The 57240-nt window shown below is 70.5% G+C and carries 51 protein-coding genes and 2 tRNA genes (1 of these 53 only partly in view); 20 read left to right on the top strand and 33 right to left on the bottom strand.

Annotated features, from left to right (window positions below):
- The 5 genes in view from ACFSDF_RS09400 to ACFSDF_RS09380 are tightly spaced (at most 7 nt apart) and all read left to right on the top strand, a layout consistent with a single transcriptional unit that may run on beyond the window.
- On the top strand, positions 1-522 hold the 3' portion of the coding sequence (locus ACFSDF_RS09400; RefSeq protein WP_167001748.1) for an ABC transporter permease. It extends 414 nt beyond the left edge of the window; 522 of the gene's 936 nt are visible here — the last part of the coding sequence; its start codon lies beyond the left edge, outside the window; its stop codon occupies positions 520-522.
- Positions 523-529: 7 nt separating this feature from the next.
- Positions 530-1537 (top strand): ABC transporter ATP-binding protein, encoded by a 1008-nt coding sequence (locus ACFSDF_RS09395; protein ID WP_167001746.1) that lies wholly within the window; start codon positions 530-532, stop codon positions 1535-1537.
- Positions 1534-2589, top strand: a complete 1056-nt coding sequence (locus ACFSDF_RS09390) for an ABC transporter ATP-binding protein (RefSeq protein WP_167001744.1) — start codon at positions 1534-1536, stop codon at positions 2587-2589. Before ACFSDF_RS09395 ends, ACFSDF_RS09390 begins: the two co-directional genes overlap by 4 nt.
- A gap of 4 nt (positions 2590-2593) precedes the next feature.
- On the top strand, positions 2594-3379 hold the full coding sequence (locus ACFSDF_RS09385) for a type 1 glutamine amidotransferase (protein WP_377157235.1): 786 nt from the start codon (positions 2594-2596) through the stop codon (positions 3377-3379).
- Positions 3379-4185, top strand: coding sequence for a serine hydrolase (locus tag ACFSDF_RS09380; protein ID WP_167001741.1), 807 nt, complete (start codon positions 3379-3381; stop codon positions 4183-4185). The genes ACFSDF_RS09385 and ACFSDF_RS09380 overlap by 1 nt, the downstream gene beginning before the upstream one ends.
- 21 nt (positions 4186-4206) lie before the next feature.
- Here ACFSDF_RS09380 and sigJ read toward each other — a convergent pair whose 3' ends face one another.
- The gene (sigJ, locus tag ACFSDF_RS09375; protein ID WP_167001739.1) at positions 4207-5133 is read right to left on the bottom strand and encodes an RNA polymerase sigma factor SigJ; all 927 of its coding nucleotides are present in this window, start codon (positions 5131-5133) and stop codon (positions 4207-4209) included.
- 114 nt (positions 5134-5247) lie between these two features.
- Here sigJ and ACFSDF_RS09370 point away from each other — a divergent pair, with 114 nt between their 5' ends.
- A complete protein-coding gene (locus tag ACFSDF_RS09370; RefSeq protein WP_377157232.1) occupies positions 5248-6597 on the top strand; it encodes an FAD-binding oxidoreductase in 1350 nt (449 codons plus the stop codon).
- A 24-nt stretch (positions 6598-6621) separates the two neighbouring features.
- On the top strand, positions 6622-7095 hold the full coding sequence (locus ACFSDF_RS09365) for a GNAT family N-acetyltransferase (protein WP_377157229.1): 474 nt from the start codon (positions 6622-6624) through the stop codon (positions 7093-7095).
- A gap of 14 nt (positions 7096-7109) precedes the next feature.
- On the opposite strand, the gene ACFSDF_RS09360 is transcribed toward ACFSDF_RS09365, so the two are convergent.
- From ACFSDF_RS09360 to ACFSDF_RS09345, 4 genes are all read right to left on the bottom strand, one after another.
- A tRNA-Leu gene (locus ACFSDF_RS09360) sits at positions 7110-7183 on the bottom strand.
- 114 nt (positions 7184-7297) lie between these two features.
- Positions 7298-8092, bottom strand: a complete 795-nt coding sequence (locus ACFSDF_RS09355) for a hypothetical protein (RefSeq protein WP_167248908.1) — start codon at positions 8090-8092, stop codon at positions 7298-7300.
- Positions 8085-8903: a uracil-DNA glycosylase gene (locus tag ACFSDF_RS09350; protein WP_167249804.1), complete on the bottom strand. Its 819-nt coding sequence runs from the start codon at positions 8901-8903 to the stop codon at positions 8085-8087. Before ACFSDF_RS09350 ends, ACFSDF_RS09355 begins: the two co-directional genes overlap by 8 nt.
- Positions 8900-9283, bottom strand: a complete 384-nt coding sequence (locus ACFSDF_RS09345; protein WP_243842890.1) for a winged helix-turn-helix transcriptional regulator — start codon at positions 9281-9283, stop codon at positions 8900-8902. Before ACFSDF_RS09345 ends, ACFSDF_RS09350 begins: the two co-directional genes overlap by 4 nt.
- Positions 9284-9385: 102 nt before the next feature.
- On the opposite strand from ACFSDF_RS09345, the gene ACFSDF_RS09340 reads away from it, so the two are divergent.
- Positions 9386-10036: an NAD(P)-dependent oxidoreductase gene (locus tag ACFSDF_RS09340; RefSeq protein WP_377157226.1), complete on the top strand. Its 651-nt coding sequence runs from the start codon at positions 9386-9388 to the stop codon at positions 10034-10036.
- 21 nt (positions 10037-10057) lie between these two features.
- Here the strand turns inward: ACFSDF_RS09340 and ACFSDF_RS09335 are convergent, their stop codons facing one another.
- From ACFSDF_RS09335 to ACFSDF_RS09290, 10 genes are all read right to left on the bottom strand, one after another.
- The gene (locus tag ACFSDF_RS09335) at positions 10058-10453 is read right to left on the bottom strand and encodes a type II toxin-antitoxin system VapC family toxin (protein ID WP_377157224.1); all 396 of its coding nucleotides are present in this window, start codon (positions 10451-10453) and stop codon (positions 10058-10060) included.
- Positions 10450-10740: a type II toxin-antitoxin system VapB family antitoxin gene (locus tag ACFSDF_RS09330; protein WP_167001728.1), complete on the bottom strand. Its 291-nt coding sequence runs from the start codon at positions 10738-10740 to the stop codon at positions 10450-10452. The genes ACFSDF_RS09335 and ACFSDF_RS09330 overlap by 4 nt, the downstream gene beginning before the upstream one ends.
- Positions 10741-11043: 303 nt before the next feature.
- Positions 11044-11958 (bottom strand): Ppx/GppA phosphatase family protein, encoded by a 915-nt coding sequence (locus ACFSDF_RS09325; protein WP_377157222.1) that lies wholly within the window; start codon positions 11956-11958, stop codon positions 11044-11046.
- On the bottom strand, positions 11955-12491 hold the full coding sequence (locus tag ACFSDF_RS09320; protein WP_167248912.1) for a DUF501 domain-containing protein: 537 nt from the start codon (positions 12489-12491) through the stop codon (positions 11955-11957). The genes ACFSDF_RS09325 and ACFSDF_RS09320 overlap by 4 nt, the downstream gene beginning before the upstream one ends.
- On the bottom strand, positions 12488-13051 hold the full coding sequence (locus ACFSDF_RS09315) for an FtsB family cell division protein (protein WP_167001723.1): 564 nt from the start codon (positions 13049-13051) through the stop codon (positions 12488-12490). Before ACFSDF_RS09315 ends, ACFSDF_RS09320 begins: the two co-directional genes overlap by 4 nt.
- Before the next feature lie 3 nt (positions 13052-13054).
- Complete coding sequence (gene eno / locus ACFSDF_RS09310) at positions 13055-14332, bottom strand: phosphopyruvate hydratase (protein WP_167001721.1); 1278 nt, start codon at positions 14330-14332, stop codon at positions 13055-13057.
- Positions 14333-14591: 259 nt separating this feature from the next.
- Positions 14592-15512: a nucleoside triphosphate pyrophosphohydrolase gene (locus tag ACFSDF_RS09305; protein WP_243845019.1), complete on the bottom strand. Its 921-nt coding sequence runs from the start codon at positions 15510-15512 to the stop codon at positions 14592-14594.
- A complete protein-coding gene (locus ACFSDF_RS09300) occupies positions 15509-16180 on the bottom strand; it encodes a hypothetical protein (protein WP_243842888.1) in 672 nt (223 codons plus the stop codon). Before ACFSDF_RS09300 ends, ACFSDF_RS09305 begins: the two co-directional genes overlap by 4 nt.
- An 87-nt stretch (positions 16181-16267) precedes the next feature.
- The gene (locus ACFSDF_RS09295; protein ID WP_167248916.1) at positions 16268-17716 is read right to left on the bottom strand and encodes a catalase; all 1449 of its coding nucleotides are present in this window, start codon (positions 17714-17716) and stop codon (positions 16268-16270) included.
- Positions 17709-18185: a Fur family transcriptional regulator gene (locus ACFSDF_RS09290; RefSeq protein WP_347877917.1), complete on the bottom strand. Its 477-nt coding sequence runs from the start codon at positions 18183-18185 to the stop codon at positions 17709-17711. The genes ACFSDF_RS09295 and ACFSDF_RS09290 overlap by 8 nt, the downstream gene beginning before the upstream one ends.
- An 82-nt stretch (positions 18186-18267) precedes the next feature.
- Here ACFSDF_RS09290 and ACFSDF_RS09285 point away from each other — a divergent pair, with 82 nt between their 5' ends.
- Positions 18268-18621 carry an ArsC/Spx/MgsR family protein gene (locus ACFSDF_RS09285; protein ID WP_167001717.1) on the top strand — a complete coding sequence of 118 codons (354 nt, stop codon included), beginning with the start codon at positions 18268-18270 and terminating at the stop codon, positions 18619-18621.
- A 51-nt stretch (positions 18622-18672) separates the two neighbouring features.
- Here the strand turns inward: ACFSDF_RS09285 and mfd are convergent, their stop codons facing one another.
- The 4 genes from mfd to ACFSDF_RS09265 form a co-directional block, all read right to left on the bottom strand.
- Positions 18673-22260 (bottom strand): transcription-repair coupling factor, encoded by a 3588-nt coding sequence (mfd, locus tag ACFSDF_RS09280; protein WP_167001715.1) that lies wholly within the window; start codon positions 22258-22260, stop codon positions 18673-18675.
- Positions 22261-22365: 105 nt separating this feature from the next.
- Positions 22366-23559 (bottom strand): ScyD/ScyE family protein, encoded by a 1194-nt coding sequence (locus ACFSDF_RS09275; protein WP_377157216.1) that lies wholly within the window; start codon positions 23557-23559, stop codon positions 22366-22368.
- Positions 23560-23664: 105 nt separating this feature from the next.
- Positions 23665-24756, bottom strand: a complete 1092-nt coding sequence (locus ACFSDF_RS09270) for an LCP family protein (protein ID WP_377157214.1) — start codon at positions 24754-24756, stop codon at positions 23665-23667.
- Between the two features lie 72 nt (positions 24757-24828).
- Positions 24829-25575: a 3'(2'),5'-bisphosphate nucleotidase CysQ gene (locus ACFSDF_RS09265; protein ID WP_377157212.1), complete on the bottom strand. Its 747-nt coding sequence runs from the start codon at positions 25573-25575 to the stop codon at positions 24829-24831.
- 112 nt (positions 25576-25687) lie between these two features.
- On the opposite strand from ACFSDF_RS09265, the gene ACFSDF_RS09260 reads away from it, so the two are divergent.
- On the top strand, positions 25688-26836 hold the full coding sequence (locus ACFSDF_RS09260; RefSeq protein ID WP_377157210.1) for a glycosyltransferase family 4 protein: 1149 nt from the start codon (positions 25688-25690) through the stop codon (positions 26834-26836).
- A 4-nt stretch (positions 26837-26840) separates the two neighbouring features.
- Here ACFSDF_RS09260 and ACFSDF_RS09255 read toward each other — a convergent pair whose 3' ends face one another.
- The gene (locus ACFSDF_RS09255; protein WP_167001710.1) at positions 26841-27287 is read right to left on the bottom strand and encodes an FAD synthase family protein; all 447 of its coding nucleotides are present in this window, start codon (positions 27285-27287) and stop codon (positions 26841-26843) included.
- Positions 27288-27473: 186 nt separating this feature from the next.
- Here ACFSDF_RS09255 and ACFSDF_RS09250 point away from each other — a divergent pair, with 186 nt between their 5' ends.
- From ACFSDF_RS09250 to ACFSDF_RS09230, 5 genes are read left to right on the top strand one after another with little or no spacing between them, the layout of a single operon-like run.
- On the top strand, positions 27474-28220 hold the full coding sequence (locus ACFSDF_RS09250; RefSeq protein WP_167248920.1) for a CDP-alcohol phosphatidyltransferase family protein: 747 nt from the start codon (positions 27474-27476) through the stop codon (positions 28218-28220).
- A gap of 11 nt (positions 28221-28231) precedes the next feature.
- The gene (locus ACFSDF_RS09245; protein WP_167001708.1) at positions 28232-29386 is read left to right on the top strand and encodes a DUF1972 domain-containing protein; all 1155 of its coding nucleotides are present in this window, start codon (positions 28232-28234) and stop codon (positions 29384-29386) included.
- A complete protein-coding gene (locus tag ACFSDF_RS09240; RefSeq protein ID WP_167001707.1) occupies positions 29370-30656 on the top strand; it encodes a polysaccharide biosynthesis protein in 1287 nt (428 codons plus the stop codon). The genes ACFSDF_RS09245 and ACFSDF_RS09240 overlap by 17 nt, the downstream gene beginning before the upstream one ends.
- Entirely contained in the window at positions 30653-31885 is a 1233-nt protein-coding gene (locus tag ACFSDF_RS09235) for an O-antigen ligase family protein (protein ID WP_167001706.1), read from the top strand. The genes ACFSDF_RS09240 and ACFSDF_RS09235 overlap by 4 nt, the downstream gene beginning before the upstream one ends.
- The gene (locus ACFSDF_RS09230) at positions 31882-32553 is read left to right on the top strand and encodes an arsenate reductase/protein-tyrosine-phosphatase family protein (protein ID WP_167001705.1); all 672 of its coding nucleotides are present in this window, start codon (positions 31882-31884) and stop codon (positions 32551-32553) included. Before ACFSDF_RS09235 ends, ACFSDF_RS09230 begins: the two co-directional genes overlap by 4 nt.
- On the opposite strand, the gene ACFSDF_RS09225 is transcribed toward ACFSDF_RS09230, so the two are convergent.
- Positions 32538-34175 (bottom strand): tyrosine-protein kinase domain-containing protein, encoded by a 1638-nt coding sequence (locus ACFSDF_RS09225; RefSeq protein ID WP_167001704.1) that lies wholly within the window; start codon positions 34173-34175, stop codon positions 32538-32540. The genes ACFSDF_RS09230 and ACFSDF_RS09225 overlap by 16 nt on opposite strands.
- A 234-nt stretch (positions 34176-34409) precedes the next feature.
- On the opposite strand from ACFSDF_RS09225, the gene ACFSDF_RS09220 reads away from it, so the two are divergent.
- Positions 34410-35912 carry a glucosamine inositolphosphorylceramide transferase family protein gene (locus ACFSDF_RS09220; RefSeq protein WP_167001703.1) on the top strand — a complete coding sequence of 501 codons (1503 nt, stop codon included), beginning with the start codon at positions 34410-34412 and terminating at the stop codon, positions 35910-35912.
- A 91-nt stretch (positions 35913-36003) separates the two neighbouring features.
- The gene (locus ACFSDF_RS09215; protein ID WP_167248924.1) at positions 36004-37062 is read left to right on the top strand and encodes a hypothetical protein; all 1059 of its coding nucleotides are present in this window, start codon (positions 36004-36006) and stop codon (positions 37060-37062) included.
- Positions 37063-37092: 30 nt separating this feature from the next.
- Here the strand turns inward: ACFSDF_RS09215 and ACFSDF_RS09210 are convergent, their stop codons facing one another.
- Positions 37093-38238 (bottom strand): GNAT family N-acetyltransferase, encoded by a 1146-nt coding sequence (locus tag ACFSDF_RS09210; RefSeq protein WP_167001701.1) that lies wholly within the window; start codon positions 38236-38238, stop codon positions 37093-37095.
- A gap of 361 nt (positions 38239-38599) precedes the next feature.
- On the opposite strand from ACFSDF_RS09210, the gene ACFSDF_RS09205 reads away from it, so the two are divergent.
- Positions 38600-40234, top strand: a complete 1635-nt coding sequence (locus ACFSDF_RS09205) for a right-handed parallel beta-helix repeat-containing protein (protein WP_167001700.1) — start codon at positions 38600-38602, stop codon at positions 40232-40234.
- A gap of 24 nt (positions 40235-40258) precedes the next feature.
- Here the strand turns inward: ACFSDF_RS09205 and ACFSDF_RS09200 are convergent, their stop codons facing one another.
- The 9 genes from ACFSDF_RS09200 to ACFSDF_RS09160 form a co-directional block, all read right to left on the bottom strand.
- The gene (locus ACFSDF_RS09200) at positions 40259-43804 is read right to left on the bottom strand and encodes a PKD domain-containing protein (protein WP_167248926.1); all 3546 of its coding nucleotides are present in this window, start codon (positions 43802-43804) and stop codon (positions 40259-40261) included.
- A 113-nt stretch (positions 43805-43917) separates the two neighbouring features.
- Positions 43918-47490: a PKD domain-containing protein gene (locus tag ACFSDF_RS09195; RefSeq protein WP_167001698.1), complete on the bottom strand. Its 3573-nt coding sequence runs from the start codon at positions 47488-47490 to the stop codon at positions 43918-43920.
- A 132-nt stretch (positions 47491-47622) separates the two neighbouring features.
- Entirely contained in the window at positions 47623-48261 is a 639-nt protein-coding gene (locus ACFSDF_RS09190; protein WP_167001697.1) for a hypothetical protein, read from the bottom strand.
- On the bottom strand, positions 48261-49652 hold the full coding sequence (locus ACFSDF_RS09185) for an exopolysaccharide biosynthesis polyprenyl glycosylphosphotransferase (RefSeq protein ID WP_167001695.1): 1392 nt from the start codon (positions 49650-49652) through the stop codon (positions 48261-48263). The genes ACFSDF_RS09190 and ACFSDF_RS09185 overlap by 1 nt, the downstream gene beginning before the upstream one ends.
- Before the next feature lie 138 nt (positions 49653-49790).
- Positions 49791-50375 (bottom strand): aminoacyl-tRNA hydrolase, encoded by a 585-nt coding sequence (pth, locus tag ACFSDF_RS09180; protein ID WP_167001694.1) that lies wholly within the window; start codon positions 50373-50375, stop codon positions 49791-49793.
- Between the two features lie 27 nt (positions 50376-50402).
- The gene (locus ACFSDF_RS09175) at positions 50403-51059 is read right to left on the bottom strand and encodes a 50S ribosomal protein L25/general stress protein Ctc (protein ID WP_167001693.1); all 657 of its coding nucleotides are present in this window, start codon (positions 51057-51059) and stop codon (positions 50403-50405) included.
- A 239-nt stretch (positions 51060-51298) separates the two neighbouring features.
- Positions 51299-52279, bottom strand: coding sequence for a ribose-phosphate diphosphokinase (locus ACFSDF_RS09170; protein WP_167001692.1), 981 nt, complete (start codon positions 52277-52279; stop codon positions 51299-51301).
- Positions 52276-53748 (bottom strand): bifunctional UDP-N-acetylglucosamine diphosphorylase/glucosamine-1-phosphate N-acetyltransferase GlmU, encoded by a 1473-nt coding sequence (gene glmU, locus ACFSDF_RS09165; protein ID WP_167248928.1) that lies wholly within the window; start codon positions 53746-53748, stop codon positions 52276-52278. Before glmU ends, ACFSDF_RS09170 begins: the two co-directional genes overlap by 4 nt.
- Before the next feature lie 36 nt (positions 53749-53784).
- Positions 53785-53864 (bottom strand) — tRNA-Gln (locus tag ACFSDF_RS09160).
- A 168-nt stretch (positions 53865-54032) separates the two neighbouring features.
- Here ACFSDF_RS09160 and ACFSDF_RS09155 point away from each other — a divergent pair.
- The gene (locus tag ACFSDF_RS09155) at positions 54033-54977 is read left to right on the top strand and encodes an acyl-CoA desaturase (protein WP_167001690.1); all 945 of its coding nucleotides are present in this window, start codon (positions 54033-54035) and stop codon (positions 54975-54977) included.
- Between the two features lie 44 nt (positions 54978-55021).
- Here the strand turns inward: ACFSDF_RS09155 and ACFSDF_RS09150 are convergent, their stop codons facing one another.
- Both ACFSDF_RS09150 and ACFSDF_RS09145 read right to left on the bottom strand, forming a co-directional pair.
- Positions 55022-55255: a hypothetical protein gene (locus ACFSDF_RS09150; protein ID WP_167001689.1), complete on the bottom strand. Its 234-nt coding sequence runs from the start codon at positions 55253-55255 to the stop codon at positions 55022-55024.
- A 160-nt stretch (positions 55256-55415) separates the two neighbouring features.
- Complete coding sequence (locus ACFSDF_RS09145) at positions 55416-56282, bottom strand: alpha/beta hydrolase family protein (protein WP_377157201.1); 867 nt, start codon at positions 56280-56282, stop codon at positions 55416-55418.
- Positions 56283-56559: 277 nt separating this feature from the next.
- Here ACFSDF_RS09145 and ACFSDF_RS09140 point away from each other — a divergent pair, with 277 nt between their 5' ends.
- Complete coding sequence (locus ACFSDF_RS09140; RefSeq protein ID WP_208322270.1) at positions 56560-57210, top strand: TetR/AcrR family transcriptional regulator; 651 nt, start codon at positions 56560-56562, stop codon at positions 57208-57210.
- Positions 57211-57240 lie beyond the last annotated feature (30 nt).

The following is a 57240-nucleotide window of genomic DNA, read 5'->3' as shown; positions in this document are numbered from 1 at the left end:
ACGGTCGAGGTATTCCTCGTCGTCCCGCTGCTGCTCGCCGCGCTGCTGCTCCTGTCGCTGTTCCGTACGGTCGATCTCGGCGACGGGCTGCTCGCCACCATCATCCAACCGGCGATCGTGCTCACGATGTTCGGCTGGATGGGCTACACCCGGTACGTACGGGCGAGCGTCCTCGAGACGAAGAACCTCGACTACGTCACGGCCGCGCGGGTGCTCGGCGCCTCCGACCTGCGCATCATGTTCCGCCATATCCTCCCCAACGCGATCGGCACGGTGACCGCGCTCGTCCCGACCGCCATCGCGGCGGTGGTCGGGACAGAAGCCGTGCTGGCGTTCCTCGGCATCGGCGTACGCCCGCCCGCCGTGAGCTGGGGGATCATGATCACGGAGGGCTCGGAGTGGTTCACGGGTGGCTCGCAGTACCTGCTCCTCTTCCCGCTCGGATGCCTGCTGGCCACGGTGCTCGCCTTCGTGGTGATCGGCGACAACCTCCGCGACGCCCTCGATCCGAAGCTGAGGTGACCCAGTCGTGACCGAACAGACCACTCCCCTCCTCGAGGTCGAGGACCTCGCCATCGAGTTCGCGACGCCGGACGGTGTCGTACGCGCGGTCGACGGACTCTCGTACTCCGTCAGCGCCGGGAGGACGCTCGCGATCGTGGGCGAGTCCGGCAGCGGCAAGAGCGTGAGCTCGCTCGCGGTGATGGGCCTGCTGCAGATACCTCCCGCACGGATCGTCCGCGGTTCCATCCGCTTCAAGGGCGAAAACCTGCTGGCACTCGGCCCCAAGCAGCACCGGGCCTTCTGCGGGGCGCACGTCGCGATGGTTTTCCAGGACGCGCTCGCCGCGCTCAACCCGGTCCACACCGTCGGGTGGCAACTGACGGAGGCGCTGCGCGCACGCCAGAAGCTGTCGCGCCGCGATGCCGACAAGCGTGCAATCGAGCTGCTGGACATGGTCAAGGTCCCGAATGCCAAGCAACGGATCAAGGACTACCCGCACCAGTTCTCCGGCGGCATGCGCCAGCGGGTGATGATCGCCTCCGCGCTCGCGATGGATCCCGAGGTCCTGATCGCCGACGAGCCCACGACGGCGCTCGACGTGACCGTGCAGGCCCAGATCATGACGCTGCTGAGCGAGATCCAGGCTGAGCGCGACATGGGCCTGGTCCTCATCACCCACGACATGGGCGTGGTCGCGAACGTCGCCGACGACGTCACCGTGATGTACGCGGGCCGCGCGGTCGAGCAGGCCTCCGTCTTCGACGTGTTCTCCTCCGCCGCGCACCCGTACACGCGGGCGCTGCTGCGCTCCATCCCCCGGCTCGACCAGAAGGGTGGGGGGCTGGAGGTCATCCCGGGACGCCCGCCGGACCCGACCGCGGTTCCTGCCGGGTGCGCGTTCCACCCGCGATGCGGGTACGCCGAGGACGTCTGCCGGAGCGACCCGCCGCCCCCGCAGCACGCGCTGCGCTACGACCGGACGAGCGCGTGCCACTTCGCGGAGCGCGTCATGCAGCAAGGAGGTGAGCGATGACGGACACGGACGTGGTCCTCGAGGTGCGTGATCTCGCGAAGTCGTACCCGGTGCGCCGTGGCATCGTCCTCAAGCGCGAGGTCGGTACGGTGAAGGCCGTCGACGGCGTGTCGTTGACGCTGCACCGGGGCAAGACCCTCGGCCTGGTCGGCGAGTCCGGCTCGGGCAAGTCGACTCTCGCCAAGCTGCTCGTCGGGGTCGAGAAGCCGACCCGTGGCCAGATCCTCGTCGACGGCGTCGACGTGTCCGACCTCGGGCGTGCCGCCCGCCGGCGGCTGCGCGGCACCATCCAGATGGTGTTCCAGGACCCGTACACGTCGCTGAACCCGCGGATGTCGGTCGGCGAGATCGTCGGCGAGGCGTTCGCGATCCACCCGGAGGCGACCCCGGACGGCGGTCGCGACAAGGCGGTCCGCGAGCTCCTCGACCGGGTCGGGCTCAACCCCGACCACGTGCACCGCTATCCGCACCAGTTCTCCGGCGGCCAGCGACAGCGCATCGGCATCGCCCGCGCGCTCGCCGTACGGCCGCGCATCCTCATCTGCGACGAGCCGGTCTCGGCGCTCGACGTGTCGATCCAGGGGCAGGTCATCAACCTCCTGGAGGAGCTCCAGGACGACCTCGGTCTGTCGTACCTGTTCATCGCGCACGACCTGTCGGTGGTCCGCCACATCGCCGACGAGGTCGCCGTGATGTATCTCGGGCGGATGGTCGAGACCGGGCGCGACGCCGAGGTGTACGAGCACACGGGCCACCCGTACACGCGTGCGCTCATGTCGGCCGTGCCCGTGCCTGACCCGACGCTGCGCGACCGCCGCGAGATCGTGCTCGAAGGTGACATGCCCTCGCCCAGTGACCCTCCGTCCGGCTGCCACTTCCACACCCGCTGCTGGCTCGCCCCCACACTCGCGGACCCCGCCTCGGACGAGGTCCGTGCCGACGGTGCACACATCCCCTCCGTGTGCCGTCACGACAGCCCCAAGCTCGCACCCCAGGAGTCCCCCGATCATCTCGCCGCTTGCCACTTCGCTCTCGACACTGCCCGCCGGTGACACCGTGACCACGCGACGTCCCGAGGTCCTCGTCGTCCAGAACTCCCCCACGAGCGGAGGCGGGCGTCTCCCCGACTGGCTCGAAGCCGAGGGCGTCTCGCCGAACCGCATCGCCGGCGAGGATCTCGCGCCGACGCTCACCGGTGTCGACGGGATCGTCCTGCTCGGTGGCGGGTTCATGCCCGACGACGACGAGCGCTCGCCGTGGCTCGCCCAGGAGCGGCGGCTGGTCGTCCAGGCGCTCCAGGCCGAGGTGCCGCTGCTCGGGATCTGCCTCGGCGCGCAGCTCCTCGCGATCTGCGCCGGCGGCGAGGTGACCGAGAAGTCGGGTGAGACCGAGCGCGGCTCGTGCGGCGTGACGCTGCTCCCGGCGGCCGCCGACGACGCCATGTTCGCCGAGCTTGCGGCGTACGGTGAGCTGCGCATGATCCAGAACCACGAGGACAGCGTCACCGCGCTGCCGCCGGGCGCGGACCTCCTCGCGACCAGCGACGAGTGCAGGGTCGAGGCGTTCAGGGTGGGCATGTCGGCGTGGGGCGTGCAGTTCCACCCGGAGGTCGGCGCCGAGCGGCTGCGGTCGTGGGACGAGGCCGCGCTGCAGGCAGACGGGTACGACCGCGCGGCGCTCATCGCGGGAGCCGAGGCCGACGCGTCGCGCAACGAAGAGCAGTCGCGGGCACTGATCGCCGCGTTCGCCCGCGTCGTCCACGAGTCGGCCGCGCGTGCGGACGCGGACGAGGCAGCGGCCGAGCCGGCGAACGGCGACGAGCCCGACGGGACGGAGGGCTGATGTCGGCGCGCGGCACGTACAGCGACGGCGTCCCCGTCATCGCGTACCAGGTGGCCACCGCTGCGGGCGAGGTGCTCGCGGCGCGGGGGGCCTCGACCCCGTTCTACGCGGCCAGCACGATCAAGGTCGCTCCCCTCGTCGCGGCGCTGCGGATGGTCGAGGCCGGGACGCTCACGCTCGACGACACGCTCGTCAGCCGAGACACCTTCGAGAGTCAGGTTCCGGAGGCTCCCGACTACCGGCTGGTCCCCGACGACGTCGACCACGGCATGCCTCCGGCTGGCGCGCCGATGCCGCTCCGCGACGCGCTCGAGCGGATGATCGTCGTCTCCTCGAACGAGGCCACGAACATCATCGTCGAGTGCGTCGGCCTCGACGCCATCGCGCAGGTCCTGTCCGACGCGGGCGCCCACGACAGCCGGATGTTCCGGCAGTTCGGCGACCAGGCGGCCGCCGAGACGTACGGGAAGAGCAACGTCGTGACCGCTGCGGACCTGGCGACGCTGATGGGCACACTCGTCGCCGGGAAGCTCGCCGGACCGTGGGCGACCACGTACATGACCGACCTCCTGGCCCGCCAGACCGATCCGCTCGTCGCGGCCCACGCGCCGTCGGACCTGCCATGGGGAAGCAAGGGCGGGTCCGTCGACGCGATCCGGCACGACGTGGCGTACCTGGGCGCGCCAGGCCCCGACGCGATCGTGATGGCGGTGTGCACACGCGGCTATCCCGAGGAGGACGCGGACGAGGCGATCAAGGCGCTCGGCAACCTTGCGATCACGCTCGCCGGCCGCGCGCGGCGCTGACACGTCTGCTGACGCGCGGGCTCAGCGCCACAGGCGGAGCTTGTCAGGGTTGCGCACCGCCCACGCGTGCACGACCCGGCCGTCACGGACGTCGACGGCCATGACCGTCACCAGCATGTCGCCATCCCAGACGAGCACCCCGGGCCGACCGTTGACCTCGTCCTCGGTGAAGACCAGGCTCGGCGCCTTGACGAGGACGTCGGCAAAGAAGCGAGCGACCGCCGCCGCACCGTCGATCGGCTCGAGCGCCGCGGCGACCTTGCCCCCGCCGTCGGCGATCACGGTCGCCTCGGGATCGAGGACGCCGAGGAGTCCGTCCAGGTCGCCCGTCTCCCAGGCGCGCCGGAACGCCGCCACCACCTCGGCCTCGGCGGAGGCGGCCCCGGCGGCCGCTAGCGACGCCTCCGCGCCCTCGGCGTCGCGGACCCGCCGGCGCGCGGACGACGCCAGCTGTCGGCAGGCGGCCGGGCTGCGACCGAGGGCGGCGGCGATCTCGTCGAACGGGAACGCGAAGACGTCCTTGAGGACGAACGCCACACGCTCGGCCGGAGTCATGGTCTCGAGGACGATGAGGAACGCCATGCCGACCGTCTCGTCCGACGTGACACGCTCGGCGGGGTCGGTCGAGCCGGACGCCTGGCTCGACCAGCGCGCCGGGCTCGGCACCGGCTCCGGGAGCCACTCGCCGACGTACTTCTCGCGGCGCGCGCGGGCCGACCCGAGCACATCGAGGCAGACGCGGCTCGCGACACGGACGAGCCAGCCGGTCGGGCGTGCGATCGCGCCGCGCTCAGCAGGGCTGAGGGCGTACCAGCGGGCGTACGTCTCCTGCACGGCGTCCTCGGCCTCCGCGAAGGAGCCGAGCATCCGGTAGGTCACGTCGAGAAGCACGCCACGGGCCCCGGCGGGCTCGAGATCCGCGAGCGTCTCGTGCTGGGCGAGAGTCATGCCTTCGATCCTGCCTCGAAGCACTGACACGCGTCATTTCTCGGACGACCTCACATTCCAGCGCGCTGCGTCGTCATCACAGAGAGACCATCGAGAACGATGAAGGAGTCACCGATGACCGACTACGCCGCACTCCAGGATCAGCTGGACGGGTCGCTCCGCGCCCGGGGCGAGGACGACTACACCGCAGGCGCGACGGCATTCAACCTCACGATCCAGCACAGCCCCGACGTCGTCGTCCGTGCCACGAACGAGAACGACGTCGTCGAGACCGTCCGGTTCGCCCGGGCGGCCGGCGTCCCCGTACACCTGCACACGACGGGCCACGGCGCCCACGCCTCGTACGACACGGGGATCTTGCTCGACCTCGGCGCACTGAGCTCCGTGACCGTCGACCCGCAGGCCCGTACGGCCACGATCGGCGGTGGCACCCGGTGGGCGCCGGTCGTGACCGCCGCTGCCGAGCACGGCCTCGCTCCGGTCACCGGCTCCTCGACCAACGTCGGAGTCGTCGGGTTCCTCCTCGGCGGCGGGCTCAGCCCGCTCGCGCGCAGCCACGGCTTCGCCTCCGACCGCCTCGTGTCCGCACGCGTCGTCACCGGCGCGGGCGAGGTCGTCGACGCCTCCGACGCGGGTGACGCCGAGCTTCTGTGGGCGCTGCGCGGCGGCAAGACCGGCCTCGGCGTGGTCACCGAGATCACTGTCTCGCTGGTCCCGATGCCGGGTTTGTACGCTGGGACCCTGTTCTTCGACCTGGCCGAGAGCACGGATCCGTACACGCGCTGGTTGGAGTGGACGAAGACGGCGCCGGCCGACGTCACGACGAGCGGCATGATCATCCGGTTCCCCGACCTGGACTTCATCCCGGACCCGATGCGCGGTCGACACCTGCTCGCGCTGCACGTCGCGTACCCGGGAACGGCCGACGAGGGCGAGCAGCTCACCAAGCCGCTGCGCGAGCTGGGCACCGTCTACCTCGACGACCTCGGGCCGCTGGCGCTCGCCGACGTCGCGCGGATCACCAACGACCCGACGGAGCCCGGCCCCGGATTCGTACGCGGGACGACCTTGACCCACGTCGACGCCGACCTCGCCGACGCGGTGCTCGCCCTCGTCGGACCCGGCGCGGAGCTGCCGATCATGGGACTCGAGGTGCGGCACCTCGGCGGCGCGATGCGCGACGAGAAGGACGACACGACGGCGGTCGGCTACCGCGACTTCGACTACACGCTGTCGATGCTCGGTGCTCCCGACCCGACGCTGTTCCCCGAGGTCCTGCCGGGCGTGTTCGCGCAGCTCGAGGACACGCTCGCCCCGTGGCGTTCAGAGCACCTGACACCCAACTGGATGTCGGACCCGCGCGACCCCGGCCAGGCGGCGCGCACCTGGCCGCAGGCGACGCGGGAGAGGCTCACCGCGGTGCGTCAGGCGCATGACCCGGACGGTGTCTTCGCCCCCCGCTGACGTCTGCGCGTCGTACGGTGACGCATGGCGACCGACCTCTCCGTCCCACGTCTCGCGACCACCGACGACGCCACACAGATCGCGGGCCTCCTTGACGACTTCAACACCGAGTACGGCTGGCCGTCCCCCGGGGTCGACGTGCTCGCGCCGCGCCTGCGCCGCCTGCTCGGCTCGCCGGAGACGATCGCGCTCGTGTCCGGCGACCCGCTCGACGCGGTCGCGCTGGTGACGTTGCGGCCGAACGTCTGGGTCGACGGCAGCGTGGCGGTGCTCGACGAGCTGTACGTGGTGCCCCATCTGCGAGGGCGCGGGATCGGCTCGGCCGTGGTCGACCTGCTCCTCGCGTACGCGCGCGACCACGGCATCGACCTGATCGAGATCAACGTCGACGAGGCCGACCTCGACGCCCAGCGGTTCTACGAGCGCCACGGATTCTCCGGAATCGTCGAGGAGACCGGCGAGCGGGCGTACTACTTCGCGCAGGAGATCGCCCGCTGAACGACGCGGCGCCGTGCTCCCGGCGGGATTCGAACCCGCACTGAGACGGGTTTAAGCCGTCTGCCTCTGCCGGTTGGGCTACAGGAGCGTGGCGCCATTGTCCCGTACCGGGTGTGCGGGCGTGCAGTGACCCGGGGGCGCTAGAAACCGACCCGGGGGCGCTAGAAACCGACCCGGGAGCGGGCAGAACCGACCCGGGGGCTCAGGGGGCGGAGGTGCCGGCGATCTCGTACGCGCGGATCGTCCGCCTCTCAAGGTTGTCCCGGACGAGGACCAGCGAGAGCCGCCACATCCGCGCGTGCTGCGCTCCGACGGCCTCGACCACGGCGTCCCAGTGCGCGACGAGACGCCCGCCGATGCGTGCGAGACGCTCACGCTCCTCGGCGACCACCTCGCGTACGGCGTCGACGACGAGACCGTCGCCCTCCCACCGAGCGATCGTGGCGCTCAGTGGCTCGGGGTCGGTGTAGACGACCTCCGTACGGGCGTCGCCGCCGCGCTGCGTGTCGCCGAGGACCGCGTCGGCCAACTCCGGGGGCAGCTCGTCGCGCAGCTGCGCAGGGACGTCCAGATAGCCCGTGACCGCGTCGACCGGCTCGTTCGGCCCACGCGGCGCAGGCCCGACCGCCCCGAGCTGCACGGTCAGCCGCAGCACCTCGCGCCGGTCGGCGGCCTCGAGCGCACGCTTGGCCGACGCGTGCTCCACGTAGTCGCGCATCAGCCGTACCGCCGCCTCGAGGTCGCCCTCGACGGTGAGCTCGCCGGCGATGTAGGCGCGCGCGATGCCGGTCTGCCCCGGAGACCACACCAGGCGTCTGACCGTACGGCGGGACTCGATGTGGGCCTCGATCGCCCGGTCTCCGACCTCCGGCTCGACCCGGGACCCGTCCCAGGCGGTGAGCGTGACGGGCGGCGCCTCTCCGTAGACCTGGACGAGCAGGTCGACCAAGCGGCCCGCCACTCCCGCGTGGGTCTGGGTGGTGGTCTCCTCAGGCATCGCTGACCTCCTTTGCGCGTGCCATGACGGTGTCGAGCATGGGCTCGGTGAGCCGTCCTGTGAACGTGTTCTGCTGGCTGGGGTGGAAACAGCCCAGGAGGTGGACCGTACCGCCCGAAGGTTTCGGGAGTGTGGCGTCGACACCATGCCCGAACTTCGGCCGTGGCCTCGGCACCTTCGCCCCGAGCGCAGCGAAGGTCCGCAGCGTCGCATCCCATCCGTACGACCCGAGCGCGACGATCGCGCGGACCGACGGGAGGACGAGACGCAGCTCCTCCTCCAGCCAGGGTGCACACGTGTCGCGCTCCTCCGTGGTGGGTTTGTTCGCGGGCGGTGCGCAGCGGACGGCAGCGACCATGCGGCCACCGATCAGCCGCTGGCCGTCGCCGGCGTGGACGCTGGTCGCCTGCGCGGCGAGCCCGACCCGGTGGAGGGACGCGAAGAGCCAGTCGCCCGAGCGGTCGCCGGTGAAGATCCGCCCCGTACGGTTGCCGCCGTGCGCGGCCGGCGCGAGGCCGACGATCAGCACCCGTGGGTCAGGGTCGCCCCAGCCGGGGATCGGGCGGCCCCAGTATGGCTCGTCGGCGAACGCGCGCCGCTTCGTGACGGCGACCTCCTCGCGCCACTCGACCAGCCGCGGGCACGCCCGGCAGACAGAGACGCGGGCGTCGAGCTCGTGCAGCGGAGCCGCGGACGCCGCCAGCTCGCGTACCTGCTCGGCGTCGTGCGCGACCGGCGTCGTGGGCGTCGCCCGATCGTCGGGCCACCCCGTCCCCGGGGTGACCGGTGAGGTGAAGTCGGTGGACGTCAGAGCGACACCGCCCGGTCGCGCGTGAGCGCCGCGTCGGCGGCGTCGAGGATCTCGTCCCAGTGCTCGTCGGCCCACGAGCACACCGCGTCGAGCGGTGTCAGGAGGCTGCGTCCGAGGTCGGTGAGCGCGTAGTCGACACGGCGCTCACGGCCGGCCACCTCCGTACGGAGGACGTAGCCTTCGCGCTCCAGCGTCCGCAGCGACGACGTCAGCACCTTGGCGGTGATGCCCCGCAGCGGGACCCTCAGCTCACCGAAACGGCGCGGCCCCTCGGCGAGGCAGCGCACGATCAGCGCACCCCACTTGTCGCCCACCCGGACCGGCGACAGCGAGGACGGGCACGCGGGATCGAACATGTCGGGATCGAGAGGCGCGAGCACCTGACCACCCTAGTCACGAGGCACGACGGTTTCCGAACGGAAACCAGCCCTCTCGCTAGCGTCCGGGCTCCGGCAGGGCGCCGGTGACACCACGCAGGAGGTATGGGGATGGGCAAGATCATGGTCGTCGGGGCCGGAGGGCGGGCAGGTCGCGCTGCGACCGCAGAGGCCGTACGGCGCGGGCACGAGGTGACGGCGGTGGTCCGAGATCCCGGACGGTACGGGGACCTCGCCGGGCCGGGCGTCACGCTCGTCGCGGGCGACGTCACAGACGCGGACACGCTCGGCACGCTTGCGGCGGGGCACGACGCGGTGGTCGCGGCGGTGTACGACACGTCCTCGACGGACCCGCGGGGGTTCTTCGTCGCCACCGCGCACGCCTTGACCACCGGGCTCGCGCACGCCGGGGTGACGCGGCTGGTGTGGGTGGGGCTCGCGTCGCTGCTGCCGACGGCGGACGGCACACCGCTGATGGACACCGGCGGCTATCCGAACGAGCACCGCGACTTCTTCCTTGCGCACGCCGCCGCGACCGACGCGTTCGCGGAGGCCGGCGACGGGCTGGACTGGGTGTCGCTGTCGCCCTCCGGGGACTTCGACCACGGCGGGACGTCGACCGGCGGGTACGCGGTGGCGCCGGCCGACGCGGATAGCCGCATCACGTACGAGGACTTCGCGCGCGCTCTGCTCGACGAGGTCGACGCGCCGAGCGTGTCGCGGACGCACGTGGGCGTGGAGCGCCACACCTCGTAGGGCGCAGGCGGAGCGGGCCTCTCAGAGTGCGAGCGCCGACGGAATGTCGGTGTGGAGGAAGGCGGCGACGGACAGCAGCGGCTCGCGCTCCGCCGAAGCGAGTGCATAGGCGAAGCAGTCACCGAGGTTGAGCTGTGCGGGGTGGCCGCTCCCGCACCCGAAGTCGCGGTATGCGTCGCGCGCGATCGCCGCATGCGCGGCGGTGAACGCGACGGGGACGACCCCGAAGGCCTCGAGCAGCCGGTCGACACGACGGCGCTGCTGCGGGGCCGACCGGCTGTCGACCACCGCGTACAGCTCGACGAGCGTCGCGGTCGAGATCCTCGGCTCGGGGTCCGCAAGGAGTGCTGCGGTCAGGGCCTCGGCCTCCGGCTCGCCCAGCAGGATCGCGACGAGCGCCGACGTATCGACGATCACCGCGGGAGCCCGTGCTCGTCGTACACAGCGTCGTCAGCGAGGCTCATCGTGCGTCGGTCCTCGTCGGTGAGGTCGCGTCGGAACTCGACGAGCAGTCGCTCGACGCGCTGGTGGTCGGCCGCCTGCACCACCGACGCGCCTTCGGCCTCCAGCTCGGCCAGCCGCCGTCGTACCGCATCTTCGACGGCGCTGGTCTGGCTCGTGCCCGTGACCTCGGCGAGCCGGCGGACGAGGGCGTGGGTGCCCGTCAGGCAACCGTCACCGTGGCGAAACGCCGCCGCGGACACCCCGCGGAACGAGCGTTTGCGCTACGTACGGGGAGGACTACCTGCTGCGCGGGGTGGCGCAACACGTTCGACCCCACGACCGGGCTGCTGCTGGACTCGACCTTCTACGAGGGCGGGAAGGGGAACTATTTGTTCCGGCTGGTCCACGACATGGCGAATCGCCGCGCCACGGCGACGGGGTCCGGCGCGCGGAGGCCGCACGCGCGTGGGCGCTGCAGTTCGACCGTGCGCACGTGCTCGATGGCATCCTCCAGAAGGTCTGGGGCGCCCGGTCCGCCACTGCGATCGGCGCCTGAGCCGCGCTCAGACCAGCGACCAGGCGATGCCGTCGAGGATGTCGTGCTCGGAGACGACGAGCGCGTCGGGTGTCGTACGAGCGAGGAGGCGCGACAGGATCACCGCTCCCCCACCGATCACATCCGCGCGCCCAGGATGCATGAACGACCACGACCGGCGCTCCTCGACCGACGCAGCGAGGATCGCGTCGCACGAGGCGAGGACGTCCGCGACGGGCAGCTGCGCGTGGTGGATGCGGGTGGAGTCGTACTCCTCGAGGCCGAGCACGTGCGCGGCCACCGTCGTGATCGTGCCCGCGACACCCACGACCGTACGGGCCTGCGCGACGTCCACCGTGCTCGCGTCAAGGACCGCGTCGACGTCCGCTGCGCACTCCACGATCTCCGCCGCGGTCGGCGGGTCGCTGCGCAGGTGGCGCTCGGTCATCCGTACGGAGCCGATGTCGAGCGACTGCTCGGCCCCCGCGACACCGTCCTCGCCCAGGATCAGCTCCGTCGAGCCTCCACCCAGGTCGACGACGAGGACGGGCTGCGCGACACCGGGCAGGTCGCGCGCCGCCCCCGCGAACGACAGCGCGGCCTCCTCCGAGCCGGTGACGACGTCGGGGCCGACTCCGAGGCGCTCGCGCACGCCGTCCGCAAACACGTCGGCGTTGTCGGCGTCGCGCGTCGCGGACGTCGCGACGAACCGGACCCGCTCCGCACCGAGCTCGGCGATCACCCGTGCGTAGTCCTCACACGCAGCGAACGTCCGCTCCAACGCGCGGACGTCGAGCCTGCCCGTACGGTCGACGCCGTAGCCGAGCCGCACGATCTCCATCTGCCGAACCTGGTCGTCCGCCGTGCCGGTGTCCGCGTCGAGGTCTGTGACGAGCAGCCGGATCGAGTTCGTGCCGCAGTCGATCGCGGCGACTCGCGTCACGGCGTGTCGCTCTGGAGCTGCGCAGGCGGGGCGCCAGGACCGTCGCAGGTCGTCCCTGTCCACCAGTCGCCGAGCACGCGGATCGTCTCGTCGCCGAGCGGGTTGACGCCCGGCCCCTTCGCCAGCGCGTGGCCCGCGAGCACGTGCAGGCACTTCACGCGGGTCGGCATGCCGCCGGCCGACACCCCGTCGATCTCGGGCACATCGGCGATCTGCCGCCGCTCGGCGAGGTACGACTCGTGCGCGCGCTGATATGCGGCCGCGAGCTCGGGATCCTCGGCGAGCCGTTCACTCATCTCGCGCATCAGCCCGGACGCCTCGAGCGTGCCGAGCATGCCGTTGATCCGCGCGCACGTGACGTAGTACAGCGTCGGGAACGGCGTACCGTCCGGCAGGCGGGGCTCGGTCTTGACGACGTTGGGGTGCCCGGACGGGCAGCGGCTCGCGATCTCGACCACGCCCCGCGGTGTACGGCCGAGCTGCTCGCGGATCGCGTCGAGGTCGGCCTGGGTCGGGGGAATCGGGTCGGTCACTGTCCTTCGTCCTGCTTCTTCGGCGTCACGACGACGTCGGGCGACGTCGCGGGGGTCGTGGGGTCGGGCACTCCGCCGGCGCGCTCCACCGACGTCCACAGCGTGGAGTACCACTCGGTTTGCGCAGCGCTGGTCGGGGACGCGTCGGGCAGCTCGGGGCCCTTGCCGACGGGCTTGCCGTCAGGGCCGAGCACGGTGAACCCGACCTCGCCCGGCATCAGCCAGCCGAAGCGCGAGCGCGCCTGCTGCTCGACGTACTCGGGATCGTCGAAGCGAGCCTTCTGCTTCTCGAGGTCGTCGAGCGCCTGCGTGGACTCGGCGATCTGCGCCCGCGCCGTCGCGAGGGCGTCGCGCTGCTGGAGGAAGGCCTTCAGGCTCGACGCGTACGAGATGGCGAGCACCAGCAGCACCAGCAGCAGCACCGCCATGCGGCGGGTCAGGCGCGGGCGTCCGTACGTGGTGACGGCCTCGGCGGCCGGTGTCGCGCCACGACCACGACGAGGCGCACCCGGCCGGCCGGCGGGGCTCCTCCTCGGGTCGCGGCGCGACGGGGACGGCACGCGTCAGGCCTTCAGCCGGGGGAACGCCGCGCGTCCGGCGTAGGTGCCGGCGTCGTCGAGCAGCTCCTCGATGCGGAGCAGTTGGTTGTACTTCGCGACCCGCTCGGACCGCGCCGGGGCACCGGTCTTGATCTGGCCGCAGTTGGTCGCGACGGCGAGGTCGGCGATCGTGGTGTCCTCGGTCTCGCCTGAGCGGTGGCTCATCATGCAGCGGTAGCCGTTGCGGTGCGCGAGGTCGACGGCCTCGAGCGTCTCGGTGAGCGTGCCGATCTGGTTGACCTTGACGAGCAGCGCGTTGCCCGCGTGCTCGTCGATGCCGCGCTGGAGGCGCTCGGAGTTGGTGACGAACAGGTCGTCGCCGACGAGCTGGACCTTGTCGCCGAGCTCGCTCGTGATGGCCTTCCAGCCGTCCCAGTCGTCCTCGTCGAGCGGGTCCTCGATCGAGACGATCGGGTACGAGGCGACGAGGTCGGCGTAGTAGGCGGTCATCTCGGCGGCCGACTTCGGCGCACCCTCGAAGCGGTACGCGCCATCACCGTAGAACTCCGACGCGGCGACGTCGAGCGCGAGCGCGATGTCGGTGCCGAGCTTGAGGCCGGTGGTCTCGACGGCCTTCGCGATGAGGTCGAGAGCAGCGCGGTTGGAGCTGAGGTTGGGAGCGAAGCCGCCCTCGTCGCCAAGGCCGGTCGCGAGTCCGTCGGACTTCAGGACCGACTTGAGCGCGTGATAGACCTCGACGCCCTGGCGGAGCGCGTCGGCGAAACTCGAGGCGCCGATCGGCGCGATCATGAACTCCTGGATGTCCACGTCGGTGTCGGCGTGGGCGCCGCCGTTGAGGATGTTCATCATCGGGACCGGGAGCACGTGGGCGTTGGCTCCGCCGACGTACTGGAACAGCGGGAGACCCGCCGACTGCGCGGCCGCACGAGCGACTGCGAGCGAGACGCCGAGGATCGCGTTGGCACCGAACTGCGCCTTGTTGGGGGTGCCGTCCAGGCGCAGCAGCGTCGCGTCGATGTAGCGCTGCTCGTCGGCGTCGAGGCCCAGGATCTCCGGGTGGATCACCTCGTTGACGGCATCGACGGCCTTCTGGACGCCTTTGCCGCCGTACCGCTCGCCGCCGTCACGCAGCTCGACGGCCTCGAACTTGCCGGTCGACGCGCCGGACGGGACGTCGGCCCGACCGATCGTGCCGTCGTCGAGGGCCACCTCGACCTCGACCGTGGGGTTGCCGCGCGAGTCGAGGATCTCTCGGGCTCCGACAGCTTCGATGCTTGCCACTACGGACTCCTAGTGCAGGACGGTGGGGTTCGTACACATCCTAAGAGGCACACCCGTCGGGGTCGTCCTCGTCCGTGCCGTGGCGCGCCGACGGCCGGGCAACCCGAGCCCCCGATCTTCCGCTGGTCGAGGAGTCCGAGCCCCCAAGGGCGCGGACGTACGAGACCACTCGGCGCCACTTCGACACACTCAGCGACCGACTCGACACGTCGCCGAGCACCCGCCCGTGGCCTCGAAACGGTCTCCGCCAGCGCTCGCCCTACTCGACCGACGGCACCAGGGCGTTGACCGTACGGCGCAGCGCAGCCTCCGGGTCCTGACCCGCCGCCCGCGCCTCGATCACCAGGGCGAGCAGGCGCTCTCCGAGCGAGTCACCCGCTGGCGCCGCCACCTCGCCTGCGCGCTGCAGCCGCCCCACGACCTTGTCAGCGTACGCCAGCGCGGGCAGCGTCGGGGGCACACCGTCGAGCACCGAGGTCCGCTGCTTCTCGGTCGCCTTGAGCCGCTGCCACGCGGCATCGACCTCGTCGGCCGTGGCCGCGTCGCCGTCGCCGAAGACGTGGGGGTTGCGGCGGACGAGCTTCTCGACGATCCCGGCGGCGACGTCGTCGATGTCCCAGCCGTCGTCGCTCACGCCGTCGACCGGTCGTGCGGCGACCGCCGCGTGGAACACGACCTGCATGAGGAGGTCGCCGAGCTCCTCGCGCAGCTCGTCGGTGTCGCCGCGGTCGAGCGCGTCGAGCACCTCGTACGACTCCTCGAGCAGGTACTGCTGGAGCGAGGCGTGCGTCTGCTCGCGCGTCCAGGGGCACTCGACGCGCAGCTGGTCCATCACCGCCACGAGGTCGAGCAGCCGCGCGCCCGGGAGGTCGTACGACCCGAAGACGATCTCGACCTCACCGACGGGTTCGGTGCCGCTCTCGGAGCGGGCCAGAAGCGTGTCGGCCAGGGCGTGGGCCCACTCCACATCGCCGGTCGGGGCGATCCAGACGGTGTCGGCGGACACGTCGTCCAGTCGGCCGAGCGGCTCGACGCGCACGTCGACGCCTGCTGCGCGCACGGCCTCGACAGTCGGATCGTCCTCAGGGGCGAGGACGAGCGAGGCTTCACGGAGCGCGTCCCACCCCGCTGCCGTCAGCAGGCCGGGAGCGACACGCGGGCTGGTGACGAGGATCCTCACTCGCTCGACTCTACGCCGCGGCACTGCTGGTTGGCCGGGAGCGTCGTGGGGTCGATCTGGTCGAGCTGCTCGCGCGAGACCGACAGCTGCAGCGCCGGGTCGGGCTGCCCGTCGTTGGAGATCCCGAAGCGCGGATCGACCGCGGCGTCGACGCGTACGAGCTCCTCGGAGACGACCTCGGTGCCGGCCCCCATCAGCTGCTCGGCGTTCTCCTGGGTCGGAGCGGTCCCGGTGTCGTCTGCACCGATCGCGGTCCGCAGCGCCTGGCTCTCGAAGTCGCGCTCGAGGATCTCGACGATGTCGTCGAACTGGTCGCCACCGAACATCGTCTCCAGCTGCTCGAGGTCGGCCGGCTGCAGCGCGTACTGCGACGGCGGCACCTCGATGCCGCGGTCGTCGGCGACCTTGCGCGCGCCGGCGAGCTGGAGCTGCTGGGTCGCGATCACCTGACGGACCTGGCCCTGCGCGGGAGCCTGACCGCCCTGCGAGGTCGCGACCGTCGCCAGATAGGTGCATCCGGCGTCGGCGAGCGTGTCGAAGCGGTCCATCGACAGGGTCGACGAACCCACCACCACCGCGTCGCCCGGGAAGGTCGACCCGCAGCCGGCGAGCATCAGCGAGGCCGCAGCGGCGGCGAGGAGCGGGCGCAGAGCGGGACGGTGGGGCATGCGGGAACGGTCCTCTCGTACGGGTGACGTGACGCGGGACTCAGCCTAACCACACGTCCTTGCACCGACCACGCCGGACCAGCAACCCTAGAGCGTGCCCATCTCCTTCTGGACCGCGGTCGCGAGGTCGACGTCGACGTTGCCGAGATAGACCCATACCCGCTGCAGCACCTCGTCCGTCACGCCGTCCGCGAGGTGCCCCGCGATGTTGTGGGCGAGGCGGGCGCGCGCGGCGTCGTCGAGCACCTCGCGGTAGAGCGTGCCCGGCTGCCCGAAGTCGTCGTCCTCGGGGTGCAGGTCGTACGGAGCACGGATCTGCTCGCCGGACGCGGCCCAGCCCTTGCCGTCGGTGAGGCGCTGCGTGTCCGCCGCGGGGCCCCCGTACGAGTTGGGCGCGTAGACCGGGAGCGACGGGTCGTTCCACGCGTATCGCATCGCCCCCTCCTTGGAGTAGGTGTGCACCGGCGACTTCGGTGCGTTCACCGGCAGCTGCGTGTAGTTGGTGCCGATCCGGTAGCGGTGCGTGTCGGCGTACGAGAACACGCGGCCGAGCAGCATCTTGTCCGGGCTGATGAACACGCCGGGGACGAGGTTGCTGGGCTCGAAGGCTGCCTGCTCGATCTGTGCGAAGAAGTTCTGCGGGTTCTCGTTGAGCGTCATCGTCCCGACCGGGATCCGCGGGTAGTCCTTCTGCGAGATCGTCTTGGTGAGGTCGAAGATGTTGAACCGGTACGACTCCGCCTCCTCGAACGGCACGATCTGCACCTCGAGCGACCAGCTCGGGAAGTTGCCGTCGGCGATCGCGTCGAAGAGGTCCTTGCGGTGCAGGTCAGGGTCGCTCCCGGCGAGCCGGTCGGCGTCCTCCTGCGTCAGGAAGTCGATGCCCTGCTTGGTCTTGAAGTGGTAGCGCACCCAGAAGCGGTCGCCGGCTTCGTTGATCCACTGGTACGTGTGGGAGCTGAAGCCGTCCATGTTCCGGTACGACCTCGGGATGCCCCGGTCGCCCATCAGCCAGATCACCTGGTGCGCCGACTCCGGGGACAGGCTCCAGAAGTCCCACTGCATGTTGTGGTCGCGCAGGCCGGAGTCGGGCATTCGCTTCTGCGAGCGGATGAAGTCCTGGAACTTCATCGGGTCGCGGACGAAGAAGACCGGCGTGTTGTTGCCGACCATGTCGTAGTTGCCCTCGTCGGTGTAGAACTTCAGCGCGAAGCCACGGGGGTCGCGCCACGTGTCGGGGCTCCCCTGCTCCCCCGCGACGGTCGAGAAGCGCGCCACCATCGGGGTCTTCTTGCCCGGCTGGAAGAGCGAGGCCTTCGTGTAGGCACTCACGTCACCGGTGATCTCGAGCTCACCGAACGCGCCCGAACCCTTCGCGTGCACGACCCGCTCGGGCACCCGTTCGCGGTTGAACTGCGCCATCTTCTCGATCAGGTAGTGGTCGTGCAGCACGATCGATCCGAGGTCTCCCTGCGTCAGCGAGAGCTCGTCGCTCTCGACCGGGATCCCCGCGTTCGTGGTGGTCGGATCAGTCATCGTTCACTCCCCTGTCGCTGGTGGCACCGACGATCGCCGGCTCACGGGAGCCGCACGGGGCGCACGTCCCCCAGAACACGACCTCGGCGGCCGCGATGTCGTACCCGTGCGTGTCGCTCGGTACGAGGCACGGCGCGGACCCGACCGCGCAGTCGACGTCGTCGATACGCCCGCAGACCTCGCACACGAGGTGGTGGTGGTTGTCGGCTGTCCGGGTCTCGAACAGCGCCGGGGATCCCGCCGGCTGGATCCGCCGTACGAGGCCGCGCTCCGTGCACGCGGCCAGCACGTCGTACACCGCCTGGACGGACACCGAGCCGAGCGCGTCGCGGGTCATCGCGATGAGGGTCTCGGCGCTCGCGTGCGGGCGCTCGCGCAGGGCGCTCAGGACGGCGATCCGCTGGCGCGTCACCCTCATCCCAGCGCCGCGCAGCTCCGACTCGGCATCCCAGATCTTGGTCCCCGGCACCTCTCCACCGTGCGTCGGGATCTGGTGCGCTGCAAGCCGGGCGGCTGCCGCGGCGGACAGAGCCGCGTCCTACGCTCGGCGCATGGAGATCTGGGTGAACCCCGCCTGCAGCAAGTGCCGCACCGCCGTGGCCGCCCTCGACGAGGCCGGTGCGGACTACACCGTACGGCGCTATCTCGAGGAGCCGCCGACGGTCGACGAGCTCGCCGCCGTGGTGCAGCGGCTCGGGCTCGAGCCGTGGGACGTCGCCCGCCCGAAGGAGGCCCGCGACGCCGGGCTGACCGCGATCCCGAAGGACGCCGAGCACCGTGCGGAGTGGCTGGCGGGCCTCGTCGCGCACCCGTCGGCGATCCAGCGCCCGATCATTACCACCGACGACGGCACGACGGTGATCGCGCGCGATCCCGAGACGCTGGCGCGGGTCGTCGGGAACTGACCCGGGACCCGGCAGGAATCGACCCGAGAGCCGGCAGAGACCGACCCGGGGTCAGGGGGCGGAGGGAGCGATGACGGTGTCGATCAGCGTGCGGCACCAGTCCATCAGCTCGGCGTCACGCAGCGGCTGACCCGCGACCTTCGCGGTCTTGGGCCGCGGCACGAGCAGGAGCTGCGCCGTGGCCTTGACCACCGAGCCCGGATAGACACGCTTGAGCCGCATCTGGCGCGACTCCGGCAGGTCGACTCCGGAGATCCGGATGTTGTTGCCCGCCACCGTGAGCTCGGAGATGCCGACGTCGCGGGCCCGCACCCGCAGCCGGGCGACACCGAGCAGCGCGTCGACCGCAGCGGGCGGCTCGCCGTACCGGTCGACGAGCTCGTCGCGCACCTCGGCGACCTCCTCGTCGGTACGGACGTCGGCGAGGCGCTTGTACATCTCGAGGCGCAGCCGCTCACTCGGCACGTAGTCGTGCGGCAGGTGCGCGTCGACGGGGAGCTCGAGCTTGACCTCGTGCACGTCCTCACCCTGATCGCCGCGGTACTCCGCGACGGCCTCGCCGACCAGCCGGACGTACAGGTCGAACCCGACGTCGGCGATGTGGCCCGACTGCTCCCCGCCGAGCAGGTTGCCGGCACCGCGGATCTCGAGGTCCTTCATCGCAATCGCCATGCCGCCGCCGAGCTCGGAGTGCTGCGCGATCGTCGAGAGCCGCTCGTGCGCGGTCTCGGTGAGGGGCTTCTCCGGCGGGTAGAGGAAGTAGGCGTAGGCCCGCTCGCGCGAACGCCCGACGCGTCCACGGAGCTGGTGCAGCTGCGAGAGACCGAGCATGTCGGCCCGCTCCACGATCATCGTGTTGGCGTTGGAGACGTCCAGGCCCGACTCCACGATCGTCGAGCAGACCAGCACGTCGTACTTCTTCTCCCAGAAGTCGAGCATGATCTGCTCGAGCTGGTGCTCGCCCATCTGCCCGTGCGCCATCGCGATGCGGGCCTCGGGCACGAGGTCGTGGAGCCGTTTGACGGCCTTGTCCATCGAGTTGACCCGGTTGTGGATGTAGAACGCCTGCCCGTCGCGCAGCAGCTCGCGCCGGATCGCCGCCACGACCTGCCGGTCCTCGTACGGGCCGACGAAGCTGAGCACCGGGTGCCGCTCCTCCGGCGGGGTCTGGATCGTCGACATCTCGCGGATGCCTGTCACGGCCATCTCGAGCGTGCGCGGGATCGGAGTCGCCGACATCGACAAGACGTCCACCGCGGCGCGCAGCGTCTTGAGCGCCTCCTTGTGCTCGACGCCGAAGCGCTGCTCCTCGTCGACGACGACGAGCCCGAGCTTGGGGATCTTGACGCCCTTCTGGAGCAGGCGGTGCGTGCCGATGACGAGGTCGACCGAGCCGTTGGCCAGCCCGTCGAGGACCTCCTTGGACTCCTTCTCGGTCTGGAACCGCGACAGCGCCTTGAGAACGACCGGGAACTGGGCGTAGCGCTCGGAGAACGTCGCGAAGTGCTGCTGCACGAGCAGCGTCGTCGGCACCAGGACGATGACCTGCATGCCGTCCTGGATCGCCTTGAACGCCGCACGCACCGCGATCTCGGTCTTGCCGTAGCCGACGTCGCCGCAGACCAGCCGGTCCATCGGGACGGGCCGCTCCATGTCGCGCTTGACCTCGTCGATCGTCGCGAGCTGGTCGGGCGTCTCGTGGTACGGGAAGGCGTCCTCGAGCTCGCGCTGCCACGGGGTGTCCGCGCCGAACGTGTGGCCCTGCGTCGCCTGCCGCGCGGCGTACAGCTTGATGAGCTCGCCGGCGATCTGCTTGACCGCCTTGCGCGCACGCGACTTGCGCTTGTTCCAATCGGCGCCGCCGAGCCGGTCGAGGCTCGGCTGCTCGCCGCCGACGTAGCGGGTGACCTGGTCGAGCTGGTCGGTCGGCACGAAGAGCCGGTCCGCCGGCTGGCCGCGCTTGGAGGCGGCGTACTCGATGACGAGGTACTCACGGACCGCGCCCTGCACCGTCCGCTGCATCATCTCGACGTACTTGCCGACGCCGTGCTGCTCGTGGACGACGTAGTCGCCGGGCGTCAGCTCGAGCGGGTCGATCTGCTTCTTGCGCCGCGAGGGCATCTTGCGGTCGTCGCGCGGCGCGGCGGCGGTCTGACCGACGAGGTCGTCCTGGGTGAGGACGACGAGGTCGACGCCTTCGGCGACGAAGCCGTGGTCGATCTCGCCGCAGACCACATGGACGACGTGGGGGGTGAGGTCGTCGGCGGTGATCGAGGCGTGGAACCGGCCCGGGATGTCGTGCTCGCCGAGCACCTCCACGCTGCGTGCCGCCTGCCCTTCGCCCGGCGTCACGAGCGCGACGCGGGTGCCCGCGGACAGCCAGCCCTTGAGGTCGACCAGGGCGCGCTCGACCTCGCCGCGGTATGACGGGGTCGGCGCGAACGGCAGGTTGACGCTGTCGGCGTCCCCGATGGTTGAGCCTGTCGAAACCGAGCCACCGGTGGTTGAGCCTGTCGAAACCGAGCCTGTCGAAACCTCCTCGTCCCTCACGAACGGCGACGTGGACCACCAGGCCCGCCCGGACGCGAGGGTGTGCTGGCGGACGTCGCCGAGGCTCCAGTACGCCGCCGCGCCGAGGTCGATCGGCGCCTTGCCGCCGCCGGCAGCGGCCGCCCAGGACGCCGCGAGGAACTCCTCGCTCGTCGCCACGAGGTCGTGCGCCCTCGTACGGACACGCTCGGGGTCACAGACGAGCACCGTCGCGTCGGACGGCAACAGGTCGACCAGCAGCTCCATGCCGTCGACGAGAGCGGGCGCGAGCGACTCCATGCCCTCGACCGCCACCCCCTCGGCCAGCTTGTCGAGCATCTCGGCGAGCTCGGGGTGCGCGTCGGCGAGCTCGCGGGCCCGCGCCCGGACCTCGTCGGTGAGCAGCAGCTCGCGGCACGGCGGCGCCCACACGTGGTCGACAGGATCGGTCGAGCGCTGGTCGGCGACCGAGAAGTGGCGGATCTCGTCGACCTCGTCGCCGAAGAACTCGACACGCAACGGGTGGTCCTCGGTCGGCGGGAACACGTCGATGATGCCGCCGCGGACGGCGAACTCGCCCCGCTTGGTCACCAGGTCGACACGCGAGTACGCCGCGTCTGCGAGGCCGCGGACCAGGTCCTCGAGGTCGGCCTCGTCGCCACGCCGCAGCGTGACCGGCACGAGGTCGGCCAGGCCCTTGACCTGGGGCTGGAGCACCGACCGGATCGGCGCGACGACGACCTTGAGCGGGCCCGCGTCCGGGGTGGAGCCGGGATGCGAGATGCGTCGCAGCACCGCGAGGCGTCGGCCGACGGTGTCCGAGCGGGGCGACAGCCGCTCGTGCGGCAGGGTCTCCCACGCAGGGAAGTCCGCGACGAGATCCGGGCCGATGAGCGACCCGATCTCCTCGCTCAGCTCCTCTGCCTCGCGGGCAGTCGCGGTCACGACGAGCACGACCGGGCTCGCCGGCGCCAGGGCAGCGGCGAGGAACGGACGCAGGGACGGAGGGGCCGACAGGTCGAGCGCCGTCACGCCCGCGCGACGGTCTGCGACCGTACGGGCGAGCGTGGGATCGGCGGCGACGACCTCGGCCAAGGCGTGCAAGGACATCGTCTCCAGCCTAGTCGCACGCCCCAGCCGTACCTCATCGCCCGCCAGACAGAGGTCTCGACATCGGCGTCGCACGGACGACACCGATGTCGAGACTCCTCTCCGTCAGCGGCGGTGACGGTGCTGCGACAGCCTGTACTTCACGAGTGTCGACTCCGGTGCTGGCGGCCTGCCGGCGAACAGGTCCTCGAGCTCGGGCGACGACGTCGCGTACAGCGAGCCGCCGGCGTACTCGACCGAGGTCGCCCACGGCAGCGGTGCGAACGGCTTCGGCGTACGGCTGCCGCGCTTGAGCACGGACAGCTGGTTGCCGAAGATCTCCGCCACGTAGATGTCGCCCTTCGGCGTCACCGCGAGGTTCGTCGCGCCGAGGAAGCCGCCCGCGACCTTCACGGTCCGGCCGGAGACCGGGTTGACCTTGTAGACCGCGCCGCGCGCACCGAGGCTCGGGTCCTCAGGACCGCCGGGCAGCAGCGACACATAGAGCCAGCCGTCGGGTCCCCACTCGACGTCGGTCGGCACCGGGTCGAAGTAGTACGACAGGCCGACCGCGCACGCCGGGATCCCGAACGCCCCCGCGAGCTCGGCGGTGATCTTCAGCGGCTGCCCGGGCATGAGCGCCAGCGTCGTGATCCGCCCGCTCGCGCTGATCCGCTGGATCGAGTTCGCGCCCGCGTCGGCGACGAAGGTGGTGCCGAACGGCCCCGGCAGCGTCGCGTACGGGTGCGGGTTGACGTCACCGGTGTACGTGGAGGGCGGCGGGCCCTCTCCCGTCTCCGGATCGGGTGCGGGCCACTGCGCCGCGCACTCGGCGCTGATGCCGCGCGCACCGTAGACGACGTCGCCGTCGGGGTTGTTCGCGATCTCGTACGCCCCGGTGTCCGCGACGACCTTGATGGTTCCGCGCCTGTCGATCGACTTGATGCCGGTGAACCCGCCCGGGTTCTCCGGATCGCCGGAGAAGCCCGTCTCCGCGAACAGGACCTTGCTGCGCGTGACCGACACGCCACCGACCTCGGGCGGCTGCTCAGAGCCCGCCGGCGGCGTCGCCTGGTAGATGTCGCTCCGGGCTCCTCGCTTGGGGATCTTGGTGAGGGTGCCGGAGAAGTTCTGGGTCACGTACGCCGTTCCGTCGCGGGCGACGGCCGAGCTCAGGGCGGTGAACAATCCGTCGGCCACCGTCGTGGCAGCCGGTGGCCTGGGCGGCTTGTGACCGCCGTGCGCCTGAGCAGGCGCGATCGCGAGGCCGAGCGTCAGCGCCGTTGCGGCACCGACGACGAGGACAGGTGCTCGTCTCATGGAATTCCCCCATGGGTCTGCTGAGAGTCGCCGAGATCGACCGGTGGACACCGCAGACACTCGCACCCGAACCAGACGAGAATCCGGACATTTCACCAATACGCGTCAGCTGACGGACGCCGGGAGACCCGCCCCGTTGGCCTCGACCCACTCGGCGGCCCGGTCCTCCCGGACCGCGCCCCACAGCTCGCGCCCCTTGTCGCGGTCGAGCCGGACAACGCTCTGGGCGCCCTCGCGCCCGGTGCCCTTGAACGGAGCGGTGGTGAACGCGATGTCGTCGGCACGCAGGTTGCGCAGCGACAGCAGCAGCCCGCGCATGTCGCCCGTGGTCCACTCGGCGTCGACGGTCAGGTGCTCGGTCACCGCGTCGAGGACGCCGTACGCCTTGGTGGGGCTGCTCAGGGTGTCGGCCGACAGCGTCTGACCCATCAGGGCCCGCAGGAAGTTCTGCTGCCGCTTGATCCGGTCGAAGTCGCCCCCGGGAAGTCCGTACCGCTGGCGGACGTAGAGCAGCGCCTCCTCGCCGTCCATGCGGTGCGTCCCGGCCTCCCACGTCTTGTCTCGGGCGGAGTCATGGACGGTCTCCGGGACGACGACCTCGACGCCGCCGAGCTCATCGGTCAGCTCGCGGAAGCCGTCCCAGTCGACGATCGCGATGTGGTCAATGCGCAGGTCGGTGAGCTGCTCCACGGTCTCGACCGCGAGCGAGGGCCCGGCGAAGGAGAACGCCGCGTTGATCTTGTTCTCGCCGTACCCGGGGATGGTCACCCAGGAGTCGCGCGGGATCGAGACGATCGACGCCCCCTCGCGGTCGGCGTCGACGTGGAGCACCATCAGCGAGTCGGTGCGCTGCTCACCCGGGAGCCAGGCCGGGGAGTCGGCGTCGTCGCCCGTCGTGGGCTCGTCCGAGCGCCGGTCGGTGCCCATGAGCAAGATGTTCACCCCGTCGCCCTGCGCGGGCGCGGGACGGTTCTCCAGCCCGGTGAACGCGTCGTCGACACGGTCGACCTGCCCCACGAGGCGCTCCTGGAGATACCACGCGACCCCGCCGAGGGCGAGCGCAAGCACCACGACGCACGCCAGCAGGCCGAGGAGGACGTTGCGCAGCGTGTGACGCCGACGCGGGGACTGCGGCGGTGCCGACGCCGCGTCGGGCGCCGGCTCGTTGGTCTCGTCGGTCGTGGGGCTCTCGTTCATCGCAGCGCCAGCGTACGCAGATAGCGGTGAGGTGCGCGCACGAACGGGCCGACGGGTGGTGTGGTCCCGGCCTCAGCCCAGGCGGCCGGCGACGAACGAGGCGACGGTCTCGGCCAGCTCGGGACGGCAGACGAGGAGGTCCGGAAGCCACGGGTTCTCGCGGTTGTACTCCAGCGGACGACCGTCCGCACGGCTGGTGTGCAGGCCGGCGGCACGGGCGACCACGACCGGCGCAGCCGAGTCCCACTCGTACTGACCGCCCGCGTGGACGTAGACATCGGTGAGGTCCCGGACCACCGACATCACCTTGACCCCGGCAGACCCCATCGGGACCAGCTCGGCGCCGATCTCCTCGGCCAGCTCGCCGACGAACGCCGGAGGGCGGCTGCGACTGACCGCGATCCGGACCGGCCCCTCCCCCCGCGACGGCACGGTGAGCGGCGACGCGGTGCTGAAGGTCTCCCCCAGCGCGGGCTGCGCGACCGCGCCGACGATCAGGTCACCGCGCTCCCACAGCGCGACGTGGACGGCCCAGTCGTCGCGAGGCGGCTCGGAGAACTCGCGCGTGCCGTCGAGCGGGTCGATGATCCACACACGCTCGGCGGCGACGCGGGCCGCGTCGTCGGCGGCCTCCTCACTGAGGACGGCGTCGCCCGGCCGGTGCTCGGCCAGCAGCCGCGCGAGGACCGCCTGGCTCGCCGCGTCACCGGCGTCCTTGAGCGCCTTGCCCTCCAGCCCGCCGCGGCGGACCTCCAGGAGCTCGGTGCCGGCCTGCTCGGCCAGCCAGACTGCCAGGGCGCCGTCGTCAGCGAACGTCATGCGCCCATTCTGTCGCCACCCCCAGCGCAGCCCGACCACGGGAGTCAACGAGGCCCGTCACAGTGGGCCGCCCGCTACGCTGGGCTGGCCGACATGAGGAGGACTACACCGCATGCCCTCGACCAGGACGCCTCGCGGCACCGTGCTGGTGGCGACACCGTCAGCCGACGTCTACGGCTCCGACCTCCAGCTGCGCGAGACCGTACGCGCCCTGCTCGCCGCAGGGTGGCGCGTCCGCGTGGCCGCAGGCAGCGACGGTCCGCTCCTCGCGATGCTGCGCGAGGACGGCGCCGAGGCCATCGCCCTTGGATTCCCGGCGCTGCGTCGCGCGTATGCCTCCCCGGTCGGCCTGCTGCGGCTGGCGCGCGACCTCGCGGGCGCGGCCCCCCGCGCCACGCAGGCGCTGCGCACCGCCCGTCCGGACGTCGTGCTCGTGAACACGCTCACGCTGCCGTGGTGGACCGCGCTCGCGCGCGCCCACCGGGTCCCGGTCGTGTGCCACGTCCACGAGGCCGAGCAGTCCGACCCCCGGCCGCTGCGGGTCGCCCTGGCCCGCCCCCTCGCGCTCGCGACGACGGTCGTCGCGAACAGCGAGGCCACCGTCGCCGAGCTCGCCGACGTCAACCCCCGCCTTGGTGAGCGGATGCGCCTCGTCCACAACGGCGTACGCGGACCCGACACGGCGCCCGCGCCGCCGCCGTGGGGAGCCCGGCGCCTGCTCGTCGTCGGACGCCTGTCCGCCCGCAAGGCGCCCCACGTCGCGCTCGACGTCCTGGAGCGACTCATCGCGCAGGGGCGGGACGTCGAGCTCGAGCTGTGCGGGAGTGCACTCACGGACCAGACCGCGTACGAGGCAGAGCTCCGCGAGCGCGCCTCACGCCCGCTGCTGGCCGGACGGGTGCACTTCTCCGGGCACGTAGCCCCGATCTGGCCGGCGCTCAGTCGTGCCCACGTGCTGCTCGCCCCGTCCCGCGGAGAGTCGCTCGGCAACGCGGTGATCGAGGCCCAGCTGGCGGGGCGCCCCGTCGTCGCGACCGCCGTACAGGGACATCTCGAGTCGGTCGTCGACGGCGAGTCCGGGCTGCTCGCGCCTGTCGACGACGCCGAGACGATGGCCGCCCAGGTCGGACGGATCCTGGACGATCCCGCCCTGACCGCTCGGCTGGTCGACGGCGGCAGGAACCGCGCGACCACGATGTTCTCGCCGCAGCGCTACGCCGAAGAGATGCAGGACGTGGTCGCGTCGGCGGCCCGCCGCTGACCGGTCAGGCCTCGACCGCCATCGCCGGAAGGTCCTCGACCCTGCCCAGGGCACGGCGCAACTGGGTGCTCGACGTGTGAACCGTGTAGGGGAAGTAGACGACCTCGACACCCACCGACGCGAAGTCGCGCTCGAGCTTGTCGCCGCGGGGCGTGCCGCGCCAGTCGTCGCCCTTGAAGATGCGGTCGAAGCGCAGCACCTCCCAGGTCGCCAGCTTGTCGGGCACGACCTCGACGTGGACGTCGTCGACGACGCTGATGTGGCGGACGATCTCGACGCGCTCGGCGATCGGCACGAACGGCTCGAAGCCCTTCGCGCGGACGCACATCTCGTCGGAGACGACACCCGCGATGAGGAAGTCGCAGCGCTCCTTGGCCTGCTTGAGCACGTTGAGGTGGCCGACGTGGAACAGGTCATACACTCCGGGCGCGTACCCGACGACGTGGCTCAATGGGATCACCTCTCCGAGACTTCCAGCAGCAACGAGACTAGAGCGCACGGGGGGTATCTCGTCGCGGAATGTCCATAATCGGCCCGACTCGTGCGGGGTGCGCCCAATCCTGGTGTTCCGGGTCCTCCTCGTCCGAGGAGATGGAAGACTGTCCCGAAGACCTCACCGCATCGACCGAGAGTCCCCATGTCTGTCACCGCGACCTCGCGTACGTCACGCATCCGCTCCAACGCGGCGGCGCTGTCGGCGGCCCAGAAGCCGTCGCGCGGCACCGCCGCCTACTCGCGCTACGTGAATCGCCCGCTCGGGCGACGCGTCGCGGCGGTGGCGGCGGCGTTCGGCGTGACGCCCAACCAGGCGACCGCCGTGAGCGCCACGCTGTCGTTCTCTGGGCTGCTGCTCCTGTGTTTGGCCGAGCCCAGCCTCGGCGTCGGCCTCGCGGTGTCCGCCCTGCTTGCGGCCGGCTACGTCATGGACTCCGTCGACGGCCAGATCGCACGGCTCACCGGCACCGGATCGCGCAGCGGCGAGTGGCTCGACCACACGGTGGACTGCTTCAAGACCTGCAGCTTCCACCTGGCGGTGCTGATCTCGTTCTTCCGCTTCCCGCCGGTCGAGTCCGACTGGGCGCTGCTCGTCCCGGTCGGGTTCCAGATCGTCGACATGGTGACGTTCTTCGGGCTGATCATGATGCCGTTGCTGCGCCAGGGTGCCGACGCGCCCGCGCCGACCGCCGACGCGCCCCCGGAGAACCCGTTGCGCACGTGGGCGATCCTGCCGACCGACTACGGCATCTTCTGCTGGGTGTTCGTCCTCATGGGCTGGCCGACCCTCTACTTCGCCGGTTACACCGCGCTGTTCGTGATCAACGCGCTCGTCCTCGCGGTCGTCCTGCGCAAGTGGTGGCGCGAGCTGAAGGCGATGGACCGATGAAGGCGGGACCGATGAGAGTGGCCCTGATCGGCACCCGCGGCGTGCCGGCCCGGTACGGCGGCTTCGAGACCGCTGTCGAGGAGATCGGGCGACGCCTCGTCGCCTCCGGCCACGACGTGACCGTCTACTGCCGGCCGGTCGATGGCGAGCCGCGCCCCGCGTCACACCTCGGGATGCGACTCGTCCACCTGCCTGCGGTGCGCCGCAAGACGCTCGAGACGCTCTCGCACACGGCGCTGTCGGTCGCGCACGCGGTGACCCGCAGACGTCGCTTCGACGCGGCGATCGTCTTCAACGCCGCCAACGCTCCGTTCGTCCCCGGGCTGCGGCTGCGCCGGATCCCGGTCGCGGTGCACGTCGACGGGCTCGAGTGGCGGCGCGCCAAGTGGACCGGCGCGGGGCGGCGCTACTACCGGACGGCCGAGTCCGCGTCGGTCCGGTGGGCCGACGCGCTGATCGCCGACGCTGTCGGGATCGCCGACTACTACGAGGAGGAGTTCGGCGTCGCGACGACGTTCGTCCCGTACGGCGCCCCGATCCTCGACTCCCCGGCACCCGACAAGCTCGCCGCGCTCGACGTGGAGCCCGGGCGCTACCACCTCGTCGTCGCCCGCTTCGAGCCCGAGAACCACGTCCGCGAGATCGTCGCCGGATACCGCGCGTCGCGTGCCGAGCACCCGCTCGTCGTCGTCGGCTCCGCCCCGTACGCCGACGCCTACACGGCCGAGATCGAGCAGCTCGCCGCCGGCGACCCCCGCATCCGCCTGGTCGGCGGCGTCTGGGACCAGGACCAGCTCGACCAGCTGTACGCGCATGCGACGACCTACCTCCATGGCCACTCCGTCGGCGGCACCAACCCTTCCCTGCTGCGCGCGATGGGGGCCGGGGCGCCGGTCATCGCGTACGACGTCGTGTTCAACCGCGAGGTGCTCGGCGACTCCGCCCCGCGCTTCGCGACCCCCGACGACCTCGCCCGCCTCGTCGAGAAGGCCGAGGGCGACCCCGAGGGGACACGGGAGGCCGGACGGCTGCTGCAGGAGCGGGCGGCGCAGCGCTACCGCTGGGACGACGTCGCGGACGCCTACGCAGACCTGCTCGTACGGCTGACCAACGGGTACTCCACCCGTGGCGCGGCATCGGGGCGTCGCCGTGGTCGAGCCGACTGACCAGACCACGCGCCCCCGCGGCCCGCGGATCCCGACCGCGGTCGTCGCCCTGCTCGCCCAGGCCACTCAGACGGGGGTGAGCTTCCTCCTCCAGGTGGCTGCCGCACGGGCCCTGGGCGCGGACGGCTTCGGCGTGTACGCGCTGCTGTTCGGCGCCGTGGTGATGACGACCGCGGTGACGACCGGCCTGGTCGGTGACACCCTCACCGTGCTCGACCGCCGCGACGACCGGATCCGTACGGCGCTCGCCCTGCTCGCCGCCGTGAGCGTCGTGGCCTCGACGCTGCTGTCGTACGTCGGGGCCGTCGTCTGGACGTCGCTGTCGCCTGCGGGGTGCCTCGCGTTCGCCGTCGCGACGGGTGCCTTCGTCGCGGCCGACCTGGTCCGCCGGCTGCTCATGGCGACAATGCACTTCTGGCGGCTCGTCGCCGGCGACCTGGTCTCGCTCGTCGTGACGGCGGGCGTGGTCGTCGCCGTGCTCCTCGAACCGGGCGCCCCCTCGGTCACGGGGTTCCTGCTCGCCCTGGCGGCTGGCCAGGCGGCCTCCGGCGTGACCGGCTGGATGCTGGTCCCCCGGCACGAGCGCACCGTACGCCCCTGGGCCCAGCCCGACCTCGCGCGCGTGCTCCGCTTCGGGAGCTGGCGCGCCGCCCAGCAGTTCGTCCGTCCCACGATGCTCAACGTGATGCGCTGGACGGTGCTCGCGGTCGCCGGGGCGGCCGCCGTCGGCGAGCTGGAGGCGGCGCGCGTGTACGTGGCTCCGGCGATGCTCGTCGTCCAGGGATTCGGTTCCTATCTGCTCTCCTCGTACGCCGCGAGCGGCGACCACACGCTCCGCTCCCTGCTCGCGCGGGCGGACCGTGCCGCGGCGATCATGCTCGCGGCCACGCTCGGGGCGAGCCTGATCTCCGTCCTCGCCCTGCCGGTCCTCGGCCCGCTGATCACCGGCGGCTCGTTCGACCTGGACGTCGTCGCGGTCATCGGGTGGGCCGTCTATGCCGGCTCGTGCGCGGCGGTCCTGCCGTACGGGAGCCTGGCCGCCGTACGCGGCCGACCCGGGCGCGTCTTCGGGATCCGCGTCGCCGACTCCGTGCTGTCGATCGGGCTGCTCGTCCTCGCGCTCCAGCTCGGCACCTCCACGCAGTGGGCGCCGCTGTGGATCTCGTTCGGCTCGTTCGCCGGGGGCATCCTCTGCCGTCAGCTCCTCATCGTCCCCGTGGTCCGGCGCGAGCGTCCGCCGCAAGAGACGCCCCAGGCGGTGGTCCGGTGAGCACCGCCGAGGCGGTCGAGCAGCGGGCGCTGGCGGCGTCCGACGAGACGGGCAGCCCGTTCAGCCTGCGGATCCGGTTCACCCGGCTGCAGCTCGTCATGATCCTGCTGGTCGTCTCGGCGATCTCGTGGCGGCGCGGCGTCTACTACTCCGGCGGCGCCGACGCGGTGGTCGTCGCCAAGGCGATGCTCACGGTCATCGCGCTCGGGCTCGCGTTCACGCTGCCGAAGCCCGACCGCCGGTGGAGCCAGGTCGAGGTGACTCCCGTCCTCGGCATGCTCGGCTACCTCGCGATCGCCGTGATCAGCGCGCTGCTGATCAGCGACGAGACCGTCGCCTCGATGATCCTCGTCATCCGGCTGATCATGCTCGCAGCCGCCCTCGTCCTGGTGGCGCGTGCACGACCCTGGCGCGAGGTCGTCAACGCGATGCTCGTCGCCATGCTCGTCGTCGGCGCCTTCGCGTCGATCACCGGCATCGGGACGCTCGCCAGCGGCCGACTGGAGGGCGGCATCCCCCCAGTCGGGCCCAACCAGATCTGCCTGATGTTCAGCCTCCCCGCACTGGCGGTGGCACACCGGTGCATCTTCCGGTCCGCGACCGCCCTCGACGTCCTCGCCCTCCCGCTGCTCCTCGGTCTCGTCTGGGCGACGGGCTCACGGACCGGCCTCGCCGCCCTCGTGCTCGGCATGGCGATCATGGTGGTGATCGCGCCGCGGATCTCCGTCCCCGTCTTCACCGCCGCCGTGCTCAGCATCCCCGCGGTGGCTGCCGTCGTGGGCCTGACCTCGGTGATGGAGGAGTTCGTCGGTCGCGGCGACACCGCCAGCCTGCTCACGCTCAACTCCCGTACGGTCGCGTGGTCCGCGGCGATCGACTATCCGGACAACCTGCTCGAACGCCTGATCGGCGGAGGCCTGGCCCTGCGTCAGATCCCGGTCTCGGCGATGTATCGCGATACTCAGATCCTCGATAGCACGTGGGTGTCGGCATACCTCCAGGTCGGCCTGCTCGGTACGCTCGCCCTCGTCGCCGCGATCGTGACCACGCTCGTCGCCTCCCGACGCTGCACCCGTCCCACCCGCGCGTTCTTCGTCGCGGCGATCGTGATGCTCGCGCTCGTGAGCATCTTGGAAAGCGGCCTCTTCGACACGTCGGTCAGCTTTATCGTGTTCTTCACGACCACGCTGGCGATCTACGCCCACCCCAAGCGAAGGCAGATGGCATGACGTTCCGCATCCTCACCGTGTGCTCAGCGAACGTCTGCCGGTCCCCGTTCGCCCAAGCCCTGCTGCGCCGCTCGCTGGCCGACGCGGGAGCACCGTTCGTCGTGGCCAGCGCCGGTGAGAACGCCTCGAACGGGCACGACGCGTGCACGGTCGTCGCCGACGGCCACCTCGCAGCCGGTCCCGAGCTCGGCGACCACCGGTCTCAGGGACTGACCGTGAGCGCCGTCGAGAGCGCCGACCTCGTGCTCGCCGCCGACCGTCCGTCAAGGGCCGCTGTCGTCCGCCTCCAGCCCACCTCTCACGCCCGCTCGTTCACCTTGCGCGAGGCCGCCGTGCTCTGCGCCCACGCGATCAGCGAGGAGCGCGCCTCCTACGACGATCCGGTGGACGCGCTCCTCGCCCTGGTCACGGAGATGTCGGACCTGCGGGGCACCGTCGAGATGCCGCGAGCGTCTCGCCACCGCGTGGCCCGCAAGCCGTGGCGCCGGGTCGAGGTGCACGGCAACGACGTGCCGGACGCCCACAAGACGGTCGACGCGGTCCCCCACTCTCTCGTCACGCGACTGATCGCCGAGAACACCACGATCGTGGCCTCCGCCCTCAGCGACGTCGTCCGTGACGCGTCGGGCGGGACGGGCCCCGGTCGCGCTCGCTACGCCCTCGGCTGAGCGCCACCGGAGACGATGCCCGAGGAGTCATCGGCCGCCTCGTCTCCGTGGTCGGGATCGTCACGGTCGTCGTGGTCGTCACCGTCGTGGTCATCGTCAAGCATGTCGTCGGTGATCGCCGGGAGGACCGCCGTCGTGGCGGCCAGGGGCGGCTGCCAGCCCGTACCGTCGTCGTCGCCCTCCTCGTCCTCCCGTACGACGCTGTCGCCCCGTACGGGCGGCTCGTTGGTCGTCGGCGTGAGCTCGGTGCGCTGAGTGGCGACGTCGGCTGCGTAGGAGTGCTCGCCCGAGCGCCCTTCGCGACGGACTCCCACGACCACGGTGCCGAGCACCTTGACCCTGGCCGCGTCGGCCTTGTCGAGCGAGCGGCTGAGGTCTTCCTTGAGCGTCTTGCCCGAGCGGACGACCAGGAGCAGACCGTCGACCTTCTCGCCAAGCACGGTCGCGTCGGTGACCGGCAGCATCGGCGGAGCGTCGTAGACGACCACGTCGAAGCGCTCCGACAGCGCATCGACGAGGTTGCCCATCGCCGCCGACTCGAGCAGCGCCACCGGGTCCGGCGGGAGCGAGCCGGCAGGCAGGATCTGGAGCAGGGCGTGGTTCCAGCTGACGAGGACGTCGTCGAGCGACGCCTCGCCGACCAGCACGTCCGACAGCCCAAGGTTGCCCTCGACTCCGAGATAGCCGGCGGCTCGGGGGCGGCGCAGGTCGGCCTCCACGAGGCAGACCGACGCCCCGCCCTGCGCGAGGCTGATCGCGAGGTTGCACGCGGCGGTGCTCTTGCCCTCGCCCGACAGCGGCGATGTGACGACGAAGTGGCGCACCTCGTGGTCGATCGAGGCGAACCGCAGGGCGGTACGGATGGTGCGGTAGCGCTCGGCCGCCTCGGACCGCCAGTCGAGCGCGACCAGCGGCATGCGCTGCGAGGCGGGCTGGTTGGACGTGGTCCCCAGCGGGGAGATACCCGTGACCTCGCGGACGTCGTCGGCGTTCTTGATCCGGCGGTCGTAGTGGTTGCGGATCACGGCGGCGACCATGCCGACGGAGAGCCCGAGGAGGGCACCGAGCACGAGGTTGATCAGCGTGCGCGGCGACGACGGGGACGCCGGTGGCGACGCGGGCGCCGTGACCGAGACCCGGACGTTGGTCACGGGCTCGCCGGTGCGCGAGACGGTGCCGTTGCTCTCGATGTCCTCGATCACCTCACCGAGGGACTCGGTCACCGCGTTCGCGAGAAGCGCCGCCTGGTCGGGGTCCGTGTCGACGACGGACACCTCCATGATGACCGTGTCGGGCGGGCTGGTCATCGACGTCTTCTTGGCGAGCTCACGCACCGTGAGGTCGAGGCCGAGGTCGCTGATGACCGGCTCGAGGACGCGCGGACTGTCGACGAGCGAGGTGTAGGACTTCACCCGCTGCACCGCGAACTGCGAGTTCTGGAAATTCTGGGACTGCTGGCCGCGGGTGCCGTCAGAGACATTGACGAACGCCGTCGCCGTCGCGGTGTAGCGGACGGTCGCGGTCGCGTTGTAGGCGACGGCCGCGAGGATCCCGACGATGAGGAACGACACCCATACGCGCCAACGCCGTTGCAGGATGGCGGCGTACTCCGAGAAGGTCACGCGTCACCTCCGGCTCCCTCACTACGCCCGACGACACCGTGCCCCGAGCCTCTTCAGCATAGTGACCCACCTGGCCGCTGTCTCAAAGGTCGTCAAGTCACAAGCACCACACGGCCGGAGTGACCGAAAACGCCCCACCAGGTCACGGTCGCCGGTTATGATTCCGGTTCCGACAGGAGGGGCCCGTCGGTCGGTGTTCTCGGCATGCCCTCTCGACGTTCCGGACGGGGGACCGTGCACGTTCAGATCCTGCTGCGCCGCGACCAGGTGCGGCACTGGCACCACGACCTCGTGGCCGCGCTCGACGCGCGCTCCGAGGTCGATGCAGTGACCGTCGCGTGGGTGACGGGTTCGCGCGACCCTGACCCGCGCCTCGAGCGGCTGCTGCGTGCCGACCGCGTCCTGCACCGCCTACCGGCGGGACGCTGGGCCGGTGTCGCGCCGGGTCTCCTCGACGCCCGAGGCACCAACGGCGACGCGGCACCCGACGTCACGCTCGACCTCGTCGAGGCCGGACGGCACGACGGCGTGCGCACGCTCGGGCTGACCTTCGACGGCCACCCCGGCGACGACGCCCTCCTCGCTGCACTGACGGCGGGGCGTCTGCCCGTCGTCGCCGTCGTCGACCGCGCTGACGGGCGTACGGTCGCGAGCGGGCGACCCGGGAGCGAGCTGCCCGGCCTGCTCCCCCGCGCCCTCGACGACGTCCTCGCCGGAGTCGTCACGATCATCGTGGCGGCAGTCACCGACCGTGGCGTGCGCGTCGACGGCGCCACGAACGGCACCGCCGCCAACGACGCAGTGCAGTCGTGGCCTCGCCGCGTCGCCACGACCACTGCCCACGCCGGCATCCACGGGCTCTATCGGCGCCTCTACCGTGCCCCCCACTGGCGGGTCGGCTGGCGCTTCGTCGACGAGGGCGCCGACGACGTCCTCGACCTCGGCACGGTGACGACGACACCGTGGAACCGGTTGCCCGACGACGGCTACCACTTCTACGCCGACCCCTTCCCTCTGCTGCACGACGGGCGTCACCACCTCTTCGTGGAGGACTTCGACCACCGCGTCGGGCGGGGCGTCGTGTCGGTCGTCGAGATGACGCCGGAAGGCCCGACCGGCACGCCCTACCCGGTCCTCGAACGTCCCTACCACCTGTCGTACCCGTGGGTCGGTGAGGACGAGGGCGAGCTGTGGATGATCCCCGAGTCCTCGGCGGCCGGGACGCTCGAGCTCTACCGTGCGGTCGCCTACCCCGACCGGTGGGAGCACGTCGCGACCCTCCTCGAGGGCGCCGAGATCAGCGACGCCACCCCGTTCCACCACGACGGACGGTGGTGGATGACGGCGACCGTACGCCATGGCGGCTCGTTCTCCGACACCCTCCACCTCTGGCACGCCGACCGGCTCCGCGGCCCGTGGACGCCGCACGCCGCCAACCCCGTCCTCGTCGACATCGCCACCGCTCGCCCCGCAGGGCGCGTGGTCGAGCGCGACGGCCGACTCCTGCGCCCCGTCCAGGACGGGCGCACGGGGTACGGCGCCGCCCTTGCGCTCGCAGAGATCACCCGGCTGGACGACACGGCCTTCGAGCAGCGCCACGTCGCCTCGCTCGCTCCCGGCGGGACCTGGGGAGGGTCTCGCCTGCACACCCTCAACCGCGCAGGACGACTGGAGTGCATCGACGGCTCCGCGCGGTCGCCGCGAATCCGCCGACGGCCCGCCGCCGAAAGGACCTGACCTCCGCTGCTCGCGGCGTGCAAGTCACCGCGACCTGGCCTTCTGTGATGGCTACGGTCAGCCTCCATCCACTACTCGCGGAGGCCCGGACGTGCCAACTGAACTCCCCCTTTCCTCATTCTCGGGCGTCGATGACGACGCCAGACTCGCTGCCTTCATGACGTACGCTGCCGCGCAGACCTACAAAGGCACCACCGTCGTCCTCGACGAGGACAGGACCTACACCTTCAACAACCAGCAACCGCTGTACTCGGGCTTCTCCATTCGCGGCGCAATCCGACCAGGAGACCAGAATCGGAGCGGTCACCCGAGCTCCAACCTGATTCAGGTACGCACGACCGGCGGTTGGTTCTACCTGAACCAGGCGCAGACCTTCGCCTGCGCATTCCAAGGCTTGACGATCGACGGAACGGCGTCGAACCGTCTGATCGAGGGGCACTCCAGCCGGGTCCTGTGGACCTCGAGCTTCCGCGACATCACATCGGTGAACGCCGCAGGCGTCCTTGGCTCATCCACCCAGCAGTTACTCATGACTGCGTGCTCAGGGGACGGGTATTGGAACATCAACAACGTCCGCAACCGAGGACTTGCACTTGGCGGATCCGACTGTCGGTTCAACTTCAGTATGTGTCTCCTGGACTCGCCGACTGCTCTGCTCCCCGACACCGCGTTCCTTGCCAGCTTCGAGTACCTCTCAAAGACCAACCTTCAGAACTTCTACGTGACAGCGGAAGGCCACTCGGCATTCAGCATCACCGGTACTGGTGACTTCGTCAGCTTCGTCGACTGCGCAATCGAAGGACGGAACGCGGGCGCACCTTGTAAGGGATCCCTGATCCGCCTGACGGGCGACACTCGAGTCACAGTCCGCGACACCTGGCTCGCCTATGCAATGTCGGATCCGACAGCCACCGGACGAAACGACGCGGGCTTCGTCCATGCGACGAATGGATCGGTCCTCCTGGACGGATGCGTGGTCGAGCACGCATCCGGCGTCGCTGAATCGACGCCGATTCTCTACGCGTCAGGTGGGAAGCACATTGTCCGGAACATGCGAGCGATCGGCTTCACAGGGAAGCCGGTCGTGAAGCAGACCACCGCGGGACTCATCGATGCCGACTCGACCGTGACTGTCGTCACGGGGCCGTAACGCCCTGTCACTCGGGGCGACTTGACAGGGCTACCCGCGGCGTCCGCGGAGGGAAGCCATGACCTCGGACAACCCCCGTCCCCGCAGGTGCTCGTCCCGATAGGCGAGGGCACGCTTCGCGAAGTGTCGCGCAGCGGTGTTCTGAGCAGCTGCGGTCTTCGCCGCCCACCCGACCGGCGTCTTGGTCATGTGCACGGCGAACATCGGCGTCGCCTCCGCGCCGAAGTCCTGCTTGTAGCCCTCGTGCCCCAGTGTCAGGTCGTGGTAGGTCTTGCCGTTGGCGATGCTGACCTTGATCAGCTCCTCGACCATCACGAGCCCGAGCGAGTAGTTGCGGTAGCGGTCGAAGTCGTACCCGATGAGGACGAAGAGATCGCGCGAGGAGTCGCTGAGCCCGAAGGAGACACCGACGATCTCGTCGTTGATCGTGAGAACAGTCGTACTGCCCGGGCCGCCCTTCGTCGCCCCGTCGTGGGCTGCACGACGATAGAACTCGTAGTACTCCGGATCCTGCACGAGGTCGATCGCACGCCGATCAGAAAAGCGGGAACGCCTGAACTCGCGCATCAACGCAAACGCACCATCGATCTCGTCGACATCCTTGAGCTCACGTAGTGCGAGGACCCGCTGCTTGCGACCGATCCTCTTGCGCTTGTTGTCCAGATGCCGGGTGAAGTCCAAATCACGCGCGGAACGCCAGTCTTCGAAGGACGTGCCCAGCTCGATCACGTGGGCGTCGTACTGAAGGCGAACGACGTCTGGTCCTCCGAGCAGGGCCGTCAGACGGGTGGCCGATGCAGGCACCTTCGGGACTGTCAGAAGATCCGCCGGCCCGAGCGCGTGACGGATCGCCTTGGGGACCGACGGGTCCGCGAGCAGCGCGGCCTCCACGTCCGCGGCGATGACAGGGACCGTGTAGTCGCTGACGCCAAGGTCAGCGAATTCCAGGCGGCGCACGCGTCCTCGGCGGCGCACGAGCGGGAGCACAGCGACCAACCGTCCGTCGGACCTGATCGTGACGACCGCCGGGTCCGCGCCCATACCCTCCGCGAGCGTCGCGTAGATCTCGTTGAGCCAGTTTGGGTGCTGGAAGAGCGTCGCCGTCGCCGACGCGTAGAGGGACTCGTACTCGTCCGACAACCAGTCGAAACGCTCAGAACAGTCGACGACGTACACCGATCCCCCACAGTCATTGACATGGCGGCCAGAACCGAGGCAGCCGCCGGTTGAAATATAGTCCTCGCCCACGAGCACCGGGCCCGAACGGGCAGATCCCTACCCAACCCACCTGCGATTGCCGATCCGAGTGTCGCGGCAAAGAATGACGGAGAGGACCGAATTCTTGGGATCTGTCGTCATAGGGGGTGATTGACGTATGCCGGAACCGGCACTCGGATCCGTCCAGAGGACGCTTTGGAGGTACATCCTGCCGGTCCTGGCTGCATCGACGGTCACGGTCGCGCTGATTCCGAATGCGGATCGGCAGGCCGTCGGGGCGACGGCAGGTGCGGACGGCCCCCCCTTACAGCCCGAACTGATGCTGGCGGCAGCAGCAGGCCGGACCTACTACGTCTCCACGAGGGGGAACGACGGCGCCTCGGGGACGATCGGAGCGCCGATGCGGACGATCGGTGCGGCCGTCTCGCGCGCTGGTTCCGGCGACACCATCGCGATCCGCCGCGGGACCTACCACGAGTCCGTCAAGGTCCCCGACGCCAAGCGCCTGACCATCCGTGCGCACGCCGGCGAGGCCGTGGTGCTCGACGGGAGTCGGCGCGTGACAGGTTGGAGCCGGTCCGGGAGGCACGCGGTCGCACGCTGGACGACCCGCTTCGACGCGAGCCCGACGTACTCGTGGGGCGTCCCGGACAACCGTGCAGAAGGCTGGCAGTTCGTCAACCGCCGCTTTCCGATGGCCGCGCACCCGGACCAGGTCTGGGTCGGCGGGAGGCGCCTCCGCCAGGTGGGCTCGGTCGCGAGCCTTCGTGCCGGCACGTTCTTCGTCGACTACACGCGTGGGCTCCTCTACCTCGGCAGTCCGCCCGGCGGACGCGAGGTCCGGGCGAGCGCGCTCGCCAAGGCACTCAGTCTCAGGGCTCCCGGCACGGTCGTGAGCGGCATCGACGTCCGCCGGTACGCGCCGTCGGTCCCCCACATGGGCGCCGTCACGATCACCGGCGCACGCACCCGGCTCACGGACGTGTCGATCGACCAGAACGCGACGACCGGCCTGCATGTGGCCGCACGCAACGTCGTGCTCGACCGGGTCCGTACGCGGGCGAACGGCATGATCGGAGCGAGCGCGACGTACGCCGACGGCCTGCACATCTCCCGCATGACCAGCAAAAGCAACAACACCGAGCACTTCAACACCGCGCCTGTCGCCGGGGGGATGAAGATCGGACGTGCCCGCAACATCGTCGTCCGCCGGAGCGTCTTCCGCGGCAACCGAGGGACGGGTCTGTGGCTGGACGAGTCGGTCGAGGGCGCGAAGGTGCTCGACAGCCGATTCGTGCGCAACGTCCGCCACGGCTTGTCGGCGGAGATCTCAGCGAACGTCCTCATCGCCGGCAACCACGTGAAGAACAACCGCGGGCACGGCGTGAAGGTCAACAACACCGGGAGCGTCTCGATCTGGAACAACACCATCGTCGGCAACGGCCGAGCGGTCAACGTCGTCCAGGACGCGCGCCGGCCCAGCTCGCGGACGACGGCGGGCCGCGACCCGCGGCGCGCGTTCCCCGACCGGCGGATGACGTGGCGCATCAGTCGGGTGACGATCCGCAACAACATCCTCGCGGTCAATCCCCGGCGCGGGAACTGCGTGCTCTGCGTCGAGGACTACACCGGCAGGCGAACCGCCCGGCAGATGGGCGTCACCGCCAAGGGCAACGTCTACCGCCGCCCTGGTAAGCGCCCGGCATGGCTCGTCGTGTGGTCGCGTGGTTCACGGGACCCGGCCACCTTCCGTACGGTGGCGCAGTTCCGTCGGGCAACCGCACAAGAACGGCGCCACCTGCTCGTACGCCGCAAGAAGGTCGCCACGCGCTCGGGAACGGCGACGCGTTTCGTCGCGCGCAAGGCTCGCCGCATCGCGACGCCGCTGCCGGCCGGGATCGCCATCGCTACCGCGCGCGCTCGCGGCCTCCGTGTGCTCGGGCGCTGGCGTTGAGCCAGCCCCGAGCCCAGGGAACGTTCATGGCAATGCGACCGCGTTGACCTCGTCGAACGACGCAAAGATCGGCGCGTTGGTGGCCGAGCCGGACAAGTACGGGCTGAAGGCGATCCCGCCCGGCGCCTGCAGCGCCGTGGCGGAGTCGGTCGTCGACACCAGCCATGACGCCGGCTCGCTCGTGCCTGCGCGCCAGACCTTGGCCCTGATCGTCGTCGGCGACGTGCCCGTCGCCTGGACGCGGATGCGCCAGGTGTCACCTGCGGCGTGGGGTCCCGCGACCACACCCGTCGCCATCGTCGTCTCGGACGCACCCTCGATCCGGGTGAGGGCCGCCGAGAGGCTGCCGTCCGCCAGGAACCGCGTCTTCAGACCGTACGAGCCGACACCTGCAATGGTGCGGGCGCTCGCCGTGATGTAGATGCCGCCGCCGGTCGCGACCTTGTCGAGGCTCACGCTCAGCGTCAGATCGGCGCTGGTCGAGGAGACCCCGTTGAGGGCGATCGATGGCCCGGCGCCCGCAGAGCCCATCCTGATCCGGCCCACGCCGTCGGCGACCGAGAAGTTCGTCGCGGACCCGGTCCGGGTCCACGCCCCACCGGTCTCGGCGCTGCCCCAGCCGTCCACGACCGTACGGGCGAACGTGTCCACGGCGAATGGCTCCGGCGGGCCCGACACCGTCACCGGGTGGGTCACCGTCCCGGTCGCACCGTCGTCGTCGGTGACGGTGAGGGCGATGTCGTACGTGCCCGGTGCCGAGTAGGCGTGGGTCGCCGTGGCCCCGGTCGCCGTCGACCCGTCGCCGAAGCTCCAGGCGTACGAGGCGATCGTGCCGTCGGAGTCGCTCGACGTTGCTGCATCGACGCTCACCGCCAGGTCGTTCTTGGTCGTGGTGAACGCGGCCGTCGGTGCCTGGTTGGGCGGCGGCGCGGTCACCGTGACCTGGCGCGTGAGGACGTCGGTCGCGCCGCCGTCGTCGGTGACGGTGAGCGTGACGTCGTACGTGCCGGAGTCGGCATAGGTGTGGGTCGCGGTCGCCCCGGTCGCTGTCGCACCGTCGCCGAAGTCCCACGCGTGGGAGGCGATGGTGCCGTCGACATCGAACGACGTCGTGCCGTTGACCGACACCGTCAGGTCCTGGGTCGAGGAGGTCATCGCCGCCGTCGGCGCCGCGTTCTGGCCCTGGCCCGTCGTGCCAGCTTGGTAGTGCGCGGCGACGTCGGCGTCGCTCAAGGCCGACTTGTAGATCGCGACCTCGTCGAGGCTGCCCTTGAAGTTGCCGCTCGAGCTCGCTGCGTTCGGCCACGACGACAGGTTGTCGCCGCCGAGGCGCCAGTATCCCCAGTAGCCGTTCTGGCCGGTCTTGACGTCGGTCCGCGAGGCGACCTTGGCGCCGTCGACGTAGAGCTTCATGCCCTCCGAGCCGAGCGAGGCCACGACATGGTGCCATTGCCCGTTGTTGACCTTGGCGGTGCTCGAGATGACGGCGGCGGTCCCCGCGTAGACACCGAAGTGCACGCGGCCTGACGAGTCGAGGTAGACGTGACGGTCGAAGTTGGACGACGAGCCCGTCATCTTGTCACCGAAGCCGAGGAGCTTGCCGCCGCTGCCGGTCGTCGTCTTGACCCACGTCTCGAGCGTGAAGACGTTTGGCGGGGTCTCGGCCACCTGGCTGGAGGCGTTGCCGTGGGAGAAGATGTTGCCGAACGTCACCGACTTGTTGGCGTCGCCTGAAAGCGCCCCCGTACCGCCCCAGGTGTAGGAGCCGTTCAGCTTGACGTTGCCCTGCCCGAGCGTGTCGGCGCCGGCGGAGCCGCTCGACTCGCCCAGACGCCAGTAGTACTCCGGCTCGGAGGCGTGAACCGCGTTCAGGTAGGCGCTCGGCGTCCCGCTCGCGGAGACCGTGACGTCGACCCACGGCGAGTTCGCGATGTTGCCGTCAGGGTCGGTCACCGCCACGCGATAGCGGTGGGTCGCCCCCGGCGTGAGCCCGCGGTCGGTGAAGCCCATGGTCGTGCGGTTCCACCAGCGGGCCCGCGCGACGCGCTGGTGCACGAGGCCCGCGTTGTTCTGGGTGTCGCGATAGACGCGATACGTCAGTGAGTCGTTGTCGTCGTCCTGGTTGGCCTTCCAGTTGACCCGGACTGCGCCCGGCTCGGTCGAGACCACATTGATCGGATAGGTCGTGCTGTACAGCTGGGGCCCACGCGTACGAGGCGCGAGCGCGCGCTTGGCGTAGCGGACGATCCCCTGCTGGCCGGTGTAGTTCACGCGCGTGAACTCGCCGCCCATGAGGACGTAGTCACCCGAGCCCGTGACGGTCCACGGGCCCTGGGCCTGGCCGGTGTAGGTGCCGGCGTTCATCGTCGGGAACCACGCGAGCAGCTCGGAGCGCGGCTGACCGGCGAAGTTGGCATAGCCGTGCGGCTCGGTCGTGACGGTGCCGGTGGCCTGCTTGCCGAAGGCGATCGCCCGGGAGAACGTCCAGTTGGGCTCGGTCTGCGGGAAGCCGTCGATGTTGCCGCAGTAGTGCGCGTGACCGGCGGTATAGACGGCGCCGTCCTGCGGGTGGGCGGAGTAGGTGTCGCCGTGGCAGTCGTTGATCCACTGCAGCGCGCCGTCGGACCAGCGGGCCGCGAACGTCCCCTCGACGTTGCCACCGCCGCCGAACACGTAGCCCGTCCCGTAGACGTTCTGGTCGTCCGCCGACAGCGAGGTGATCGAGGCCTCGGTGCCGCCGTTGCGGACCACGCTGTTGGAGAGCCACGGCTTGAGCGCACCCGTCGACGCGTCCACGGCAGCCAGCCCGTAGCCGGGGTTCGACGAGCCGTTCATCGTCGTGAAGCTGCCGCCGGCGACGATCGTCGAGCTGTCGGGCGACAGGACGATCGACGTCACGGGACCACCCGCGGCGATCGGCGCCCAGGCGAGAAGTGCACCGGTCTGCGCGTCGAAGGCCGCCAGGTTGCCGCGCGACTGCGTGCCGACGCCAAGGAAGTTGCCCGCCGCGTAGACGACGTCGTCTGTGGCGACGATCGAGTACACGTGGTAGTTCACCGGCGGCGCGAAGCCCGCGACCACGGCGCCCGTGGTCGCATCGAAGGCGGCGATGCGGTTGCGCGTCGTGCCGTCGACCGAGGTGAAGTCACCGCCGACGTACACACGGGACTTGTTGGGCGAGACGGCGACCGTACGCACCTGGGCGTTGAAGCTCGGCGAGAACGTCGCGTCGAGGACGCCGGTCGCAAGGTCGTAGCGCAGCAGGTTGCCGCGCGGTGTCTCACCCGTGCCCGCGGCCGCGCCCGCCGGGCGCGCGCTGCTGAAGCTGCCCCCTGCATAGACCGCGCCGCCGACGATGGCCTGCGACCACACGACGCCGTCGACCTGCACGGTCGGGAGGGCGTCGGCGGTGACCGTCGTCGGCGTCTTCGGATCGGTCGGGTCCGCGGGCGCCGAGTCTGCAGCGGCCGGGCCGGCGGTGGCGGTCATGGCAGCGGCCACGACGAGCGCCGCCGTCACCGCCCCTGCGAGTCGGCGCACCACATGGCGCCGGGGACGAGCTGTCGACATGAGTCTTCTCCACCCGAGACGTGCCGGCAGCGCCGACGCTGTTCCAATGATGCGCATCCGTAGGCTATGGGCGCAGGGCCCACGCCACGGTTGTTTTCACGATCCGGTCGTCCTCATTCCGTACGAGCGACGAGGTCGTCGAAGCTCGCGACCACAGGAGCGTTCGTCGCCGAGCTGGACAGGTACGTCCACAGGCCGAGCGCGCCGGCCGCTTGGAGAGAGGCTGAGGAGTCGCTCGAGGTCAGCCGCCACGCCGCGGGCTCGGCGGTCCCGGCCTTCCAGACCTTAGCGCGCAGCGTTGTCGGCGACGTCCCCGAGGCCGCGACACGCACCTGGAGTGCCTCCCCGGCGGCCACCGTGAGGCCGCTGATCGTGCCGCTGGCCAGCGAGGTCTCGACCCCGGCGACGGTCCTGCCGATGTTGAGCGACACACTGCCGCCCGCGACCAGCCGCACGTCGGCGAAATAGTGGTCACCGTTCGCGACGCGCCTCGGGTGGAAGCTGAGGTAGGTGCCGCCACCGGTCGCCGCCTTGTCCGCGCTCGCCGTCACCGAGAGATCGGTGCTGGTCGAGGAGACCCCGTTCAGTGCGATGCCTGGACCTGCTCCCGGCGTCCCCATGCGGATCTTGCCGGTGCCACTCGAGACCGAGAAGTTCGTCGCCGACCCAGTCCTGGTCCAGGCCCCGCCGGTCTCTGCGTTGCCCCAGGCATCGACGACGGTCCGTGCAAACGTGTCCCGCGCGAACGGCGCCGGAGCTCCAGCCACGATGACGTCCTTCGTGAGCGTTGCCGTCGCACCGTCGTCATCAGTCACGATCAGGGTCACCGGGTAGGTCCCCGCAGCGGCGTACGTGTGCGACGGGTTCACCCCGGTCGCCGTGCCGCCGTCACCGAACGTCCACGCGTAGCCGGTGACCGTGCCGTCGGTGTCCGACGAGCCGCTGCCGTTGGGGTTCACCGTCAACCCGTCCGTCGGTGTCGTGAAGGACGCTGTCGGCGGCTGGTTGGGCGGCGGCGTCGACACCGTCACCTGACGCGACGTCTGGTGGGTCGCGTCGTCGTCGTCGGTCACGGTCAGGGTGATCGTGTAGGTCCCCGCGGCGGCGTACGTGTGCGACGGGTTCACTCCGGTCGCCGTGCCGCCGTCACCGAAGGTCCACGCGTGGCCCGTCACCGTGCCGTCCGAGTCAGACGAGCTCGATCCGTTGACCGTCACCTTCAGGCCGTCGATCGTCGGAGTCGGGAACGACGCCGTCGGCGGCAGGTTCGGGACGGGCGCGCCCGTCGCCGCCGCGTAGTGCGCGGCGATCTCGGTGTCGCTGAGGACGGACGAGTAGACCGCCGCCTCGTCGATGTCACCGGTGAAGAACGCGGTGGTCGGGATGGACGGCCAGTTGTTGAGGGTGTCCCCACCGATCCGCCAGAACCCGCGCGAGAGGTGCTCGCCCACCGTGACGTCCGTACGGTCGGCGACCTTCGCGCCGTCGAGATAGAGCTTCATGCCGTCCGGGCCCAGCGAGGCCGCGGCGTGGTGCCACTGACCGTCGTTGTAGGTGGCCGGGCTCGTCACTACCTTGCGGGTCTGGTCGGGCTTGACTCCAAAGTTGATCCGACCGGTGTTGTCCATGTAGAGGTGCCGGTCGGCCTTGGACGAGTTGCGGTCGGCGCGGTTGCCCCAGCCGAGGATCTTGCCGCCCGTGGTCGACGTTGTCTTGAACCACGTCTCGAGCGTGAGCACGTCGAGCGGGTTGTCGGTCGCCGGCGTCGCCGCGTACCCCGTGGTCGTGCCGTTGAAGCTCGCGGCGGGGTCGCTGTCGCCACCGACCGCGCCGGCCGCCGGGCGGAGCACGCCGGCGTTGACGTTGAGCGGCGTGAAGCCGGTGAGGTCACCTGCGGTCCCCGTCGCCTCGCTGAAGCGCCAGTAGTGGTCGGGCTGACTGCGCTGCACCGCCTCGCGGTAGGCGCTCGACGTGTGGGAGCCGGCGACGGTCACGCTGACCCACGGCGACTGCGCGACGTTGCCCGCCGGGTCCGTCGCAGTCACCCGGTACTGGCGGGTGGATCCGACCGGCTGTCCGGTGTCGGTGAATCCGTGGACGGGCAGGCGCCAGTACGGCGTGCGCACGACGCGGGTGTCGATCAGCCCGGCTGCGTTCTGGGTCTGCCGGTAGAGGCGGTAGGTGAGGTTCTCGTTGTCGGGGTCGTGGTTCGACCCGTACGTCACGTGGACCTCACCGGGCTTGGACGAGACAGCCTTCAGCGGGAAGGAGGCGCCCCCGAGCTGGGGGCCGCGGTCGTTCGGCGCGGTGCCGCGCACGGCGTACCGCACGAGGCCCTGCTGGGCGGTGCCGTTCACGCGGGTGAACTCGCCGCCCATGACGACGTAGGTGCTGTTGCCTGCCAGCGACCACGGGCCCTGGCTCTGGCCGGTGGCGGTGCCGGTGTTCAACTCTGGGTACCACGCCAGCTGCGACGGGGCGGGCTGACCGAGGTAGGAGTAGTAGCGGCCCTGGTCGGGCTCCCACGTCGCGGTGCGCGTGGCCGACTTGCTCATGGCCGTCCCCCGGTTGTACGGGTACGTGCCGACGCCACCGTCGCCCTGAGGGAAGCCGCCGATGTTCTCGCAGTAGTGGAAGTGACCGGCCTGGTAGATGACGTCGCCCACCGGGACGATGTCGTAGCTGTCACCGTGGCAGTCGTTGATCCATGTCAGGTCGCCGCCGTCCCAGTCCGCGGCGAACACGCCCTCGAGCGTGCCTCCGGACTTGCCGAACGTGTAGCCGGCGCCGTACACGTTGTCGGCGTCGGCCCGCAGCGTGAGGATCGCCCCGTCTGCGGTGCCGTTGCGAATCACGCTGTTGGCGCCCATGGGGAGGTTGGCACCAGTCGTCGCGTCGACCATGCCGAGGCCGTAGCCGGGGTTCGCCGAGCCGTTGAGAGTCGTGAAGGAGCCGCCGACCGCGATCTTGGTCCCATCCGGATTCATCGCGAGAGCGCGAACGGTGCCGCCAGACGCGACGGGAGCCCAGCTGAGGAGCGCACCGTTCGACGCGTTGAAGGCGGCGACGTTGTAGCGGTCCTGGTTGCCGACCCCGAGGAAGCTGCCACCCGCGTAGACGGTCGTGTTCGTCGCGGCGATCGCGTCGACCGACCCGTTCACCGACGGCGCGAAGCTGGCGACCAGGGCACCGGTGGCGGCGTCGAAGGCGGCGATCCGGCGTCGGGTCTGCCCGTTCACGGTGGTGAAGTCACCACCGACGTAGACACGAGAGCCGTTCGGCGACACGGCGACGGCGGTCACCTGCGCGTTCAGTGTCGGCGCGAAGGTGCTGATGAGGACACCGGTCTGCAGGTCGTACGCGAGCAGGTGGCTCCGCGCGACCGTGTTGGTGCCCGAGGGCGAGCCGGCCGGACGGGCGTTGGTGAAGCTGCCGCCGGCGTACACGCGGTTGCCGGCGATCCCCTGCGACCAGACGACGCCGTTGATCTGGACGGTCGGCAACGCGTCGGCCGTCACCGTCGTCGGTGTCGCGGGATCGTTCGGGTCGGCAGGTTGGGAGTCGGCATGGGCGGGGACGGCCGGGGCGAGGACCGCCGCCGTCAGCGCCGCACCGGCGAGGAGCCGCAGGGGGACGCTCCAGCGTGCTCGTCCGTGTCCGGTCCGCGTCGAGGTGTGGTTGAGCATCGCCCTACCGCCGTTCTGCTGACAGGCCCGCCCATCTGCGGGTCCTGAGTCTTCAAAGAGTTCTTGGAGTACGGCGCACCACGCGCCGTACCGGCATGTCCGCGACGGCGGGACTGACCCGCTCTCCGGACGTCATCGCACCGCTCCCGCGGTCGCGTCGCCCTCGAACACCGCGGGCGGCTGCCCCGCGGTGTAGGCGATCGTGATCTGCACACGTCCGCGAGCACCCTTGGGCACCCCGAACACGTACGTGCCCTCGGCCGAGTTGCCGGGCTCGAGGCTCGCCGGGAACGGCGCGACCCCCGGTCCGCTCAGCTCGACGCCTGGCGTCTGCTTCTTGCCATAGCTCACCTCGACGACCGCGCGTCCGAGCGCGATCGCCTCGTCGGCGCCGTTGTCGACCGCGATCCGCACCTGGAGCGCGGGGCCCGCGATCTCACCCGGTCCGCGCGCCGTGCCCTTGACGGCACGCAGGCTCGCCACGTTTGCGGTGAGGCCCGGTCCGAGCGTCGCCTTCTCGTCCAGGGCGACCGACTTCGCGGGCTCGACCTCCTCGACCGGCACGGTCTCCAGCGAACCCGGAGTGAAATCGCTCGACGGATTGTCCGGAAGCTGCTGGGCCGAGGCCTCAGAGCCCTTGCCTCCGTCGCCGCCGTCGGCCGACGGTCGTGCGACGAGGAAGACCACGACGAGCCCGACGACGATCAGGCCGACGGCCGCGCCGATCAGGCCGGTCAGTCGGCGCCGCCCCGAGTCGTTCGCCGTGTCCATCAGCGTGCCCCGTCGCCCTTGATCACCGCGCGTGCCGTCCTCGCGACGATCGCGAGGTCGGAGCGGATCGTCCAGTTGTCGACGTAGTCGATGTCGAGACGCACGGAGTCCTGCCAGCTGAGGTTGGAGCGCCCGCTCACCTGCCACAGGCCGGTCATGCCGGGCTTGACCTCGAGGCGGTGCCGGATCCAGGAGTCGTACGTCTCGGCCTCGCGCGGAAGCCCCGGGCGCGGACCGATCAGCGACATGTCGCCGCGGACGACGTTGATCAGCTGCGGGAGCTCGTCGAGCGACGTCTTGCGCAGGATCTTGCCGACGCGGGTCACGCGTGGGTCGTCATGAAGCTTGAACAGCGGGCCCGAGCCCTCGTTGAGCTCGAGGAGCTCGTCGACGAGCTCCTCGGCGTTGACGACCATCGTGCGGAACTTCAGCATCGCGAACGGCTCGCCGTTCATGCCCGTCCTGATCTGGCGGAAGAAGACCGGGCCGGGGCTGGACACCCGTACGGCGACCGCGACGGCGAGGAAGAGCGGGCTGAGGAGCAGGAGGAGCGCGCCGGAGCCGACGCGGTCGATCATGGCCTTGGCCAGGCTGACCAGGCGGGGACGGCGGCCAGGCCGCACCGACAGCACGAGACGGCGCCCGAGCACGCGAGGCTGCACGCGGTGCGGCCATGCGCCGTGCACCTCGGTCGCAACCGTGAGCTCGACGAGCGAGTGGTCGAGCGCCCAGTTGATCCTGCGCACGTCGTACGCACTGAGGGAGGGGCCAGGAGCGACCATCACACCGTCCACGGCGAGTCGACCGACCGCGTCACCCACGTCGGTGAGCGCGCCGACGACCGGCACACCACCTAGCGTGTGCGGCACCACGGCCTCGTCGTCCTCCGTGACGAGGCAGATCCCCTTCATCTCGATGTCGGAGCGCTCCGACCACTGCGCGAGGAAGTGGCCGACACCGTCGCGGTCACCCACGAGGAGCAGCGACACCGGAGAGGCGACGATCCGGCGCAGGACCACGGCGGACGCACTGAGAGTGGCCGCGGTGAGGACGACGAGAAGGCTGGCACGCGCCGTTGCCGGCGACATCACCTCGAACACGACCAGGACGAGGACGCCGACGCTGCCGCAGACGACCAGGCGGCGGGCCGGCCGGAGCGAGCGGGTGCGCTCGTACGCTGGGATCGTCGCGAACTCGACGGCGAGGAGCACGCCGATCGCGGCGACGACGAGCCAGAGCTCGTACCCGGTCGACGGGGCCAGGACAGCCGCGACGAAGGCGCTGCCGAGGGTCGAGAGCAGGAAGGCGAGGGCCGCCATGCGCGACCGGTTGCGCATCTTGACGACCAGCTGCGAGGGCGTCGTGAACGCTGCCCCTCGTGCTGTCGTCATGCGCTCGGAAGCGACCCCAAGATCCGTCACTGCACTCCACCCCGATAGTTGGTGCTACCCGATGGAGTGAATCAGATCACCGGTCCACGATGAGGGTGTTTCACAAAATCGTGGCGGGCGCCACGTCGGGGACTTCAGTCAGCTGTTGAACTCGCGCTGCGCGACCTCGAGACCGGCCGTGACCAGGGTCTCGACCGCATCTGCCGCCGTCTCCACCACGAGCGGCAGCTCCTTGCGCTCGGTGCTCGAGAAGGGCTTCAGGACGTAGTCAGCCGGGTTCTGGCGACCGGGCGGGCGACCGATGCCGACGCGCACCTTGTAGTAGTCGCCGGTACCGAGCGAGGCGCGGATCGACTTCAGCCCGTTGTGGCCGTTGTCGCCGCCGCCGAACTTCACGCGCATCGTCTCGTACGGCAGGTCGAGCTCGTCGTAGACGACCACGAGCTGCTCGGGCGGGATCTTGTAGAACGTCGACAGCGCGCGGACTCCGCCACCGCTCTCGTTCATGTAGGACCGCGCCCTGCCCAGCACGACACGGACGCCGGGAACGCCGCCGAGGCGGCCCTCCACGACGTCCGTGCGGGTGGGCTTGTGCGACTTCCAGCGACCGCCGATCCGCTCCGCGAGCCGGTCGGCCACCGCGTAGCCGATGTTGTGACGCGTCTGGGCGTACGACGGCCCGGGGTTGCCGAGGCCGACGATCAGCCACGGTGAGTCAGTCACCGCGTCGCTCCCGTCTGCGTCAGGAGGTCACTCGGCGGCGGGAGCAGCCTCGGCGGCGTCGGCCACCTCGGCCTCGGCCTGCGACTCCTCGCGCTCGATGCCGGCCTCGGCCTCGGCGGTCTCGAGCTCGGCCTCGACCTGCTCGGCGGTCGGCGCGGCGACGACGTTCACGATGAGCGTGTCGGCGTCGACGGCCAGCGACGAGCCCTTGGCGAGCTGCAGGTCGGACGCGTGGATCTGCGCGCCGGCGTCCAGGCCCTCGACGGAGACCTCGATGGCCTCGGGGAGGTGGGTCGCCTCGGCCTCGATCGCGACGGTGGCGTTCTCGGTGACGACCATGGCGCCGCCGATGACCTCACCGACGACGTTGATCGTGATGTCGACCGTGACCTTCTCGCCCTTGCGGACGACGAGCAGGTCGGCGTGCTCGATGAAGCCCTTGATCGGGTCGCGCTGGACCTGCTTGGGCAGCGCGAGCTGCGCGTCGCCGTCCACGTCGACCGACAGCAGCGCGTTCGGCTGCTTGAGGGCGAGCATCAGCTCGTGGCCGGGGAGGGTCACGTGGATCGGGTCGATGCCGTGCCCGTAGAGAACCGCAGGAACCTTGCTCTCACGGCGGATACGGCGAGCGGCGCCCTTGCCGAACTCGGTACGCGTCTCAGCCTTGATCTTGATCTCGGACACGGCGGTGTTGCTCCTCTGGAACTCTGGGTATCTATGAGCGGTGGTCGCACCCCGGCGACGGTGGTCTTTCGGACGGCCGCATCGCGCACGCTGTCCGAGACACACCTTGTGTCCAAGACACCAAGTCGATCACGGCTGACGGAAAGCCAACCCTCGCCGAGGCAACTTCCCCATCCTACAAGGGCGGAACGAGCCCTGTCGAAACGGGTTGCAGGACGCGGGCGGCGGGAGCGGCGTGCTCAGGCCTTGCCGTCGAAGAGACTCGTCACCGAGCCGTCCTCGAAGACCTCACGGATCGCGCGCCCGAGCAGCGGCGCGATCGACAGCTCGGTGAGCTTGTCGAAGCGCTTCTCGTCGGGGAGCGGAAGCGTGTTGGTGATGATGACCTCGGCGGCCGAGCACTTCTCGAGCCGCTCGACCGCAGGGCCCGAGAACACCGCGTGGGTGGCGGCGATGATGACGTCGGCCGCGCCGGCCTCCATCAGCGCCTCGCACGCCTGGACGATCGTGCCGCCGGTGTCGATGAGGTCGTCGACGAGGATGCAGGTACGGCCCTGGACGTCACCGACGACGCGATTCGCGACGCTCGCGTTGGGCCGGTCGATGTCGCGGGTCTTGTGGATGAACGCCAGCGGGACGCCACCGAGCTTCTCGGCCCAGTTCTCGGCGACCTTGATGCGGCCGGCGTCGGGCGAGACCATGGCGAGACGCTTGTCGCCGTACCGCTCGAGGACGTAGTCGGTGAGGATCGGCATCGCCATCAGGTGGTCGACCGGGCCGTCGAAGAAGCCCTGGATCTGCGCGGTGTGCAGGTCCACCGTCATCAGCCGGTCAGCGCCGGCGGTGAGGAACAGGTCGGCCATGAGGCGGGCCGAGATGGGCTCGCGGCCGCGGTGCTTCTTGTCCTGGCGCGCGTAGCCGTAGAACGGCTGGATCACCGTGATCCGCTTCGCCGAGGCGCGCTTGAGCGCATCGACCATGAGCAGCTGCTCCATGATCGCCTCGTTGATCGGGGCGGCGTGGCTCTGGATCACGAACGCGTCGGAGCCGCGGACCGACTCCTGGTAGCGCACGTAGATCTCGCCGTTGGCGAAGTCGTAGACGGAGGTCGGGACCAGTGCGGTTCCGACCTCCTTCGCGACCTCCTCGGCGAGCGCGGGGTGGCAACGTCCGGAGAAGAGCATGAGGTTCTTCTCGGTGGTGCGCTTGATACCGGTCACGAGGTGCTCTCCTGGACGTCGTCACTGTCGTCGCTGTCATGCTCCGCGCGGGCGCGCGCGGCGGCCTCCGCGGACGGGGTGCCCGGACGCTTCCGGGCGACCCACCCTTCAATGGTGCGCTGTGATCCGGCCGACACCGCCAGCGCCCCCGACGGGACGTCCTCGCGGATGGTCGAACCAGCACCGGTGAACGCACCGTCACCGACGCTCACCGGCGCCACGAAGGTGTTGTTCGACGAGGTACGGGCGTGCGCCCCGATGCTCGTCCGGTTCTTGTTGACACCGTCGTAGTTGGCGAAAATCGTCCCCGCGCCGACGTTGGCGCCCTCCCCGATGTCGCCGTCGCCGACGTACGACAGGTGGGGCACCTTGGCTCCAGCGCCGAGCCGGGTGTTCTTCGCCTCGACGAAGGCGCCGAGCTTGCCGCCCTCGCCCACGGTCGTGCCGGGGCGCAGGTAGGTGAACGGTCCGGTCGACGCGCCGGCCTCGATCACCGACAACGACCCGACCGTACGGACGACGCTCGCGCCGTCGCCGATCTCCATGTCGGTCAGCGTGCAGTCGGGGCCGATCACCGCGTCCGCGCCGATCGTCGTCGCCCCGAGCACCTGGGTGCCCGGGAGGATCGTCGTGTCCGCGCCGATCGAGACGTCCACGTCGATCCAGGTCGTCGCCGGATCGACCACCGTCACGCCCGCGAGCATGTGGCGCTCGACGATGCGGCGGTTGGCCTCGGCCGCCATCCGGGCCAGCTGCACCCGGGTGTTGACGCCCTCGGTCTGGACGGCGTCGTCGATCTCGTACGCCCCGACGGGTCGCGACTGCCCGACGGCGATGCCGATGAGGTCGGTGAGGTAGTACTCGCCCTGGGAGTTGTCGTTGCCGACCTGCCGCAGCGCGTCACGCGCCCACTCGGCGTCGAAGGCGAGGATGCCGGAGTTGATCTCGTCGATCGCGCGCTGCGCGTCGGTCGCGTCCTTCTCCTCGACGATGGCCGCGACCGTACCGTCGTCGTTGCGGACCACGCGTCCGTAGCCGTGCGGGTCGTCGACCCGGGCGGTGAGCACCGAGAGCGTACGGTCGTGCGCGCGGTGGTCCTCCAGGAAGGCCTCGAGCGTCTCGGGCTGGAGGAGAGGCACGTCCCCGTACACGACGACGATAGTCCCGGCGAGGTCGTCCCCGAGTGCCGCGAGCCCGATCGCGACGGCGTGGCCGGTGCCGAGCTGCTCCTCCTGGACCGCCTGGACGACGTCGGGGTCGATCTGCGCGAGGTGTTCGGCGACTTGCTCGCGCTGGTTGCCGACGACGGCGACGACGTGGTCGGGCGCGACCCCGCGCGCGGCGTGCAGCGCATGCCCGAGGAGCGACCTCCCGGCGAGGGGGTGCAGCACCTTCATCGTCTTCGACCTCATGCGGGTGCCCCCGCCTGCGGCCAGCACGATCACGCTGATTGGAGCCTGCTCGCTCACGCGTTCCTCTCCACCGTTCGTCGCTGGGCGGATGAGCTCCCCGGGTAGGAGTCGAACCTACGTCGCTTGATCCGCATTCAAAGTGCGGCGGGCCCTGCCGACAGACCAACCGGGGATCATCCGCACCCAGCGTACGGAACACCGACGCCCGCGCACACATCGGCGGTCCTCTTGATCTGTCGCGCACCTCGGGCAACACTGAAACCTACGGACGCGTAAGTTACGCTTCCCGAAATCCTTCCCCGACCACGACCGAGGCCCGACCCCTACCACGAGGAGTCCGCATGTCGGCACGGCTCGAGACCCCACTGCGCAACGAGGCAGGCTTCGGCGCCGAAGGCACGCCGCCGGGCAAGGTAGAGCAGCTCACCCTCGGCGTCTTCGTCGCCGTCCCGTTCCTCGCACTGCTCGCTGCAGTGCCGGTGGCATGGGGCGGGTGGCTCGGGCCCGTCGACCTCGCCCTGCTCGCCGTCTTCTACCTGATCGGCTCGCTCGGCGTCACGGTCGGGCTCCACCGCCTCTTCACCCACAAGTCGTTCAAGCCGAACCGTGCGGTCAAGATCGCGCTGGGCATCGCCGGCAGCCTTGCGATCCAAGGCCCGATCACCCGTTGGGTCGCCGACCACCGCAAGCACCACAAGTTCTCCGACCGCGAGGGCGACCCGCACTCGCCGTGGCGCTACGGCGAGACCATCCCCGCGCTGACCAAGGGTTTCGCGTACGCGCACCTCGGCTGGATGTTCAACGCCGAGCAGACGCCGCAGCGCCAGTACGCGCCGGACCTCCTCAAGGACCGCGACATCGTACGGCTGTCCAAGCAGTTCCCGATGTGGGTGCTCGTGTCGCTGGCCGCCCCCGCCGTGATCGGTGGCCTGGTCACCTGGTCGTGGCAGGGCGCCGTGACCGCGTTCTTCTGGGGTTCGCTGGTCCGGGTCTTCCTCGTGCACCACGTGACCTGGTCGATCAACTCGATCTGCCACACGATGGGCGAGGCGCCCTTCAAGTCGCGCGACCGCTCCGGCAACGTCTGGTGGCTGGCGATCCCGTCGATGGGCGAGTCCTGGCACAACCTCCACCACGCCGACCCCACGTGCGCGCGCCACGGTGTGCTGCGCGGGCAGGTCGACATCTCGGCACGGTTGATCTGGCTCTTCGAGAAGGCCGGCTGGGTACGCGACGTCCGTTGGCCGGTGGCGTCGCGCATCGACGCCAAGCGCGTCAGCGCCTGACACCTGACGCCTGCGGTCAGACCAGGCCCCGGCGTGGCGTGGCGTCAGTGCGGCGAGGCGTCGCGCTTGGTCTTGTGGCTGCCGACGTCGGCCTCGGCGATCCCCGTCACGAGTGCGCAGATGGCGCCGAAGATCGCCAGCGCGGTGCCGACGGACTCCCACGGATAGCTGTTGAGGACGCCATTGCGGACCAGCAGGATCACCACGAGGCCGGAGATGACGAACCCGGCGACCACGGCGACGACCACACTCCACTTGACGACGTTGCTGACGTGCATGCGACCTCCTCGGGAGACGTGCTCTCCTTCCACAGTCCGCCTGGTCGTGAGGGACCGCAAGCCGTCTTGGGTCCGTCGTCCATCATGAGAGGGCCGGGCGCGATGCTTCCACCATCGCGCCCGGCCCGTTCTCCGGAGGGACTTCTCCGTCCCCGCCCGCTCAGTCCGGGCAGGAGCTGCGGTAGTCCGACAACGAGGTCGAGCTCGGCGCCGGGCAGAGGAACGGCGAGTAGCGCAGGTCGGCGTCGACGTAGCGCTTGAGCCAGGTCACCATGAGGCGTCCCTGCCAGTCCGGGTTGGTGTTGGCCGCCAGATGCCCCTCGCTGCGGAGCTCCCCGTACGCGCGCTCAGGTGCCCCGGTCAGGCTGTTGTAGAACGGGATCGAGTGCGAGGAGTTCGGCGCGATCGTGTCGGTCTGCGCGCCGATGATCATCGTCGGCACGCGGACGCCGGGCCAGCTCTTCGTGGTGTGCCACGGCTGGAGCGCGACCGCGGCCTTGAGGCTCGAGCGCGAGTTGGCGGCTGCAAGGGTGCCGCCACCGCCCATCGAGTGCCCCGACACGGCGAGGCGTGAAGCGTCGACACGCGACCTCGCCGAGCTGCGCTGCGTCAGGTAGTCGAGCGCGGCGAGGATCTGCCGGCCCCGGCTGTCCGGCTGGTCGAGAGTCGTCGTCGTGTCGATCGCGAACACCACGAACCCGTGCGAGGCGACGCGGCGCGCGAGCCCCGCGTACGCGCTCGACGTCGCCGTGAAGCCCGGGGCGAGTACGACACCGCCGAAGGTTCCGTCCGAGGTCGTCGACGGGTAATAGATCGTCCCGCCGTCGAATCCGGTGACGAGCAGGCTCGACACCGAGGTCGAGCCGACGCTGTACGAGCCGTTGCCGAGCACGCTCGACGTGGTCGGGGCGGGGCCGCGTTCGTACGGGTTTTCCGCACCGACCGCGGTCGGTGCCGCGACACCGACGAGAGGGAGGGTCACGGTCGCGACGAGGGCCGCGAGCCGGACCACAAGCTGTCTGTACATCTCGTTCTCCTGTTCGATCTGCGGCCCGAGAACACCCCCAGCCGATCCGGGAGCCCGCGAAGTGAACGGGACGTTAACGACTCGATGACAAAAGGGGCAATAGCACCACAGAACTTCCTTCTTCTGCTAAAGATCCATGAAAACTAAGCGCTTGCTTAGTTGCTGGGACGCGGGATCGCCCGCCGTCGAGACGCCCCGCCGGACGCTGGGATACCGGGAATCTGCGCGCGACGACGCGCCCGCCGCCCTCACGGCGCCGTGAGGAAGAATGCCGAGAATGGCCAAGAACACCGATCCGGAGCCCAAGCGCAGCAGCAAGCGGATGACCGCTGCCGAGCGTCGTGAGCAGCTCATCGAGATCGCCCGCACCCTCTTTGCCGAGAAGGGCGTCGACGGCACGACCGTCGAGGAGATCGCCTCGCGGGCATCGGTGTCGAAGCCGGTCGTCTACGAACACTTCGGCGGCAAGGAAGGTCTCTACGCTGTCGTCGTCGACCGCGAGGTGCAGACCCTCCTCGGCGGGATGCGCTCGGCGCTCACCGAGGGCGGCCCCCGCGAGCTCCTCGAACGGGCCGCGTACGCCCTGCTCACCTACATCGACACGAGCTCGGACGGGTTCCGGATCCTGGTCCGCGACGCGCCCGTCGGCACGCCCACCGGCTCGTACGTGAGCATCATCAGCGACATCGCGAGCCGCGTGGAGGACATCCTCGTCGGCGAGTTCAAGGAGCGCGGGTACGAGGCGAAGCTTGCTCCCATGTATGCCCAGATGCTCGTCGGCATGGTCTCCACGACGGGCCAGTGGTGGCTCAACGCCCGCAAGCCGAGCAAGGACGTCGTCGCCGCGCATGTCGTCAACCTCGCCTGGAACGGGCTCTCCCACCTCGACGCCAAGCCCGAGCTGCTCTCCCGCGACGGCGAGGAGTAGGCGCCGCCGCGACGGCGACGCCCCATCGGT

The organism is Mumia zhuanghuii, assembly GCF_042681565.1.
In the GTDB taxonomy this organism is placed as follows: Bacteria; Actinomycetota; Actinomycetes; order Propionibacteriales; family Nocardioidaceae; genus Mumia.
This window is presented reverse-complemented; position numbering and strand designations above follow the sequence as displayed.

Coding starts and splice junctions, on each gene's coding strand:
- ACFSDF_RS09140 (WP_208322270.1), top strand. CDS start 56,560: ATGGCCAAGAACACCGATCCGGAGCCCAAGCGCAGCAGCAAGCGGATG.
- ACFSDF_RS09355 (WP_167248908.1), bottom strand. CDS start 8,092: ATGCCTGAGGAGACCACCACCCAGACCCACGCGGGAGTGGCGGGCCGC.
- ACFSDF_RS09370 (WP_377157232.1), top strand. CDS start 5,248: ATGACCGACTACGCCGCACTCCAGGATCAGCTGGACGGGTCGCTCCGC.
- ACFSDF_RS09390 (WP_167001744.1), top strand. CDS start 1,534: ATGACGGACACGGACGTGGTCCTCGAGGTGCGTGATCTCGCGAAGTCG.
- ACFSDF_RS09195 (WP_167001698.1), bottom strand. CDS start 47,490: ATGCTCAACCACACCTCGACGCGGACCGGACACGGACGAGCACGCTGG.
- ACFSDF_RS09295 (WP_167248916.1), bottom strand. CDS start 17,716: ATGACTGATCCGACCACCACGAACGCGGGGATCCCGGTCGAGAGCGAC.
- ACFSDF_RS09365 (WP_377157229.1), top strand. CDS start 6,622: ATGGCGACCGACCTCTCCGTCCCACGTCTCGCGACCACCGACGACGCC.
- ACFSDF_RS09380 (WP_167001741.1), top strand. CDS start 3,379: ATGTCGGCGCGCGGCACGTACAGCGACGGCGTCCCCGTCATCGCGTAC.
- ACFSDF_RS09205 (WP_167001700.1), top strand. CDS start 38,600: ATGCTGGCGGCAGCAGCAGGCCGGACCTACTACGTCTCCACGAGGGGG.
- ACFSDF_RS09155 (WP_167001690.1), top strand. CDS start 54,033: ATGTCGGCACGGCTCGAGACCCCACTGCGCAACGAGGCAGGCTTCGGC.
- ACFSDF_RS09150 (WP_167001689.1), bottom strand. CDS start 55,255: ATGCACGTCAGCAACGTCGTCAAGTGGAGTGTGGTCGTCGCCGTGGTC.
- ACFSDF_RS09190 (WP_167001697.1), bottom strand. CDS start 48,261: ATGGACACGGCGAACGACTCGGGGCGGCGCCGACTGACCGGCCTGATC.
- ACFSDF_RS09270 (WP_377157214.1), bottom strand. CDS start 24,756: ATGAACGAGAGCCCCACGACCGACGAGACCAACGAGCCGGCGCCCGAC.
- ACFSDF_RS09340 (WP_377157226.1), top strand. CDS start 9,386: ATGGGGATGGGCAAGATCATGGTCGTCGGGGCCGGAGGGCGGGCAGGT.
- ACFSDF_RS09275 (WP_377157216.1), bottom strand. CDS start 23,559: ATGAGACGAGCACCTGTCCTCGTCGTCGGTGCCGCAACGGCGCTGACG.
- ACFSDF_RS09230 (WP_167001705.1), top strand. CDS start 31,882: ATGACGTTCCGCATCCTCACCGTGTGCTCAGCGAACGTCTGCCGGTCC.
- ACFSDF_RS09245 (WP_167001708.1), top strand. CDS start 28,232: ATGAGAGTGGCCCTGATCGGCACCCGCGGCGTGCCGGCCCGGTACGGC.
- ACFSDF_RS09260 (WP_377157210.1), top strand. CDS start 25,688: ATGCCCTCGACCAGGACGCCTCGCGGCACCGTGCTGGTGGCGACACCG.
- ACFSDF_RS09285 (WP_167001717.1), top strand. CDS start 18,268: ATGGAGATCTGGGTGAACCCCGCCTGCAGCAAGTGCCGCACCGCCGTG.
- ACFSDF_RS09185 (WP_167001695.1), bottom strand. CDS start 49,652: ATGACGACAGCACGAGGGGCAGCGTTCACGACGCCCTCGCAGCTGGTC.
- mfd (WP_167001715.1), bottom strand. CDS start 22,260: ATGTCCTTGCACGCCTTGGCCGAGGTCGTCGCCGCCGATCCCACGCTC.
- ACFSDF_RS09250 (WP_167248920.1), top strand. CDS start 27,474: ATGTCTGTCACCGCGACCTCGCGTACGTCACGCATCCGCTCCAACGCG.
- ACFSDF_RS09265 (WP_377157212.1), bottom strand. CDS start 25,575: ATGACGTTCGCTGACGACGGCGCCCTGGCAGTCTGGCTGGCCGAGCAG.
- ACFSDF_RS09300 (WP_243842888.1), bottom strand. CDS start 16,180: ATGCCCCACCGTCCCGCTCTGCGCCCGCTCCTCGCCGCCGCTGCGGCC.
- ACFSDF_RS09200 (WP_167248926.1), bottom strand. CDS start 43,804: ATGTCGACAGCTCGTCCCCGGCGCCATGTGGTGCGCCGACTCGCAGGG.
- sigJ (WP_167001739.1), bottom strand. CDS start 5,133: ATGACTCTCGCCCAGCACGAGACGCTCGCGGATCTCGAGCCCGCCGGG.
- ACFSDF_RS09145 (WP_377157201.1), bottom strand. CDS start 56,282: ATGTACAGACAGCTTGTGGTCCGGCTCGCGGCCCTCGTCGCGACCGTG.